Annotated in this window: 53 protein-coding genes (1 of these 53 only partly in view); 16 read left to right on the forward strand and 37 right to left on the reverse strand. The window is 60.9% G+C overall.

The window, feature by feature from the left end:
* Nucleotides 1–180 precede the first annotated feature (180 nt).
* Together ELQ88_RS15580 and ELQ88_RS15585 are read right to left on the reverse strand one after the other, a co-directional pair.
* On the reverse strand, nucleotides 181–666 hold the full coding sequence (locus ELQ88_RS15580; protein WP_128870390.1) for an adenosine-specific kinase: 486 nt from the start codon (nucleotides 664–666) through the stop codon (nucleotides 181–183).
* Nucleotides 667–681: 15 nt separating this feature from the next.
* On the reverse strand, nucleotides 682–4,149 hold the full coding sequence (locus ELQ88_RS15585; RefSeq protein ID WP_138966134.1) for a hypothetical protein: 3,468 nt from the start codon (nucleotides 4,147–4,149) through the stop codon (nucleotides 682–684).
* A gap of 119 nt (nucleotides 4,150–4,268) precedes the next feature.
* On the opposite strand from ELQ88_RS15585, the gene ELQ88_RS15590 reads away from it, so the two are divergent.
* On the forward strand, nucleotides 4,269–5,201 hold the full coding sequence (locus ELQ88_RS15590; protein WP_138966136.1) for a GlxA family transcriptional regulator: 933 nt from the start codon (nucleotides 4,269–4,271) through the stop codon (nucleotides 5,199–5,201).
* A gap of 219 nt (nucleotides 5,202–5,420) precedes the next feature.
* Nucleotides 5,421–6,389: a nitrilase-related carbon-nitrogen hydrolase gene (locus ELQ88_RS15595; RefSeq protein ID WP_138966137.1), complete on the forward strand. Its 969-nt coding sequence runs from the start codon at nucleotides 5,421–5,423 to the stop codon at nucleotides 6,387–6,389.
* 185 nt (nucleotides 6,390–6,574) lie between these two features.
* Here ELQ88_RS15595 and ELQ88_RS15600 read toward each other — a convergent pair whose 3' ends face one another.
* Both ELQ88_RS15600 and ELQ88_RS15605 read right to left on the reverse strand, forming a co-directional pair.
* Nucleotides 6,575–7,273, reverse strand: a complete 699-nt coding sequence (locus ELQ88_RS15600) for a dienelactone hydrolase family protein (protein ID WP_128869594.1) — start codon at nucleotides 7,271–7,273, stop codon at nucleotides 6,575–6,577.
* Between the two features lie 55 nt (nucleotides 7,274–7,328).
* Entirely contained in the window at nucleotides 7,329–7,844 is a 516-nt protein-coding gene (locus tag ELQ88_RS15605) for a DoxX family protein (RefSeq protein WP_128869595.1), read from the reverse strand.
* A 269-nt stretch (nucleotides 7,845–8,113) separates the two neighbouring features.
* Here ELQ88_RS15605 and ELQ88_RS15610 point away from each other — a divergent pair, with 269 nt between their 5' ends.
* Both ELQ88_RS15610 and ELQ88_RS15615 read left to right on the forward strand, forming a co-directional pair.
* Nucleotides 8,114–9,616: an aldehyde dehydrogenase family protein gene (locus tag ELQ88_RS15610; protein ID WP_138966139.1), complete on the forward strand. Its 1,503-nt coding sequence runs from the start codon at nucleotides 8,114–8,116 to the stop codon at nucleotides 9,614–9,616.
* A 59-nt stretch (nucleotides 9,617–9,675) separates the two neighbouring features.
* Nucleotides 9,676–10,026 (forward strand): BON domain-containing protein, encoded by a 351-nt coding sequence (locus ELQ88_RS15615; protein WP_138966141.1) that lies wholly within the window; start codon nucleotides 9,676–9,678, stop codon nucleotides 10,024–10,026.
* Between the two features lie 74 nt (nucleotides 10,027–10,100).
* Here ELQ88_RS15615 and ELQ88_RS15620 read toward each other — a convergent pair whose 3' ends face one another.
* Both ELQ88_RS15620 and cynS read right to left on the reverse strand, forming a co-directional pair.
* On the reverse strand, nucleotides 10,101–10,760 hold the full coding sequence (locus tag ELQ88_RS15620; protein ID WP_138966143.1) for a carbonic anhydrase: 660 nt from the start codon (nucleotides 10,758–10,760) through the stop codon (nucleotides 10,101–10,103).
* 60 nt (nucleotides 10,761–10,820) lie between these two features.
* Nucleotides 10,821–11,288 carry a cyanase gene (cynS, locus tag ELQ88_RS15625; RefSeq protein WP_138966145.1) on the reverse strand — a complete coding sequence of 156 codons (468 nt, stop codon included), beginning with the start codon at nucleotides 11,286–11,288 and terminating at the stop codon, nucleotides 10,821–10,823.
* 122 nt (nucleotides 11,289–11,410) lie between these two features.
* Here cynS and cynR point away from each other — a divergent pair, with 122 nt between their 5' ends.
* On the forward strand, nucleotides 11,411–12,316 hold the full coding sequence (gene cynR, locus ELQ88_RS15630) for a transcriptional regulator CynR (RefSeq protein ID WP_128869600.1): 906 nt from the start codon (nucleotides 11,411–11,413) through the stop codon (nucleotides 12,314–12,316).
* Here cynR and ELQ88_RS15635 read toward each other — a convergent pair.
* Entirely contained in the window at nucleotides 12,302–12,604 is a 303-nt protein-coding gene (locus ELQ88_RS15635; RefSeq protein ID WP_128869601.1) for a hypothetical protein, read from the reverse strand. The genes cynR and ELQ88_RS15635 overlap by 15 nt on opposite strands.
* Nucleotides 12,605–12,736: 132 nt before the next feature.
* Nucleotides 12,737–13,066 carry a hypothetical protein gene (locus ELQ88_RS15640; RefSeq protein ID WP_128869602.1) on the reverse strand — a complete coding sequence of 110 codons (330 nt, stop codon included), beginning with the start codon at nucleotides 13,064–13,066 and terminating at the stop codon, nucleotides 12,737–12,739.
* Between the two features lie 243 nt (nucleotides 13,067–13,309).
* On the opposite strand from ELQ88_RS15640, the gene ELQ88_RS15645 reads away from it, so the two are divergent.
* Complete coding sequence (locus tag ELQ88_RS15645) at nucleotides 13,310–13,690, forward strand: hypothetical protein (protein WP_138966147.1); 381 nt, start codon at nucleotides 13,310–13,312, stop codon at nucleotides 13,688–13,690.
* On the opposite strand, the gene ELQ88_RS15650 is transcribed toward ELQ88_RS15645, so the two are convergent.
* Nucleotides 13,639–14,160, reverse strand: coding sequence for a GNAT family N-acetyltransferase (locus ELQ88_RS15650; RefSeq protein ID WP_138966149.1), 522 nt, complete (start codon nucleotides 14,158–14,160; stop codon nucleotides 13,639–13,641). The two genes, ELQ88_RS15645 and ELQ88_RS15650, sit on opposite strands and share 52 nt — an antisense overlap.
* A gap of 121 nt (nucleotides 14,161–14,281) precedes the next feature.
* On the reverse strand, nucleotides 14,282–16,231 hold the full coding sequence (locus tag ELQ88_RS15655; protein WP_138966151.1) for a DNA topoisomerase III: 1,950 nt from the start codon (nucleotides 16,229–16,231) through the stop codon (nucleotides 14,282–14,284).
* A 325-nt stretch (nucleotides 16,232–16,556) separates the two neighbouring features.
* On the opposite strand from ELQ88_RS15655, the gene ELQ88_RS15660 reads away from it, so the two are divergent.
* Nucleotides 16,557–16,925, forward strand: a complete 369-nt coding sequence (locus tag ELQ88_RS15660; protein WP_128869605.1) for a DUF427 domain-containing protein — start codon at nucleotides 16,557–16,559, stop codon at nucleotides 16,923–16,925.
* Between the two features lie 150 nt (nucleotides 16,926–17,075).
* On the opposite strand, the gene lldD is transcribed toward ELQ88_RS15660, so the two are convergent.
* From lldD to ELQ88_RS15675, 3 genes are all read right to left on the reverse strand, one after another.
* Nucleotides 17,076–18,218 carry an FMN-dependent L-lactate dehydrogenase LldD gene (gene lldD, locus ELQ88_RS15665; RefSeq protein ID WP_128869606.1) on the reverse strand — a complete coding sequence of 381 codons (1,143 nt, stop codon included), beginning with the start codon at nucleotides 18,216–18,218 and terminating at the stop codon, nucleotides 17,076–17,078.
* A gap of 99 nt (nucleotides 18,219–18,317) precedes the next feature.
* Complete coding sequence (locus ELQ88_RS15670; RefSeq protein WP_138966152.1) at nucleotides 18,318–19,940, reverse strand: MFS transporter; 1,623 nt, start codon at nucleotides 19,938–19,940, stop codon at nucleotides 18,318–18,320.
* Between the two features lie 244 nt (nucleotides 19,941–20,184).
* The gene (locus tag ELQ88_RS15675; protein ID WP_138966154.1) at nucleotides 20,185–21,831 is read right to left on the reverse strand and encodes a GMC family oxidoreductase N-terminal domain-containing protein; all 1,647 of its coding nucleotides are present in this window, start codon (nucleotides 21,829–21,831) and stop codon (nucleotides 20,185–20,187) included.
* A gap of 133 nt (nucleotides 21,832–21,964) precedes the next feature.
* Here ELQ88_RS15675 and ELQ88_RS15680 point away from each other — a divergent pair, with 133 nt between their 5' ends.
* Nucleotides 21,965–22,861 carry a LysR family transcriptional regulator gene (locus tag ELQ88_RS15680; protein WP_128870282.1) on the forward strand — a complete coding sequence of 299 codons (897 nt, stop codon included), beginning with the start codon at nucleotides 21,965–21,967 and terminating at the stop codon, nucleotides 22,859–22,861.
* 107 nt (nucleotides 22,862–22,968) lie between these two features.
* Here the strand turns inward: ELQ88_RS15680 and ELQ88_RS15685 are convergent, their stop codons facing one another.
* Genes ELQ88_RS15685 through ELQ88_RS15715 form a run of 7 tightly spaced genes read right to left on the reverse strand, consistent with a single transcriptional unit; the run spans nucleotide 22,969 to nucleotide 29,263 of the window.
* On the reverse strand, nucleotides 22,969–24,336 hold the full coding sequence (locus ELQ88_RS15685) for an ATP-binding protein (RefSeq protein ID WP_138966156.1): 1,368 nt from the start codon (nucleotides 24,334–24,336) through the stop codon (nucleotides 22,969–22,971).
* Nucleotides 24,333–24,995, reverse strand: coding sequence for a response regulator (locus ELQ88_RS15690; RefSeq protein ID WP_064677521.1), 663 nt, complete (start codon nucleotides 24,993–24,995; stop codon nucleotides 24,333–24,335). The genes ELQ88_RS15685 and ELQ88_RS15690 overlap by 4 nt, the downstream gene beginning before the upstream one ends.
* Before the next feature lie 11 nt (nucleotides 24,996–25,006).
* Complete coding sequence (locus ELQ88_RS15695) at nucleotides 25,007–25,651, reverse strand: tetratricopeptide repeat protein (RefSeq protein ID WP_128870283.1); 645 nt, start codon at nucleotides 25,649–25,651, stop codon at nucleotides 25,007–25,009.
* Complete coding sequence (locus tag ELQ88_RS15700) at nucleotides 25,648–26,457, reverse strand: SDR family oxidoreductase (protein WP_138966158.1); 810 nt, start codon at nucleotides 26,455–26,457, stop codon at nucleotides 25,648–25,650. Before ELQ88_RS15700 ends, ELQ88_RS15695 begins: the two co-directional genes overlap by 4 nt.
* The gene (locus ELQ88_RS15705) at nucleotides 26,444–27,118 is read right to left on the reverse strand and encodes an iron-containing redox enzyme family protein (RefSeq protein ID WP_128870285.1); all 675 of its coding nucleotides are present in this window, start codon (nucleotides 27,116–27,118) and stop codon (nucleotides 26,444–26,446) included. The genes ELQ88_RS15700 and ELQ88_RS15705 overlap by 14 nt, the downstream gene beginning before the upstream one ends.
* Nucleotides 27,115–28,596, reverse strand: coding sequence for an AMP-binding protein (locus ELQ88_RS15710; RefSeq protein ID WP_138966160.1), 1,482 nt, complete (start codon nucleotides 28,594–28,596; stop codon nucleotides 27,115–27,117). The genes ELQ88_RS15705 and ELQ88_RS15710 overlap by 4 nt, the downstream gene beginning before the upstream one ends.
* Nucleotides 28,586–29,263 (reverse strand): thermostable hemolysin, encoded by a 678-nt coding sequence (locus tag ELQ88_RS15715; RefSeq protein WP_128870287.1) that lies wholly within the window; start codon nucleotides 29,261–29,263, stop codon nucleotides 28,586–28,588. Before ELQ88_RS15715 ends, ELQ88_RS15710 begins: the two co-directional genes overlap by 11 nt.
* Before the next feature lie 206 nt (nucleotides 29,264–29,469).
* Here ELQ88_RS15715 and ELQ88_RS15720 point away from each other — a divergent pair, with 206 nt between their 5' ends.
* Nucleotides 29,470–30,042 carry a cytochrome b gene (locus ELQ88_RS15720; RefSeq protein WP_138966162.1) on the forward strand — a complete coding sequence of 191 codons (573 nt, stop codon included), beginning with the start codon at nucleotides 29,470–29,472 and terminating at the stop codon, nucleotides 30,040–30,042.
* Here ELQ88_RS15720 and ELQ88_RS15725 read toward each other — a convergent pair.
* The 4 genes from ELQ88_RS15725 to ELQ88_RS15740 all read right to left on the reverse strand — a co-directional run bounded on the left by ELQ88_RS15725 (nucleotide 30,023) and on the right by ELQ88_RS15740 (nucleotide 34,727).
* Nucleotides 30,023–31,132 (reverse strand): DNA alkylation repair protein, encoded by a 1,110-nt coding sequence (locus ELQ88_RS15725; RefSeq protein ID WP_138966164.1) that lies wholly within the window; start codon nucleotides 31,130–31,132, stop codon nucleotides 30,023–30,025. The genes ELQ88_RS15720 and ELQ88_RS15725 overlap by 20 nt on opposite strands.
* A gap of 88 nt (nucleotides 31,133–31,220) precedes the next feature.
* Nucleotides 31,221–33,029 (reverse strand): monovalent cation:proton antiporter-2 (CPA2) family protein, encoded by a 1,809-nt coding sequence (locus ELQ88_RS15730; protein WP_138966166.1) that lies wholly within the window; start codon nucleotides 33,027–33,029, stop codon nucleotides 31,221–31,223.
* 316 nt (nucleotides 33,030–33,345) lie between these two features.
* A complete protein-coding gene (locus ELQ88_RS15735; protein WP_138966168.1) occupies nucleotides 33,346–33,666 on the reverse strand; it encodes a protealysin inhibitor emfourin in 321 nt (106 codons plus the stop codon).
* Entirely contained in the window at nucleotides 33,663–34,727 is a 1,065-nt protein-coding gene (locus tag ELQ88_RS15740; RefSeq protein WP_138966170.1) for a M4 family metallopeptidase, read from the reverse strand. Before ELQ88_RS15740 ends, ELQ88_RS15735 begins: the two co-directional genes overlap by 4 nt.
* A gap of 146 nt (nucleotides 34,728–34,873) precedes the next feature.
* Between ELQ88_RS15740 and ELQ88_RS15745 the strand changes: the two genes are divergently transcribed.
* Nucleotides 34,874–35,212, forward strand: coding sequence for an FKBP-type peptidyl-prolyl cis-trans isomerase (locus ELQ88_RS15745; protein ID WP_138966172.1), 339 nt, complete (start codon nucleotides 34,874–34,876; stop codon nucleotides 35,210–35,212).
* Between the two features lie 3 nt (nucleotides 35,213–35,215).
* Here the strand turns inward: ELQ88_RS15745 and ELQ88_RS15750 are convergent, their stop codons facing one another.
* Complete coding sequence (locus ELQ88_RS15750; RefSeq protein ID WP_138966174.1) at nucleotides 35,216–36,247, reverse strand: D-cysteine desulfhydrase family protein; 1,032 nt, start codon at nucleotides 36,245–36,247, stop codon at nucleotides 35,216–35,218.
* A 202-nt stretch (nucleotides 36,248–36,449) separates the two neighbouring features.
* Here ELQ88_RS15750 and ELQ88_RS15755 point away from each other — a divergent pair, with 202 nt between their 5' ends.
* Nucleotides 36,450–36,926 carry an MEKHLA domain-containing protein gene (locus ELQ88_RS15755; protein ID WP_138966175.1) on the forward strand — a complete coding sequence of 159 codons (477 nt, stop codon included), beginning with the start codon at nucleotides 36,450–36,452 and terminating at the stop codon, nucleotides 36,924–36,926.
* A gap of 51 nt (nucleotides 36,927–36,977) precedes the next feature.
* Here ELQ88_RS15755 and ELQ88_RS15760 read toward each other — a convergent pair whose 3' ends face one another.
* From ELQ88_RS15760 to ELQ88_RS15790, 7 genes are all read right to left on the reverse strand, one after another.
* Entirely contained in the window at nucleotides 36,978–37,745 is a 768-nt protein-coding gene (locus ELQ88_RS15760; protein ID WP_138966177.1) for a transcriptional regulator, read from the reverse strand.
* Nucleotides 37,742–38,239: an RNA polymerase sigma factor gene (locus ELQ88_RS15765; RefSeq protein WP_128870304.1), complete on the reverse strand. Its 498-nt coding sequence runs from the start codon at nucleotides 38,237–38,239 to the stop codon at nucleotides 37,742–37,744. Before ELQ88_RS15765 ends, ELQ88_RS15760 begins: the two co-directional genes overlap by 4 nt.
* Nucleotides 38,240–38,292: 53 nt before the next feature.
* On the reverse strand, nucleotides 38,293–38,826 hold the full coding sequence (locus tag ELQ88_RS15770) for a tetratricopeptide repeat protein (RefSeq protein ID WP_138966179.1): 534 nt from the start codon (nucleotides 38,824–38,826) through the stop codon (nucleotides 38,293–38,295).
* Between the two features lie 140 nt (nucleotides 38,827–38,966).
* Nucleotides 38,967–39,917 carry a D-2-hydroxyacid dehydrogenase family protein gene (locus ELQ88_RS15775; protein ID WP_138966181.1) on the reverse strand — a complete coding sequence of 317 codons (951 nt, stop codon included), beginning with the start codon at nucleotides 39,915–39,917 and terminating at the stop codon, nucleotides 38,967–38,969.
* A gap of 13 nt (nucleotides 39,918–39,930) precedes the next feature.
* Entirely contained in the window at nucleotides 39,931–40,956 is a 1,026-nt protein-coding gene (locus tag ELQ88_RS15780; protein WP_138966183.1) for an alpha/beta hydrolase, read from the reverse strand.
* A gap of 85 nt (nucleotides 40,957–41,041) precedes the next feature.
* A complete protein-coding gene (locus tag ELQ88_RS15785; protein ID WP_128870299.1) occupies nucleotides 41,042–41,476 on the reverse strand; it encodes a YqaA family protein in 435 nt (144 codons plus the stop codon).
* Nucleotides 41,476–41,922: a DUF411 domain-containing protein gene (locus tag ELQ88_RS15790; RefSeq protein WP_128870300.1), complete on the reverse strand. Its 447-nt coding sequence runs from the start codon at nucleotides 41,920–41,922 to the stop codon at nucleotides 41,476–41,478. Before ELQ88_RS15790 ends, ELQ88_RS15785 begins: the two co-directional genes overlap by 1 nt.
* Before the next feature lie 264 nt (nucleotides 41,923–42,186).
* On the opposite strand from ELQ88_RS15790, the gene ELQ88_RS15795 reads away from it, so the two are divergent.
* Entirely contained in the window at nucleotides 42,187–42,375 is a 189-nt protein-coding gene (locus ELQ88_RS15795) for a hypothetical protein (protein ID WP_064677543.1), read from the forward strand.
* Nucleotides 42,376–42,382: 7 nt separating this feature from the next.
* Here the strand turns inward: ELQ88_RS15795 and ELQ88_RS15800 are convergent, their stop codons facing one another.
* Nucleotides 42,383–42,766, reverse strand: a complete 384-nt coding sequence (locus tag ELQ88_RS15800) for a fe2+ zn2+ uptake regulation protein (protein ID WP_138966185.1) — start codon at nucleotides 42,764–42,766, stop codon at nucleotides 42,383–42,385.
* Nucleotides 42,767–43,018: 252 nt separating this feature from the next.
* Between ELQ88_RS15800 and ELQ88_RS15805 the strand changes: the two genes are divergently transcribed.
* On the forward strand, nucleotides 43,019–45,364 hold the full coding sequence (locus tag ELQ88_RS15805) for an acylase (protein WP_138966187.1): 2,346 nt from the start codon (nucleotides 43,019–43,021) through the stop codon (nucleotides 45,362–45,364).
* 56 nt (nucleotides 45,365–45,420) lie between these two features.
* Here the strand turns inward: ELQ88_RS15805 and ELQ88_RS15810 are convergent, their stop codons facing one another.
* Together ELQ88_RS15810 and ELQ88_RS15815 are read right to left on the reverse strand one after the other, a co-directional pair.
* The gene (locus ELQ88_RS15810) at nucleotides 45,421–46,422 is read right to left on the reverse strand and encodes a FecR family protein (RefSeq protein ID WP_138966188.1); all 1,002 of its coding nucleotides are present in this window, start codon (nucleotides 46,420–46,422) and stop codon (nucleotides 45,421–45,423) included.
* Nucleotides 46,423–46,591: 169 nt separating this feature from the next.
* Nucleotides 46,592–51,415: a DUF6543 domain-containing protein gene (locus ELQ88_RS15815; RefSeq protein WP_228761616.1), complete on the reverse strand. Its 4,824-nt coding sequence runs from the start codon at nucleotides 51,413–51,415 to the stop codon at nucleotides 46,592–46,594.
* A gap of 237 nt (nucleotides 51,416–51,652) precedes the next feature.
* Between ELQ88_RS15815 and ELQ88_RS15820 the strand changes: the two genes are divergently transcribed.
* Complete coding sequence (locus ELQ88_RS15820) at nucleotides 51,653–52,693, forward strand: Ldh family oxidoreductase (RefSeq protein WP_138966190.1); 1,041 nt, start codon at nucleotides 51,653–51,655, stop codon at nucleotides 52,691–52,693.
* A gap of 121 nt (nucleotides 52,694–52,814) precedes the next feature.
* On the opposite strand, the gene ELQ88_RS15830 is transcribed toward ELQ88_RS15820, so the two are convergent.
* Nucleotides 52,815–53,132, reverse strand: a complete 318-nt coding sequence (locus ELQ88_RS15830) for a DUF883 family protein (RefSeq protein ID WP_064677549.1) — start codon at nucleotides 53,130–53,132, stop codon at nucleotides 52,815–52,817.
* A gap of 165 nt (nucleotides 53,133–53,297) precedes the next feature.
* Between ELQ88_RS15830 and ELQ88_RS15835 the strand changes: the two genes are divergently transcribed.
* Complete coding sequence (locus tag ELQ88_RS15835) at nucleotides 53,298–53,549, forward strand: hypothetical protein (protein WP_128869801.1); 252 nt, start codon at nucleotides 53,298–53,300, stop codon at nucleotides 53,547–53,549.
* 52 nt (nucleotides 53,550–53,601) lie between these two features.
* On the opposite strand, the gene ELQ88_RS15840 is transcribed toward ELQ88_RS15835, so the two are convergent.
* Nucleotides 53,602–54,510 (reverse strand): LysR family transcriptional regulator, encoded by a 909-nt coding sequence (locus ELQ88_RS15840; protein WP_138966192.1) that lies wholly within the window; start codon nucleotides 54,508–54,510, stop codon nucleotides 53,602–53,604.
* Nucleotides 54,511–54,603: 93 nt separating this feature from the next.
* Here ELQ88_RS15840 and ELQ88_RS15845 point away from each other — a divergent pair, with 93 nt between their 5' ends.
* Nucleotides 54,604–55,358: the 5' portion of a carbon-nitrogen hydrolase family protein gene (locus tag ELQ88_RS15845; protein WP_138966194.1), read on the forward strand. It continues 169 nt past the right edge of the window; only the first 755 of its 924 coding nucleotides appear in the window; its start codon is at nucleotides 54,604–54,606; the stop codon falls past the right edge of the window.

Consider the following 55,358-nt stretch of genomic DNA (forward strand, 5'->3'; position numbering starts at 1 on the left):
GTGATTGCAAGCAGCGGGCCAGAACATGCAGGGCTCGTTTTTAGCGGCTTTGCAGGCAATAGAAGGTTAGAAGGCAGGGGCTATTTGCACTTTTATATAGCGACTTTCAGTCCATGTGCACCAGCACGAGGCGAGCGCCGCCAGACTGATGGATTCCGTGCGCGGCGCTGTTCCAGCCGGTCAAAGTTTGTAGCCGATCTGCCGCAACAGGTCCTTGCGCCACAGGATGTCTTCCTCGCCTTCAATGCCCTTGGCACAGAAGCCATCGACGACGCCCAGAATGGCTCGCCCCTGGTCCGTCTCCGCGAGCATCACTTCGGTCGGGTTGGCCGTTGCACAAAAAATCCGGCACACCTCTGGCACCATCTTGAGCGTGTTCAATACGTTCAGCGGATAGAAACCGTCACCGAGGAAAATGATGAAGCTGTGGCCGGCAGCGATGGCTTGCGCATTGCGTTGGGCCAGTTCGATCATGGCCGGATCGGTGCCGGACCAGCGCACCAGGCATTTGCCGGAGGCTTCGCAAAAGGCCACGCCAAACTGGATACCGGGCACGGCATTGACCAGCGCTTCGTGGATGTCTTCGACGGACTTGATGAAGTGCGTCTGCCCAAAGATGAAATTGATCGCTTCGGGTTTGTCGATTTTCACGGTGATGAGTTGCATATCAAGCATCTCCTGTCAGAACTTCGCGTAGTTCAACGCATCGACAATGGCCGAGCCACCGATCCCGGTCAGCGACAGCAGCAGCGCCCTGATCAGCGGGTCTTCGGCGTAGCGTGAGAACGAGCCGGTAGCGAGCGTCGCCACCCGCTCGCGGACCATCTTGAACTTGGCGTAATAAGGTGTCGTTTCGGGTGTTTCCAGCAGGTAGGTGTCGAGTCGTTGCAATGCCAGCGTCCGGGATTTTTCCGCCGCACGGCGCAGCGACAGCGCGGAGACCAGCAGGATCAGCGCCGTCAGCAGGTAGGAAATGATCAGGCTGGGCGGTGTCGGCCAGTTATCGAACAGGCTGCTGCGCGAGGCCAACAGGATCAGCATGACCACCGTCGGCGCGTAGATGAGGCGGCTGACGGCCGAGGTGCGCTTGGCGATCAGTTGCACATCCAGCCACTCGTCGATGCACGGATGCTTGAGCATGCCAAAGGTTTTCTTGTGCTGCATCTGCAAGGTGCCGGGCCAGATCGCATGATGTTCACTGAGATGGCGGATGAATCGCGTCAGCAGCAGATTGGCGTCCACCACCCAGAACACCAGGAACTGGAACACCAGGGTGGGGATCAGCCAGCTCATCATCCACCACATCGAGTCGCCCCGCACGGGCGTGCCCTGCATGGGCCAGACGACAAACAGCACGCTGGTGACCACGACATACACCCAGGTGGCGAGCATGGCCCGCAGCATCCGTGCGCCGAAAGAACCGCAGACGCAGTGCTCACCCCAGAACCGGGCGACGACGATCATCTTGCGCCCGTCGGTGCACGCGGCCTGTGCCGGCGCGCAGGACTTCGACCATTGCTCGCTGGGGCTCAGCAGGGGGAAGAAAATCAGCATCAGGCAATGGCCCAACTCGTTGTTCCAGCGCCGATACGTCCAGTCTTTGCCTTGGCGAATCAACTGTCGGACCTGGCCCCACAAGGTCATCTCGTATCGGCGCATGTGCAGGCGCAAATGGTACGCGGCTTCGATCTCGGCCCGGCTGATGCGCAGGTTGCGCCAGCCCCACGCCAGCGCCGAGAGGGAGATCAGCACCGCCAGCAGTCGCAGCGCCACGGTGGGCCAGGCGCTGATGCCTTCAAACAGGAACATCGGTTCACCGAACCCGTGGTCGGTCAAGGTGCTGCGCATCTGGTACGCCAGCATCAGCGCGAGGATAAACATCACCAGAGGGACCACGATGTACCAGGCTCGGGCGTTGTATAAACCCGTGCTCGAACTGGTGTCCTGGGCCAATGCCAGGTGCCTGGCCGAGCGCCGGGTCAGGTTTGACGAAACGATCCCCAACAGGATCAACACGAAGGTGAACCAGAGGAACTCCGCGTGCCAGAACCGCGTGGCGATAAAGGCGCAGATCGCCGCCACCATGAACAGCGTGATCGGCACGCCGCGGACCCAGGCCAGCCGTGCGTCGTGATGATTGTGCGGGCCCTCGATCCGCCACCAGACGATAAACCCGCCGAGTAACAGCAGGGTGAGCGTCAGCGGTCCGGCCCAGAAGAACGACTGGGTTTGCTTGAAGCGTTCACGGATGGATTCGCCGGGCTCGGGGTAGGGCGGTGGCGATCGGTCCTGCAGGCAACGCAGGGCCATCAGGTCATGGGGCCGGACCCCGCGATCGGACTGCGATTGGGCCGGTGCTTCACAGGTTGCCGGGCGCGATGCGGTGAGCCGGCTGGCCAGGGGAATGAAGCCGCTGATGCCCACTTCGTAGATGCCCGGCGACAGCAGCTCCGATTTCGAATAGTCGAACTTCGCGCGCTTGGCATCGAAGGATTGCGGCGCCAGCGCGGCCAGCACCGAGATGAACACCGCGCTTTGCAGGCTGTCGCGAAACGGCGGCACGTCCTGTTGCAAGGCGCGGGTCAGCGTCAGGCCATAAGGCGCGGCGAGTATCAGGTTGCGCGTGGTTTGCGCCTGACCCCGTTGCAGCATGCGGGCATCGAGGTCGGTGGAGAAGAACAGTTTGTACGGCATCCGGCTCTTGAGCGCCTGCAACACCAGCAGCTTGTCGTAGGCGTCGACGCCCAGCACACCGATCGCGCCGATGCCGCTTTCGCCGTTGCGTCGGTAGGCTTCGTCCTCCTGGGCAATGTGGTCGGCGAGGCGCCGCAGGTAATCGAGCTGAGAGTTGCCGTCGGATTTTTCCAACGGGCTGAAATCGATTTGCGTCAGCTCTTTATTTTTACCAGGATCAGCACCGGCGACTTTATCGTTGCTCGCGGACTCCTCCGGCAGGCGTCCGTCCAGGCCGCGCAAATAGCTGAAGCGCAAAATCCACTGATCGACCACGTCCCTGTGGTGGTTTTCGTCACTGCCCAGGTGCGCATCATCGGCGACCTGCGCCTTGAAGCTTTCGATCAGGGCGCGGCTGTAGAAACTGTCCCACTCGGCAATCAAGGCAATGCGATTGCCGCTGCGGCGAAAGTCGCGGGTACAGGGCGAGCCGATCTTGCTGCAACGCACGCCGCTGGCCGGATCGACTCGGCGCAACTTCAGTTCCTCGAGCATCAGTTGGGTCATGGTGCCGTCGTCGCTGACGGTGCGCAGCAACTTCATGGGGACCCGGTTTTCCAGGGGCGACGCCAGTTTCCGGTAACCGCGGTCCAGGGTTTCGTTATCGGCCGTGGCCAGCGGTGAGTAGATTTCCACGGTGGATGTGGCCTTGCCGATATCCTGGTCCTGGTACATGTCGCGCAGGACGGTCGAGGTGGACGGGCCGATGGCCTTCAGGACGGCATTGGCGGGTGGCTCGAAACATCGATCAGGCGTGCAGGCTGCACCGATTTTGCGGGTCAGGGTCTCGCGCAGTTTTTCCAGCTGTTGCAACGGCGTTGAACCGAGCGCGTCCTGTTTCAACCAGAACACGATCGTTCGATCAGGCGGCGGTGACTGGCCTTCGAGTGCCGTCGGCGGATCAAAGGGATTGGAGACGAATATTTCATAAGGCACGTCGACGAAACCGGAGGAGTGCGGGGCATCGGGCGACAGGTTGGCGGCGAGTCGCAAGCAATGGATGTACTGCTCCTGGTCCGGCACTCTATGGGAATTCTTGAACCCCGCCAGCAGGGCGTAACGCATGCGCCGCCGGCGTTCGATTTCGTCGGCGTATGGGCCGCCTTCGACCAGCGCGACCATGATATCGGGGGCCGGTTTTGCGCCGGACAGCGGCGAGATGTCGGGGCTGCAGACCTTCTCGGCATCCGGGTTCTTGCTGTCCGTGAGCTTTTTGCGATAACGCTCGACCGCGTCGAACGGGTCTTGCCATAGCCGCGCTTCGATCGGCAATTGAGCCTGGAACTGCGCACCGACGGGCCGCGGTTCGAGGAAGGGTTCGCGGTTGAGGGCGAACATCGACACCACCAGACTGAGGATGACCGCACTGCCTGGCAGCCAGAAGGCCAGATTGATGCCGGAACCCTTGTTGTCCATGGCCTGTGCCTCTCGGCCAACTGATTACAGTTATGTATAGACCCGATTAGAGCGTACTGTGAGAAGGGGTGGCCGGAAACATGGTCGCTCCACCTTTAAGGTCAAGGGGGATCACTGCCATGCTCCACATCGGACTCATCGTCTACCCCGGATTTCAGGTGCTCGGTCTGGCCATGTGCGCCACCTTCGAGTTGGCCAACACCGCCGCCGACGAGCCGGTCTACCGCATGTCCTTGCTGTCCGAGCACGGCGGCACGGTGCAGACCTCCGCCGGGTTTGGCGTGGAGACCACGGCGTTCGACCAGCGCTCGTTCGATACGCTGCTGGTGATGGGCGATAACCTGATCCGTCCGGTGGCTCCCGGCATGGTGGCATTCTTGCGCGGTGCCAGCCGGACCACCCGGCGCCTGGGGTCGATCTGCACCGGTGCGATCGCGCTGGCCGAGGCAGGTTTGCTTGATGGCCGGCGCGCGACCACGCACTGGTGTCACGCTCCGGCGCTGCAGAAGGCGTATCCCAAGGTGAAGGTCGAGGATGACCGGATCTTTATCAACGACGGCAATGTCTGGACTGCCGCAGGGATGAGCGCCTGTGTCGATCTGGCGCTGGCCTTGGTGGAAAAGGACCTGGGCGCGGAAATTGCCCGGCGGGTGGCGCGACAATTGGTGGTGTACCACCGACGGGCAGGCGGGCAGTCGCAGTTTTCGGTGATGCTGGAACTGGAGCCCAAGACCGATCGCATCCAGGCTGCGTTGACCTACGCCAAGCAGAACCTGAAGTCTGCGTTATCGGTCGAGGCACTGGCCGGCGCGGCCAATCTCAGCCCTCGGCAGTTCAGTCGCGTATTCCATGCCGAAACCGGGCAGTCGCCGGCCAAGGCCATCGAAAACCTGCGGGTGGAAGCGGCGCGCCTGATGATGGAAACCGGTCGCCACCCCATCGACGTGGTGGCGACCGATACCGGGTTTGGTGATCGTGAGCGGATGCGGCGGGCGTTTATCCGGGCTTTCGGGCAGCCACCGCAGGTGATTCAACGGGCCAATCGCGGATGATCTCCGTCAGTACAGCGTGATTCCCCTGTAGGAGCTGGCTTGCCAGCGAAGACGGTGGGTCAGTCAACATTAATGTCACCTGATACGCCGCCTTCGCTGGCAAGCCAGCTCCTACAGGGTAGTGGTGTCCTGAAAGGTGGTGTATTTGACATTTCAGCCGTAATATTATTAGCGTAATTTTAATCTCGTTGGAGTCCACTGTCTAATGAGATCACCGCCATGACCCTCGTAAAAGCCGCCGCCGTACAAATCAGTCCCGTTCTTTACAGCCGTGAAGGCACTGTCGACAAAGTGGTGCAGAAGATTCTCGAACTCGGTGACCAGGGCGTACAGTTCGCCGTGTTCCCGGAAACCATCGTGCCTTATTACCCGTACTTCTCGTTCGTGCAGTCACCGTTCCAGATGGGCGCCGAGCACCTCAAACTGTTGGATCAGGCCGTCACAGTCCCTTCGGCCGCCACCGAAGCCATCAGTGCCGCCGCCAGACAGGCCGGCGTGGTGGTCTCCATCGGGGTCAACGAACGAGATGGCGGCACCCTGTACAACGCGCAGTTGCTGTTCAATGCCGACGGCACGCTGATCCAGCATCGGCGCAAGATTTCTCCGACTTATCACGAACGCATGATCTGGGGCATGGGCGACGGCTCGGGCTTGCACGCCACCGACAGCGCGGTGGGCCGCATCGGCCAACTGGCGTGCTGGGAACATTACAATCCGCTGGCCCGTTATGCCTTGATGGCCGATGGCGAACAGATCCATGCGGCGATGTATCCGGGGTCGTTTGCAGGGGAGCTGTTCACTTCGCAAATGGAAGTCAGCATTCGTCAGCATGCGCTGGAATCGGCCTGTTTCGTGGTCAATTCCACGGCCTGGCTGAACCCTGAGCAACAGGCGCAGATCATGGCCGACACGGGTTGCCCCATCGGTCCGATTTCCGGTGGTTGCTTCAGCGCCATCATCAGCCCGGATGGGGTGGTGTTGGGGGCGCTGACCGAAGGTGAGGGCGAGGTGATTGTCGATCTCGATATGGGGCTGATCGATAAGCGCAAACGGATGATGGATTCGCGTGGGCATTATAGCCGGCCGGAACTGTTGAGCCTGCTGATCGACCGCACGCCGACGGCGCATGTGCATGAACGCAGTGCACATCCGAAACTGGCCGCAGTGCACCAACCGGAAGAGGTGTAATCAGCGCTGCCAGTTGAAGGCGGCCTGATTCCGCGGATGTACCCGGCCCCCTGTAGGAGCTGGCTTGCCAGCGAAGAGGCCGTGTCAGTCGACATAAATGCCGTCTGTCACGCCGCCATCGCGAGCAAGCTCGCTCCCACAGGAATCGCGGTGTACACGAATATCGCAAGCAAGCCCGACCGGACTTACAATTCCTGACCCAAAAAGATCAACGTATTGCCATGGGCCTCAGCCGCCGCGCGCTGGTTGTAGCTGTCACGATGCGAGCAGTTGAAGCCATGTTCGGCCTCCGGGTACACGACGATTTCCACGTTGTCGTTGTTCTCGAAACGCTCGGCGATTTTCTCCACGGCGTCCAGCGGAATGTGGCTGTCCTCTTCACCGAAATGCATCAGCAGCGGCACGTCGATCTCATCGGCGCGTTCCAGTTGGTTCTGGATCCCGCCGCCATAATAGGCAACGGCCACGTCCACCAGCCCATTCGCGGCGGTGTGATAGGACAGCAGGCCGCCAAAGCAATAGCCGATAGAGGCGATCCCGCCGTCCAGGCCCGGCTGGGCTTTCAATGCGTCAATGGCCAGTTCGATGTCTTTCTGGGCCTTGCCGACGTCGGTGGCGTTCATCAACTCGACGGCACGTTTCCAGCCGGCTTCGTCGTAGCTCAGTTCGATGCGCTGGCCGCTGCGCCAGAACAGGTCCGGTGCAATGACCAGGTAGCCGTCGGCAGCGTATTGCTCGGCGACCGAGCGAATGTGCTCATTCACGCCGAAGATCTCCTGGATCAGCACGATCCCCGGACCCTTGCCGGTATGCGGGATGGCCAGGTAAGCGCCGAATTTACCCTCGGCGCTGTCGATCTCGATCCATTGGGTGGTCACGCTCATGATGGCTCCTGTCTACACAAGTGAAGTGGGAAGTGAAGCTTGCCACGGTAACATTTCAACGAGAGTTGTGACGCCAGAAGAATCTCGCCAGCAGCGCATCGACGCTGAGCTTGCCGGCGCCAGAGAGTAACAGCGGCATAAAGGCCGCCAGGTAGATCAGCGGCAGCTTGAAGTTGCCGTGCCCCTTGTCGCTGATGGCGTAACCCTGGGCAAGCTCACTGAATGTAGACCAATCGGCCGGCCAGTGAACGGCGGCGGTCGCGACGAGGGTGACCACGATCAGAATGAAGGCGGAAACCCGCGTCCCCAGGCCGATCAACAGGGCGAGTGCGCAAATCAGTTCGGCCCACATCGACAGTTCCCAGTTCAACGTGGCCGACACGTGGTTGAACGGAAATGGAAAACGATCCTGGATATCGGCGAACCAGTTCTGGCCATTGAATTTTTCCAGGCCGGATTCGAAGAACTCCCAGGCGAGGAACACCCGCAGGGTCAGGGGCGCGATCCAGCTACCGGTACGGTCGAGGTTCAGGTGCAGGCCTTTGACGGCCGTAGAGAGTGAGGTGCTCATGGACGAGATCTCCGTTCAGTCAGGAATATGGGCAACGGCCGGCTTAGCCGATCGAGAGGCACATTTCATCAAGCCGGTGTATCTGCGATGTGTCTTTGCTGGCGGGTAATAGCGGCGGGGTGTGTCGGGAGGGGGGCTGTACACACTGTGATACTTGGCGGATTGACGACCCCGGTCGGCTACACAGGGCGCTCAGGGGTGGCGCTGATGACGCTTCACTGATTTTGCTATACATTTTGCAACCGCCCATTACATGGTGTAACCGATTCATGTCTCTTGCGCTCGAACGTCTGGTTGCTGGCACCCCGATCCCTTTCGCCGGTAACCGTGTCACGGTGGTCAGCCCCGAACTGGCAGCGCGCTTCCAGCCCGGTGACCACTTGCTGGTGGAGCAGCTCAGCGGTGAATTGTTGCTGATTCCCGTGGCGGACCAGCAAGCGGCGACTGTCGCGATCGAACGGGCGCAAGCGGCATTCAAGGCGATGTCCGCGGTATCGGATCAGGCGATCGACGCGTTCTTCGATCTGTTCGCCCAACGCCTGGAAACCCCGGATTGCTGGGCCTTGATCGAAGCCGCGAACCTGGCGGACATCGAACGGGCCAAGGCGCGCGGACGTTCCACCACGCGCCTGCTGGCCGATGAGCGCATGCGCCGCGACATGATCGCCGGGCTCAGGGCCTGGCGCGATGCGCCGGCCACCCGGGGCAAGGTGATCAGTTGCACCGAGCATGACGGCTGGAAAGTCGAGCAAGTGGTGTCGCCCCTGGGCATCGTCGCCTTTGTCTTCGAGGGCCGTCCGAACGTGTTCGCCGACGCGGCGGGCGTGCTGCGCACGGGCAACACCGCGGTACTGCGCATTGGTAGCGATGCGTTGGGCACCGCGCAAGCGATCGTCGCCCACGCGCTTAATCCGGCACTGGCCGACGCCGGGTTGCCGACTGGCGCCGTGTCGCTGGTGGAAAGCGTCAATCACGCCGCCGGTTGGGCGATGTTCGCCGATCGACGCCTGTCGCTCGCCGTGGCCCGTGGTTCGGGCCGGGCTGTCAGCCAGTTGGGCAGCATTGCGCAACAGGCCGGCACCGCCGTCAGCCTGCATGGCACCGGCGGCGCCTGGCTGATCGCGAACCAGGACGCCAATGCTGAACGCTTCGCCGCCGTGGTGCGCAATTCCCTGGACCGCAAAGTCTGCAACACCTTGAATGTGTGCCTGATCCACCGCGACCGCGCCGTTGAGCTGGTGCCGCTGTTTCTCGAGGCGCTGCGACAGGCCGGCGTTGCGCGGGGCCAGGGCTGCAAGCTGCACATAGTCGAAGGTAGCGAGGCGTACTTGCCGAGCGAGTGGCTGACCGCGAGTGTCGAGGTGTATCGCGCCGAAGGTTATCAATCCGAACCTTTGGCCGAACCGCTGCCCGAAGATCAGTTGGGCCGCGAGTGGGAATGGGAAGAAACCCCGGAAGTCAGCCTGAAGATCGTCGAGGACCTGGACCAGTCCATCGCCTTGTTCAATCGCTACAGCCCGCAGTTCACCGTGTCGTTGATCAGTGACGATGCCCAGGCTCAGGAGCGCTTCTACAACGCGGTCAACGCGCCTTTTGTCGGCAACGGCATTACCCGCTGGGTCGACGGGCAATACGCGCTGAACAAGCCGGAACTGGGCCTTTCGAACTGGGAGAGCGGTCGTCTGTTCGCGCGTAGCGCCATTCTTTCCGGTGATGGGGTATTCACCATTCGCAGCCGCATGACGCAGACCGATCTGTCGGTCAAACGCTGAATCGGCAACGGCGGGCCGCACTATAATGAAGGTATGTTCGTGTGGCGGAGGGTTGCACCATGAAACGTCATTCCTTTGAGCATTACTCTCATAACCTGGAAATGGTCGCGCATGACGCGTGGATTACCACCCGGGTGAAATCGGCGCTGGCAATGGCCAAACCGGGCCTGGGCCTGCATATCCATGTCAAGACCCTGGCGGGCAGGGTGCTGTTGAGCGGACTCGTCGACACCCATAGAGAGTGTGAGCAGGCTGTTGCGCTGGCCCGCTCGGTCAATGGTGTCGTCGACATCGATGCCAGTGGCTTGCAGACTCATGTGTTCCGGCCGGGAAGTGTTCCAGGTGCGCCCGACGCCGAAGAGGGCACCGAGTATCGGCCACCCTCATCACGGAAGATGGACGACAAATGATCTGCGCGATGGCCTGAGTGCAGCGCTCCCCTGAGCCGGGGCGCTGCAGTGTTCGTTGCGCGGACCGCACGGGTTCAAGCCACTTCGGTCGCTTTGCCATAAACCGCACAGAGGGTCGGGTGCTCGGCCAGCGGCACGAACGTGCGGCGGCCGCCATCCAGGGCATCGATCGAACCGGTTTCGATGTCGTAGACCCAACCGTGCAAATTCAGCAGGCCTTTTTCCTGGGCCAGCCGTACGCTGGGATGCGTCTGGATATTGGCCAGTTGGGCAATCACATTTTCCCGCACCATTGAACTTACTTTCGCCGCGCCACTGGCGTGAGAGCGGGATTCATTGATGACTTTTGCCGACTCGGCGTGTTGCAACCAACCGCTGACGGCCGGCAGGTGATCCATGCAGGTGCACTGGGCTACGGCGGTCATGGCACCGCAATCGGAGTGACCGCAGATCACAATGTCAGTCACACCGAGCACCGCGACCGCATATTCGACCGTGGCCGATACTCCGCCTGGGTGCGGGCTGTACGAGGGCACGATGTTGCCGGCGTTGCGGATAACGAACAGTTCACCGGGCTCTTGTTGGGTCAGTAATTCCGGCACGACCCGGCTGTCGGAACAGGTGATGAACAAGGTGCCGGGATGCTGGGTGGTCGCCAGGTGTTTGAACAGGTCGGTCCGTTGCGGAAAGACCTCGTTCTGGAACTTTAAAAAACCTTCGATGAGCGCTTTCATACTGATGTTCTCCTGTGGGGCTCGGGGTCGGCCCGCACATCGGTGCGGGCCGGTATCCACTTAGAAAGGACGCAGCGGCAGGAACTTGCCGTCGAGGGTAATCACCGCGCGGGAGCCGCCTTCCGGATCCTCGACCTTCTTCATGTCGAGCTTGAAGTTGATCGCACTGATGATGCCGTCGCCGAATTGCTCGTGCACCAGGGCTTTCAAGGTGGTGCCGTAGATCTGGATCATTTCGTGGAAGCGGTAGATGGTCGGATCGGTCGGGATGCCCGAGAGGCTGCCACGCAGGGGAATGATCTGCAGGCGGGCCACGGCGTCGGCGTCCAGGTCGAGTTTGTCGCCGATCACGTTGGCGGCGCTTGCCGGCAGCGGGTGCTGGCCGAGCAGGGCGGCGGTGACGTAGGCCAGGCCGAGGCCGGTACCCTCTGCCAGGTCCTGCCACGACAGGTTTTTACGCGCCTTGGCATCCAGGATCGAGGTAGTCAGGGCCAGACTCGGGTCGTTGTAAGCGTGGGACTGTTGCATGGGGATTCTCCTGTCAGCGTTGCGTTGCTTGGGTGTGGAGCAATATTCGGCTGATTGATCCATAGCGTCCAAGACCGATATACAATGCAATCCATAAGTACTGCCTATAGATAGGAATGCCCATGCTGCTGCGACATCTGCGCTATTTGCTGGCGGTCGCCGACCACGGCGGCTTCACCCGCGCCGCCGAGGCGCTGCACGTCTCCCAACCGACCCTGTCGCAACAGATCCGGCAACTGGAAGAAACCCTGGGCGTGAGCCTGTTCGACCGGACCTCGCGCACAATCAAGCCGACCGATGCGGGCCAGGCCTACATCGAGTGCGCACGTCGGGTATTGGTGGAGCTGGAGGCGGGCAAACGGGCGCTGCACGACGTCAGGGATTTGTCCCGTGGCACCTTGCGACTGGCGATGACGCCGACCTTCATGGCGTACCTGGTGGGGCCGTTGGTGCGCGATTACGTGGCGCGCTATCCGAACATCCATCTGCAGATTTTCGAGTTGTCGATGGACGATATCGAGGCCGGACTGGTGGATGACTCACTGGATATCGCCATCGCGTTTAACCAGGTCAGGCATGCCGACATCGAGGCGATCCCGGCGTTTACCGAGACCCTGGGGGTGATGGTGGGACGCGATCATCCCCTGTACGAAAGCCAGGCGGCGTTGTCTGCCGGGGAGTTGGCGCGATTGGAGTTTGCATTGCTGACCACGGATTTCGTCACCCGCAATCGCATCGATGAGTACTTCGCCCTGGAGCAGATCACACCGAAGGTGGTGATCGAGGTCAACTCGGTGAGCACCTTGCTCGAAGTGATCCGGCACACGGCCATTGCTACCATCCTGCCGGAACCCATTGCCAGCCAGGACCGGGCGTTGCGCAAAATCCCGTTGCTGGGGGAAGCGCCCAGGCGAGGTGCTGCGCTGCTTCGGCGCAAAAACAATTATCACAGTGCGGCGTCGGTGGCCTTTATGGAGCGGGTGTTGGCTGCGGTTGCGGATGAGTCGGCGAGGTCAATCATCCACTGACTGGCACACGCCGTTGGGTGCCTTGCCGGTCGAGGACACGGTCACGGAGTCGTCATCGGCGAGGACGATATAAATCGTGACGCCCGAACCCTTGGCTTCGAAGCGACGATCGTCGATGGCTTTGGTGGTGGCTTCCTTCTCGTTGATCAATACGGGGCCGTCCTGATCGGCGTGGACGACAATTGTCCCGGGGCAGTCCACATCGAATGAGGGAATGCCAGGGATGCTGTTGGCTTGGGCAGCATTGGTCATGACCAGCAACACCAGGAATGTCAGGGTACTTTTCATCGCAAGTCTCCAGGGACCAACAGCGCATAGGGTTAACGATAGCTTTGTTTTGCTGCGCACGAGACAAACAAAAAGGCCCCGCTCGATTTGACGAGCGGGGCCTTCTTCATTGATGGGGTGTCCCCCAGGGAATCAGTAGAACCGGTCAATCACCCGAACTTCGTTGTGGTTCTGCATCGAGGCCCACGCCTGTTTCAGCGTTTGCAGGACATTACCGATGAAGTCCTTGTCGGCCGCGGCTTTCTTGCCGACATAACCCTGGCCACGACGGTACATCTTCAGTCGGGCGAGCAGGTTCTGGTTGTTGCGGTCGAACTCGGCTTCATGGGCATGCGGCGACAGGCAGTCGATATGCACTTGGCCCGACTTGCTGATCCACAGGATATGGCTGTCATGGCTGTCTTTTTGCGCCGCGAACATACGAGCCAGTTCATCGATAGTGGGTTGATTGTTCAGATTCATAATTAAGCCCCTTGACCATTTGGTGATCTTTCAAAGTTGATTCGCTAATACAGGTAGCCCATCGGTTAGTTGATCCCTGGCACCGAAACCAGGACGTCAGCGGTCGACCGACAAAAATGACGGGGTCCGCGTCTGTTGCATGTAGTCGTGTTGAATAACTGCTACGCAATTGCGTCACAACGAAGAGAAGCAGCGAGAACCTTCAGGCCACTGCCGACGTTTTCAGGGTCGGCCACAAGCTTCATGAGGATTGATCGCCAGCGCTTCTCGCCCTTGTACTGGACGTTCAGGCCAGGTCAGCTTCTTCAATCTGCCTTGTGGGCAGCGTGTATCCGGGAAAAACAGCTCGGCGGTCAGACGAGCTTGCTCAAACGTGTTGCCTGTACTCCCGATCGGGGAGACATCTGCATCATGCAAGGGCAAATCGGAGGCGTCAACGGTTTTGTAGTGAATATTTTTGCTCACTACATATTGTCGGACAAAGTGGTTTTGGAATTAGAAAAATCAGTGTGGCGGGCGTTTGGAGGAGGGGGCGTCGCTGGAATCGCCGGGATCGCAGCCTTCGGCAGCGCCTACGAGACCGGTGCAGGCGTTGCCGAAGGTTGCGATTTTTCAAAGCGGTAAAAGGTACAAGGGTAACCACCCACCGGCCGCTGATGCACCGTGAACTCACCGCCCGCGAGATCGGGCATCACCTTGGCCCAGAACTGCCGTGCCGGCTGGTTTGCGTCGATGTGGAAAATCTGCCATTGACCGGGGAATTGGTGCAAGAGGGTGGAAACGACAAATTTCGCGACGCCTTGGCCACGAAAACGTCGGCTGACAAAAAGGTAGCCGATGTTGCAGTGGGCGCCGGGTAGATGGACGACATCATCCACGGTCACGAAACCGGCCAACTCGTCGTCAACCTTGATCAGGAATGGCCGGGTCGCGGGATTGCGCCAGTAATCCAGTAGGGGCTGGATGTCGAAGAAGCCGTGCCCGCCGAGCTTCAGCGGCAGCCACTCGCTGAAATCATGCAGGTAGAACTGCATCAGGTTTTCAATCGTTTCCAGTTCGTCGCGTCGGGCGGCGTGCAGTTCTATTGAAAACATGGGACGTGGCTCCTGATCCGCTGATGCAAGCCTGATACTGGGCAAGCATAGATCGAGCTTTTGGGACGGCTTCGCCGTCCAGCGGGAGCAAGCTCCCTCGCCACAGGACTGTGCGTGGCCCTCAAGCCTTGCTCGCCGGTTTCGCCGTGCGTCTGGTGCCTGTCGACGGCTTGCGCTTGGCGGGTTTGCGTTGGTTTTTCCACGGCGTGGCGCCACGTCCGGCCGGGCTTGCCGGCCCGCTGATGGTCAGGTTCAGGCCGGCGCAGCGGGCGACTTGCTTGCTCATCCAGGCGGCCTGTTTGGTGACGAATTCTTCCAGGCTCATTTCACCGCTCTGCACCATGTCCAGCGCCTGTTCCCAGATCGCCGTGGTCCCGGGATCGGCGATGGCGCGCGGCACGGCATCGATCAGGCTGAACGCGGCCGGGGTCGCGGCGAGGGCCTTGCCGTGCTTGATCAGGTAACCGCGGTCGAGCAAACCCTGGATGATCGAGGCCCGGGTCGCTTCGGTACCGATGCCGGTAGTGTCCTTGAGCTTTTGCTTGAGCTGCGGATCTTCCACCAGTTTGGCGACGTTCTTCATCGCCTTGATCAGGTCGCCTTCGGTAAACGGCTTGGGCGGTTGCGTCCAGAGGTCCTTGAGCTTCACCTCGGCCACGGCGCAATCGCGCCCTTCGGCCAAGGCCGGCAGGGTTTGCGGCACCGGCGCTTCGCGGCCCTTGGCCGGGGCAAGGGCCTCGGGCAGGGCGCGTTTCCAACCGGGCTCGACAATCTGCTTGCCCACGGCACGCAGGGCCTCGCCGGCACAGTCGAAGTCGGCCTGGGTGCGGTCGTATTCGTGGTTGGGCAGAAACTGCGCCAGATAACGCGCGCGAATCAGCGTGTAGACCGCCCGCTGCTTGCCCACCAGTCGCTCGAGGTTCTTTGCCGCGGCGGTGGGAATGATGCCGTGGTGAGCGCTGACCTTGGCATCGTTCCAGGCCCGTGAGCGCCGCTGAGGCTGCAGGTGATCGTTCAAGGCGTTCAGCGCCGGGTCGGCCTGCCTCAGCGCTGCCAGGATGCCTGGCGCTTCGCTGTGCTGGCTCAGTGGCAGGTAGCCGCAGTCGCTGCGCGGGTAGGTGATGACCTTGTGGGTTTCGTAGAGCGCCTGGGCGATATCGAGGGTTTCCTGGGCGCCCAGGCCCAGCTTCTTCGAGCAGACCTCCTGCAAGGTACCCAGGTCGAACGGCAGGGGCGCCACTTCGCGCATCCGCTCGGTACGCAGCTTGATCACCCGCGCGCTCGCCGCGCTGCTCATCGCCGCCGCCGCTTGCTGTGCCAGCGCCTGGTTCAGGCAGCGGTCCTGATCGTCGCACGCGTCGGAGGCCGCCCGCCATTGCGCGGTAAACGCGGTGCCGTCGTGCAGCAGCTGCACGTCGATGGCCCAATAAGCGACCGGGACGAAGTCGGCAATGCTGCGGTCACGATCCACCACCAGGCGCAGGGTCGGCGTCTGCACCCGGCCGACCGGCAAGACCCCCTGATAACCGGATTGACGCCCCAACAGTGTGAACAGTCGACTCATGTTCATCCCGATCAACCAGTCGGCCCGTGAGCGACCCAGTGCCGAATGATAAAGACTGAAGGTCTCGGCCCCGGGCTTGAGCGCCGCCAGCGCCTTGCGGATCGACGCATCGTCCAGCGCCGACAGCCAAAGCCGCCGGATCGGCCCGCGATAACGACAATGCTCCACCAGTTCCCGGGCGATCATCTCGCCCTCACGGTCGGCGTCGGTGGCAATCACCAGTTCGGTGGCCTCGCCAAGCAAGCGTTTGACGGCCTTGTACTGACTGGCGGTACGGGGCTTGACGGTCATCTTCCACTTCTCTGGAATGATCGGCAGGTCCGCCAGTACCCAGCGTTTGTAACGGGCGTCGTAGGCGTCCGGCGGCGCGGTTTCCAGCAGATGGCCGATGCACCAGGTCACCGTGACGTTCGTTCCCAGCCAACAGCCGTCGCCGCGACGCCTGGCGCCGAGCACGGCCGCGATGTCTTTGGCCTGGGAAGGTTTTTCACAGAGATACAGCTGCATGGCCACCGTCGTCGATCAGTGTTCGAGAGGTGCACAGAATGGCGGGTGACGAGCGCCAGGGCAATCATTATCTGTATGGATGTACAGCAAAAGGTTGCTCGCGGCGCATGAAACAGATCGCGGCCTGCGGTAACTCCGGTAGGCGCTGCCGCAGGCTGCGATCTTTTGATCGTGTGGCCAAGGTGCTTGCCCCGTTCGGCTGTGAATCAGCCGCCATGGCGCAACATGAGGTATACCTGTTACATCACGGTGGCAGGCCTTGAGGTGGCGTTCCCACAAGCCCCCTCGCCACAGCAATGCAGCTTCCCATGATCAGGAGAGAGTGATGAAAAGCGCCGGTCCCAGTCCTGTCATCACCATTGCAGAACAGCCAGGCTGCCTCCTGGTGAAGTTTCACGGTATTCAAGTGGCCGCGTCCGCACGAGCGCTGGTGCTGCTGGAGGCCAATTATCCTCCGGTGTACTACGTCCCCCGGGAGGACATCGACGAAAAATATTTCGCCCGCACCGACCACACCAGCTATTGCCCCTACAAGGGCGACGCCAACTATTTCAGTCTGCAGATCCCTGGGCATGAAGGCGCCAATGCGGTGTGGAGCTATGAAAACCCCAAAGTGTCGGTCGAGCAGATTCGCGACTACGTGGCCTTTTATCCCGATCAAGTGACGTTCGAGATTCTGAAAGACGTCGAGTGATGGCCGCGTCCAGGACATGAACGCCCCGTATAGGCGTAATGCCGTTCATTGCAGGAGCGAGCTTGCTCGCGATGGTCGTTAACGATTACGCGTGTTGACTGGTTAAACGCGGTGCTCTTGAGTCCATCGCGAGCAAGCTTGCTCCTACACTCATCGAACAGCATCCACCAGCGTGGACTCATCAATCTGACCAATTGACGTCACCCCGGTCAGGGTCATCGCCACGCGCATCTCCTTGGCAAAGATAGCCAGCATATTCTCCACCCCGCGTTGACCGTCGACAGCCAGCGCATAGGCCATCGAGCGCCCCAGCATGACGCCTTTGGCTCCCAGCGCCAGCATCCGGACGACATCCAGGCCCGAGCGGATCCCGGAGTCGACCAGCACCGTCAGGTCATTGCCGATGGCCTGCATGATCGGCGGCAAGGCCCGGGTCGTGGAAAGCACGCCGTCCAGCTGTCGCCCACCGTGGTTCGACACGACGATGCCATCGGCGCCAAAGCTGACCGCGTCCCTGGCATCCTGGGGGTCGAGAATGCCTTTGATGATCATCGGGCCTTTCCAGAATTCACGAATCCATTCCAGGTCGCTCCAGCTGATCGAAGGGTCGAAGTTGTTGGCCAGCCAACCCATGTAGTCTTCGAGCGTGACCGCCTTGCCCAGGTACTTCGACACATTCCCCAGGTCGTGGGGACGGCCCATGACGCCGACATCGAAGGCCCAGGCGGGGCGGGTCATGGCCTGGAAAATTCGCCGCGAGGCGGCAAAAGGCCCGGACATGCCCGAGTGTGCGTCCCGGTAGCGGGCACCGGGCGTGGGCATATCCACGGTAAACACCAGGTTCTGCACCCCGGCGGCCCTGGCACGCTCCAACGCGTTTCTCATGAAGCCCCGGTCTTTCAATACATACAGCTGAAACCAGAGGGGTTGTTGGCTTTGACTCGAGACTTCCTCGATCGAACACACCGATACCGTCGACAGGCACAGCGGGATGCCTTTGTTTTGCGCGGCTTTTGCGGCCTGCACTTCACCCCGACGGGCGAACATGCCCGTCAGGCCGACCGGCGCCAGAATGATCGGCATTGCCAGCGGTTGGTCGAAGAGGGTGGTTTCAAGGCTCAGGGTTTCGACGTTTTTCAGAATGCGCTGACGCAGGCTGATGTCGGCCAGGTCGGCGCTGTTGGCCCGCAGCGTATGCTCCGCATAAGCGCCGCCATCGATGTAGTCGAATAAAAAACGCGGGAGTTTGCGGCGGGCTGCCTCACGATAGTCGGATGCGGATGAAATGATCATGGTGCCTCGGTCTGGAGAGTGGCGGGGCGATGGATGCGTCGAGCGATCAGATTAACGAAAACGCCCCGGGTTGCGGGGCGTTTTTTTTTGCACTGGCTGTCAGTTGGTGTCCAGATCCACGTTCTTGGTCTCGCGCAGGCAGATCAGCCCCACCACCAGGCTCACCCCGGTAATTACCACCGGGTACCACAGCCCGTAAAAGATGTCCCCGGTGTACACCACCAGGGCAAACGACACGGTCGGCAGGAAACCGCCGAACCAGCCGTTGCCGATGTGGTAGGGCAGGGACATCGAGGTGTAGCGGATGCGGGTCGGGAACAGTTCGACCATCAGCGCCGCCAGCGGGCCATAGCACATGGCGGAAATGATGATCAGCACCACCATCAGCGCCACGATCATGGACTTGTTGACCTGTTGCGTATCGGCTTGTGACGGATACCCCGCCAATGTCACCGCGCCACGCAGGGCCGCTTCATCGTAACCGTCGATTTTCACATCACCGACGCTGACCTGCACGCCGCTGCCGGCCGGGGCCGCTGCGCTGGAGTAGGGCAGGCCCTGTTTGACCAGGAACGTCTTGACCTTGTCGCACGGGCTGTCGAATTTCGCCTTGCCCACCGGGTCGAACTGGAAGGTGCAGGTGGCCGGGTCGGCCAGCACGGTGATCGGTGCCTGGCGGCTGGCCTGGTCGATGGCCGGGTTGGCGTAGTGGGCGATGGACTTGAAGATCGGGAAGTACAGCGCGGTGGCCAGCAGCAGGCCGATCATCAGTACCGGTTTGCGTCCGACCTTGTCCGACAGCCAGCCGAAAAAGATGAAGAACGGCGCGCCGATGATCACGCTGACGATCAGCAGGCTATTGGCCAGGGCCGGGTCCATTTTCAGGAACTGTGTGAGGAAGAACAGCACGTAGAACTGCGCCGCGTAGAAGGTCACCGCTTGCCCGGCGTTGATGCTGAACAGGGCGATCAGGACGACTTTGAGGTTTTCCCATTTGCCGAAGGAGTCGCGCAGCGGCGACTTGCAGAGTTTGCCTTCCTCTTTCATTTTCACGAAGGCCGGCGACTCGTGCAGGCTCATGCGAATCCAGGTCGAGATGCCCAGCAGGATGATCGAAAACAGAAACGGAATGCGCCAGCCCCAGACTTCGAACTGATCCCCGGTGAAGTAGCGGCAGGCCAGGACCACCAGCAGTGACAGCAGCAAGCCGAGGGTTGCAGTGGACTGAATCCAGCTGGTGTGGAACCCGCGTTTGCCCATCGGCGCGTGTTCCGCGACGTAAGTGGCGGCGCCGCCGTATTCACCGCCCAGGGCCAGGCCCTGAAGCATGCGCAGCACCACCAGAATGATCGGCGCCGCGATGCCGATGCTGGCGTAGGTCGGCAGCAGCCCGACGCAGAAGGTCGCCACGCCCATGAGAATGATGGTGGCGAGGAAGGTGTATTTACGCCCGATCATATCCCCAAGCCGGCCGAACACCAGTGCACCGAAGGGCCGCACGATGAAGCCGGCGGCGAACGCCATGAGCGCAAAGATGAAGGCGGTGGTGTCGTTGACCCCGGCGAAAAACTGTTTGCTGATGACCGCCGCGAGGGCGCCGTAGAGGAAAAAGTCGTACCACTCGAACACCGTCCCGAGCGATGAAGCGAAGATGACTTTCTGGGTCTCGCGGCTGGTCCCCGCACTGCGTACGGCTTCCAGTGGCTGAACATGTTCTGACATTTCGTATCCCTCACAGTGATTGTTTTTGTTGTTCCACTGTCGGCACCGGCCTTGTGGGCCTGGTGCCGCTACTGTCGATGTATCGGATGTAATCGTCCTGCAGGTGTTCAGGTTGTTTGTGCCCTCCACACAACCCCTGTAGGAGCTGGCTTGCCAGCGAAGGCGGTGTGTCAGCCGATATATGTATCGGCCGATAGACCGCTTTCGCTGGCAAGCCAGCTCCTACATTGATCGCGTACGTGGTTCAGGCATTCGTGACCCGTTCCATGGGTGAGGTCAGGCTCCTTGTCGAGGGGTTGAGGATGAGCTGGGCGGCTTTTTCGCCAATCATCAGCGTCGGCGAGCAGGTGTTGCCCGAGGTGATGCGCGGCATGATCGAGGCATCCGCGATGCGCAGGCCGCGGATGCCATGAACCCGCAGCTCGGCGTCGACCACAGCGTCCGCGTCATTGCCCATGCGGCAGGTGCCGACCGGATGGAAAATCGTGGTGCCGATTCGCGCGGCGGCTTCGTGCAACTCTGCTTCGCTTTGCAAGCTGTCGCCGGGCAGGTATTCGACCGGTTTGAACGCTTGCAGGGCCGGAGCCGAGACGATGCGCCGGGTCAGGCGAATGGCGTCGGCCGCGACCCGCAAATCTTCTGGGTGGCTTAGATAATTGGGCTGAATCAGCGGTGCTTGCTGCGGGTCGGCAGAGCGAATCTCTATGCGCCCCCGGCTTTGCGGGCGCAGATCGCAGACCGATGCGGTGAACGCGGGGAACGCGTGCAACGGTTCGCCGAAGCGTTCCAGGGACAGCGGCTGCACATGGTATTCAAGATTGGCCGAGGTCTGCTCCGGCCCCGACCGGGCAAACGCGCCGAGTTGGCTGGGCGCCATGGACAGCGGGCCGCTGCGGTCATACAGGTAACGCAGGCCCATGCCCATCTTGCCCCACAGGCTGCCGGCAATCTGGTTCAGGGTGCGGGCGTTCTGCAGTTTGTAGATCATCCGCAGTTGCAGGTGATCCTGCAGGTTGCCGCCGACCCCGGGCAGCTCACGGGCGACGCCGATGCCCAGACGTTGCAGCAGCGGGCGCGGGCCGATCCCGGAGCGCTGGAGGATGCTCGGTGAACCGACGGAACCGGCGCACAGCACGATCTCCTGGCGCGCCTTGAAGGTTCTCGCCTGGCCTTGCCAGCGCGTACTGATTGCAGAGGCGCGGCCATTCTCCAGCAGCACACGGTCGACTTCGACACCGGTCAACAGGGTGAAATTGGGACGGTTGCGAATCGGTTTGAGAAAGGCTTTGGCCGCATTCCAGCGGACCCCGGCCTTCTGATTGACCTGGAAGTAGCCACAGCCTTCGTTGTCGCCCTGGTTGAAGTCTTCGATGCTGGCGATGCCGCTTTGCCCGGCTGCCTGTTGGAAGGCATCCAGAATCGGCCACGACAGCCGTTGACGCTCGATCCGCCATTCGCCGCAGGCGCCGTGAAACTGCGAGTCGCCGGCAAAGTGGTTTTCGCTTTTCTTGAACAGCGGCAACACTTCGTTCCAGCTCCAGCCGGGATTGCCGTCGGCGGCCCAGCCATCGTAGTCGCCGGCCTGGCCGCGCATGTAGATCATGCCGTTGATCGAGGAGCAGCCACCGAGCACCTTGCCCCGCGGGTAGCTCAGGGTGCGACCTTGCAGTCCGGGCTGCGCTTCGGTCTTGAAGCACCAGTCGGTACGCGGGTTGCCGATGCAGAACAGGTAACCCACGGGGATGTGAATCCACGCATAGTTGTCGCGACCGCCGGCTTCGAGCAGCAGCACTCGGTGTTGCGGGTTGGCCGACAGCCGATTCGCCAGCAAACAGCCGGCCGGCCCGGCACCGACCACGATGTAGTCGAATTCATCAAGGGAAGTCTGCATCCCTGACCTCTTAGTATTGTTCTTGTCGTCAGTCATCCTAGTTGTTAGCTTTCGTCAAAAGAATGTTAGTTTTTGCGCAGCCGCTGTGCGTTTTTAGACAGGGCCTGTCATAGCAAAGTCTCAAGGATGATTAATGTTCGACTGGAATGACCTGCGGTTTTTTCTCGAATTGCAGCGCAGCGGGCGTTTGCTCACCGCAGCGCGGCGTTTGAACACCACCCACGCCACCGTGGCCCGGCACATCGAGGCCATTGAAAAGAGCCTGGGCACCGCGCTGTTTGTCCAGCACGCCCAGGGCTATGAGTTGACCCCGGCCGGCGAAGCGCTGCTCAAGCACGCCGAAGCCATGGAAAACGTCGCCTTGCTGGCCCAGGAAGAAATCACCCAATCCACGGCGCCCCTGGGCAAGATTCGCGTAGGGGTCACGGAAGGCCTGGGCATCATGTTCCTCGCCAGTCGCATGAACGGCCTGTTCGAGCGGTATCCGGGGCTGGAAGTGGAGCTGGTGGCAGTGCCGCGCTTCGTCAGCATCCTCAACCGCGAAGCCGAGATCAGCATCCACCTGGAACGCCCGGCCGCCGACATGCTGGTCACCCGCAAACTCACCGACTATCGCCTGGCGCTCTATGCCAGCCAGGACTATCTGGACCGCTCGCCGGCGCTGCTCAGCCGCGAAGATCTGGGGCGCCATGCCTGGATCGGCTACGTCGACGACTTGCTGTTCAGCCAGGAATTGATGTTTCTCAACAGCTTTTGCCGCAATCCGCGGGTGGTCTTCCACAGCACCAGCGTCATCGCCCAGCAACAGGCCGCGCGCTCGGGGTTGGGGATCGCCGTGTTGCCGTGCTACATGGCCAGCGCCGATCCCGGTCTGGTGCCGTTGTTGCCGGAAGAAAGCATCCTGCGCAGCTACTGGATCAGCACGCGGCGCGAGTTGCACAAGTCGGTGCGGCTGCGGGTGTTGTGGGATTACGTGGTGCAGCTGTGCGAGAGCGAACAGGCTCTATTGCTGGGCCCCGATCCCCTGTAGGAGCTGGCTTGCCAGCGAAGACGTCATATCGGCCAATACCTATGTCGACTGACACGCCGCCTTCGCTGGCAAGCCAGCTCCTACAGGGGGGCGGTGTGTCAGCGGATTTATTTGTCGGGTATCGACAGGGTCGCCCGCAAGCCGCCTTCAGGCCGGTTGATCAGGGTGATCCGTCCCCCCAGTCGAGTGGCGATGGTGTTGACGATCGTCAGCCCCAGTCCGGCCCCTTGCGCGTTCCCGCGACTGTAGAAGCGTTCGAACAGGCGCCCACGATCCGCTTCGTCGATGCCCGGTCCCTGATCCTCGACGCTCAAGTTATAAAACCCGTCGGCCTGGCTCAATTGCACCCTGATCACGCCATGTTCGGGTGAAAAGCTCGCGGCATTGCTGATCAGGTTGTTCAGGGCAATGTCGATGGCGGCGGCGTCGCTGACCACTTTAATCGGACGCTCGTTGACGTCGAAGGCCAATTCCAGATGTTTACTCAGCAGCCAGGGGGTGAGCTGAACCAGACTGTCGCGTACGGTTTCGGTCAGATCGATGGCGTGCAATGCCCGGGTCACGGTGTTCGGTTCCAGGCGGGCCATGGTCAGCAACTGGTTGACCAGGCGGCTGGTCCGGTCGACACCCGCGATCAGGAATTCCAGGGATTCGCGGCGCTCCTGTTCGGTGCCGGCCTCCAGCAGGTTTTGCGCATGCACCCGCAGGACTGCCAGGGGCGTGCGCATTTCATGGGCGGCGTCGGCGATGAAGCGCCGCTCGCGGCCGAGCACTTCCTGGATCTGTGCGAGCATGCGATTGAGCGCCGCCTGCATCGGTTCCAGTTCGCTGGGCAGCGGGGTCAGTTGCAACGGTTCCAGCGACCCGCTGTGCCGCGCCCGCAATGTCGCCGCCATATTCGCCAGGGGCTGGAGGCCCCAGCCAATCGCCAGCCAGACCATGGCCGCGAGAATGAGGCTGCCCAGCACATTGGGCCACAGTGTATGACGTACGATCCGCTCCACCAGGTCCGAACGCACGTCGTCACGCTCGCCGACCCAGATCCGCAAATCATTGTGTTTGTCCTCGAGCATGAACGCGCGCCAATGGCGATCATGCAGATCCACCACGTCGCTGAAGCCGGGTTTCGTCGGGGGCGCGGAGAAGGAGGGCGCGCTGGCCGTATGCACCAGCACTTCGCCCTTGGGATTCCACACCTGAAAGGCAAGCTTGCTCTCATAGGGATGGCCATCGACCCCGGGAACCGCTTCGCTCAAGGCCTTGTTGAACGCCTGATACAACTCGGCGTGTTCCTTGCTCGCCATGGGCATGCGCATCACACCCTGCAGCAACCGGGCATTCTGGGCCAATTGGGCATCGTAGATTTCGGCGATTTCGTGGTTGCTGTCATGCAGATTGAGCACGCTGATCACCCCCAGGCCGGCGAGCATCAGGCCGATGATCAGGGTCAGGGTGCGACGCCGGATCGAGGTCATCGACGCTCCTCGACCAGGTAACCGACACCCCGGACGGTACGGATCAGGTCGCTGGAAAATTTCTTGCGCAGATGGTGGATGTGCACCTCCAGGGTGTTGCTTTCCGCTTCCTCGTTCCAGCCGTACAGCAATTGCATCAGGTGGTCGCGGGTCATGACCCGGCCCGGAGGCGAGAGCAGTTCATGCAATAACTGATATTCCTTGGGGGTCAGGGCCACGGGCTCACCCTGATAGCTGACCTGCTGGGTCCCGGGGTTCAGGCTGATGCCGGCGTGTTCGATCAGCGCGTGGGCGCGGCCGGCGCTGCGCCGTAACAAGGCCCGCAGACGAGCCTTGAGTTCCGCCAGGTCGAAAGGTTTGATCAGGTAATCGTCAGCCCCGGCATCCAGTCCGGCGATGCGGTCTTCGGTGGCATCCCGGGCGGTGAGGATCAGTACCGGCAGGTTGGAACCACTGTCGCGCAAGCGCCGCAGCACTTCGAGCCCGTCCATGCGCGGCAGGCCAAGGTCAAGCACCGCCAGGTCAAAGGTTTCACTGAGCAGTGAATGCAAGGCGCTGCTGCCGTCCTGCAACCAGTCGACCGTGTAGCCTTCGCGGCCCAGGGCTTGATGGATGCCTTCGCCCAGGGCTATATCGTCCTCGATCAGTAGTAAGCGCACACGGACTCCTGTCAGTTGAGTTTCTTGTTCACATCCACCAGCAAGGCCTGGATCTCTTTACGGCGCCCGGCGTCGGCGGTTTCGCGGCCTGGCCGTGGATCTGCCTGCAGGGCTTTTTGCAGGGCGCCCCTGGCTTCGCTGTAGCGTTTCTGACGGTAGAGGTGATCACCCCAGAAGTACAGACTATCGATGCCGTTCGGGTTGAGTTGCAAGGCTTGTTTGAGCAATTGCTCGGCCTTGTCGGCGTCGCCGAAACCGATGGGCCAGCCCGGTACGCGGTCGTACAGTGCGCCGAGGCTGGTGTAGGCCGAACCTTGCAGGGCTTTGGGGTCCAGGTTCAGGGCAGTTTCCAGATCGACCTTGGCGTCCTTGACCTTGCTCAGCGCCCCGAGCCCGCCCTGGGCTCCGGCCCAACTGCTGGTGACGATGCCGGACCAGATCCACGCCTCGGCCACCGACTGGCGCTCCCGGGTAAAGGCCGACGCCTGGGTGGCGAGTTTTTCGAAGGCGGCGGTGCGTTGCTCGGCGGGCAGTTCGTATTGGATATGCGCCCAGCTTTGCTGGATGCCGGCGAGACGTTGCTGGTCGGCAGTGTCCAGGGCCCAGACGCTCTGGCTCAGGGTCCCCAGCAGCAGGCAAAAGGTCAGTTTTTTCATGGTTTCATATGCTCGTTTTCAGGTTTTTGACTGTGGCGCCGGATCAGTGGCAATTGCTTGCGCAAGCCCCGGTCGACCAGGTACGGCAATAAGCTGTTGAGGCGCACGAAGAAGCGTTCCGGCCAGCCAAGGTACAAGTCGCGGCGATCACCGGCGATGGCGTGCATCACCGCCGAGGCGACGTGTTGCGGATCATCGACGTTGGATTTGAGTGCGTCATTCAAGGCCTGCGCCGCCGGGCTGTTCATGCTCGTGCGAGTCGCACGGGGCGCGACATAGAGAACACCGACCCGGGTGTCCGCCAGTTCCCGGCGCAAGGCTTCGGAAAAGCCGCGCAATGCGAATTTGCTGGCGCAGTAGCTGGCATAACCGGGGTAGCCGATCGAGCCGTAGGTCGAGCCGACGTTCACCACCATCGCGCTCTCGGCTTGCTTGAGCAGGGGCAGCAAGGTTTTGGTCAGGCAAATCGGCGCGCTGATGTTCACCGCCAGCATGGCGTCAACGTCAGTGTCTGCCAGTTGTTCGAGCATGGCGAAGTGATTGACTCCGGCGGCATTGATCAGCAGGTTGATGCCGCCAATGATTTCGGCCGCCGCCAGCACTTTGTGCCGGTCCGCAACCAGGGTCAGGTCGGCGCCAAGCCAGCACAAGTGTTGCGGATAGCGCTCGAGCAACGGCTCCAGCGGTTCCCGATGCCGGGCTACCGCCAGCACCCGGGCGCCACTGGCACACAGCGCGGTGGCGATGGCCAGGCCGATGCCGCCGCTGGCACCGGTCAGTACCACCCGCGCTTCAGACAGGCGCATGCAGGTATTCCTCATCACGTGGCAAGCCCCGGAACATATCGGCGTAGAGCCGGTATACCACCCTGGACGCATGGATAACGGCCGCCTGGTCGGCCGGATCCTCCAGTTTGTTCATCAGCTGGCGATAGGTCTGCATATGCTCGATATCCAGCGAACCGTGGGAGCTGAGGTAACTGAAGGCGCTTTCCGGCAGATCCAGACGTTCGCGAATGCTGCCGGCGGCATGGGTGGCCAGGGCGATGCTGGTGCCCTCCAATACATTGACCATGCCGAACAGGCCGACCGGGTTGTCCCGGGCGATCAAGTCGTAGAGGAAGCTGACCATCAGTTCGATGGGCAAGGACGGCCGGCCATCGCGCACCGCGTCCTTGTCGCCGCCGCACGCCTCGATGTCATTGAGCACCCATTGTTCGTGGCCGTATTCTTCCTCGATGTACTCGCACACGGCTTCACGCAGCCATTCAAGACGCGATGGCAGGCGCGCCCCGCACGCCATCATCAATGGCACGGTGTGGCGCACGTGATAGTAGGCTTGCGCCAGGAAGGCCCGGTAACTTTCCAGGCTGACTTTGCCTTCGAGGGCGTCACGGATGATGGGCAGATTGAACAGCTCATGGCGTTCGTGCCGGGTCGCTTCTTGTAGCCTGTCAAAAAAACTCATGATGCGGATTCCTCGCAAAGGGCGGGTTCGGTCAGCTGCGCCCGGTAATGCTTGACGATGGCATCCCGTCGCGGTCGGCCGTTGGCGGTCAGCAGGCCATTGGCGGCTGTGAAGGGTTGATCCAGGCGGCTCCAGTGATGGACCCGTGCGTAATCGGGCAAGGCCTCGTTGGCCTCGGCCACGGCGGCTGCCAGTTGTTCGTCGGTGCAATCCGGGCGATGGGGCCAGAGCAGCGCATGGTTGCGGGGCAAGGCTTCGCCATGGACGAAGGCCTGGGCGATATGACGGCGCTGGGTCAACTCGGCCTCGACCCACTCCGGGTTCACGTTGCGCCCGAAACTGGTGACGAATTGATGCTTCTTGCGTCCCTTGAGGTAGAGGAAACCCTCGGCATCGAACTCGCCCAGATCGCCGCTGGGCCACCATTCACCGGTGTGCGGCGCTTCTCCCAGATAACCGAGCAGGGTCGAACCCTTGATCAGCACTTCGCCGTCGTCGGCGAGGCGAATCTGCACCGTCGGCAGGGGTCGGCCGACACTTCCAGGGCGTCGCGCTTCAGGTCGATTGAGGCACACCACCGATGAGCACTCAGACAAGCCGTAACCCTCATAGACCGGCAGGCCGACACGTTGCGCGCGATGCAACAATTGCTCGGCGACCCGTGCGCCCCCCACCGCGACAAAACGCAACGAGTAGGGGAAGAAGGCTTTTTGCTCGGCGGCGCTGACCAGCAACAGGAGCAATTGCGGCACCAGGATCAGGCTCTCGGGGGCGCGGGTGGCCAGGCAGCCGAGCAATCGCGGCACGTCAACGCCACTGGCACCCTCGATGCCCAGGGTTTTCTGACTCGGCACGCTCAGTGTGGCCCCTGCGTATAACGCGGCATAACAGCCGATATTTTCCAGCAGGATCGCCAGGGGCAGCAGGGCCAGATGATGCTGCGCCTGAGTAGGTTTACTGGCCTGATCCAGTTCGCGGGCGACTTGCAGAATGCTCTCGGCACTCAGGCACACGCCTTTCGGAGTGCCCGTGGTACCGGAAGTGAAGGTCAGTTTGGCGGTGCCTTCGGGCATCCGGTTCGGGCCGCTGAAGCTGCGACGCCAGAATTCACCGCCTTTCTCATACCCGGCGCTTTGCAGTTCGGTGTCCAGCTCCGGTTCGGCAATCACCAGCTCGGCGTGGCTCTGCGCCAGGCAATGGCTGCGTTGAGCCGCGCTGAAAAAGGCCGGCAACGCCAGGCAGGTCAGGCCTTCGAACAGCGTGGCCAGGTCCCAGAGCATGGCTTCGGTGCCATTATCCAGTGCCAGTGCAACCACCTTGACGTTTTCATCGCGCAGCCGCTGCTGGCGATACACCACTTCGGCGTATAGCGTGGCGTAGTCCACTTTCAGTTGATCGTCCCACAGGGCGATGGCACTGGTCTTGCGTTCGGCATGGCTGCGCAGGGTCTGTTTGAAACGCTCCACTTCAGGCGACATGGCTGGATTCCTCGATGGACGATGGCAACCCCAGGCGATTGAACATCCCGCTGTCGCGCAAATGGATGAAGCCGGCGCGGATGTTGCCGACATGTACCCAGGGCTTGCTCTCGTAATAACTGCCCCAGCTGTGGCGATCGTCGCCCAGCCGGGCAGGGTCGGCAGCGCAGAGGGTCACGGGTTTCAAGCCCAGGCGATGAAAGCTGTTTACCAAGCCGAGGTTGCCGGTGAACGCCACCCAATCCAGGCCGCCCATGGCCAGCAGGTAGGTGATGGCGATGATGCTCATGCGCGCACTGCCGGTGTCGCTGGCAGCCAGGTTGCCCACCTCGACGATATCGGCCCGGTCCACGGGGCGGTTGGCCGCGGCACTGATCAGCGGCTCGATCGGTTCATCCAGGTAACACTCCAGAAACAGTTGTCCGCTGTTGGCCAGACGGACGCCGGCCACCGCACACAGTGCGCCTGAGGCGGCGTGCATACCGAACAGTTCCGGCATGAAATGACGAATGTCGGCCCCGTGAGCCTTGCGAAAACGTTGCTGGATAAAGGCTTCGAAGAAGGGACGTTGGGGGTCGCCCGGCAGGGCTCTGGCCAGACTGGTTTGCGGGGTTTCGGCTTGGCCGAACCGCAGCGGCAGAGGGATGTTCCAGTTAAAATCGGGCATTGGAAGACGCCTCCCGGGGTCAGTGTGGGAGGAGTATCGGGGGCAATTCTTAACGAAGTCTGAAGGTGGCGAAAGAGTGGTCGAGGCTTTCTTCAGATTGTCTTAAGACTGGCCGGGCAATGTGTCGTCAGTAAATTTCGGTGCTAAACCGGATCCGGATTGCGCGAATCAATCGGCAGTCGGTCATGACGTTAACGAGGCTCACGATGACCCGCAACTCAACGACTCAGCGGTATGGAACACTGTCGATCACCTTGCACTGGCTGATGCTGGCGCTGTTTGTTGGCGTTTATGCCTGCATCGAAATCAAGGGCCTGCTGCCCAAGGGGCACGCGTTGAGAGGACTGTTTCTCGGGTTGCATGGCTTGTTCGGGCTGAGCATTTTCGGATTGGTCTGGGTGCGATTGCTCGGGCGTCTGACGCCTCGGCCGCCGATCGCTCCGGCCTTGCCCGGCTGGCAGAGCGGCATTATGCACATGATGCATCTGGCGCTGTATGGGCTGATGATCGCCACCCCCCTGTTGGCTTGGCTGATGCTGTCGGCGGCGGGCAAGCCTGTGCCTTATTTCGGCTTCTTCCTGCCGTCGCCGCTTGCCGTCGATCCGGCCCTGGCCAAGCAGTTCAAGTACTGGCATGAACTGCTCGGCAGTACCGGTTACTGGTTGATCGGCGCACATGCGGCGGCGGGATTGTTCCATCACTACTGGGTTCGCGATAACACGCTGACTCGCATGTTGCCCGGTCGATCCGGCGGTGCGGTCAATCCGCGTCAGCGATAATCTCGAACGCTGTGCTGGCCAGGCGCTCGCCGTTCACCAGAATATGCACGGCGTGCCTGCCGGCGTAATGCCGGCGGGTGGTCAGTTCCTTGATGTGCTGGCCGCGGGCAATGGTCTCGGTGGCGTTGCCGGGCAGCGTCAAGGCCTTGAGCTTGAATACCTTCGCCGAGCTGCTGCCGTTGGCTTTGACGTAATCGATGGCATAGTCGATCACCAGCCGCTGGCTGTCCGGCACGTCGGATTTCACGGTAAAGGACAGGCTGATTTTTTCGCCCAGGCGAATCACCGGCGGTTCCACCTTCACCCCGATGATCTCGACCTCAGGCTTGCCGCCCGCACCAATGATTGCCAGCGCCCGCTGGTTGCCTTGCTTGATCAGGCTGCGCAGGGCATGCCTGGCGATCCAGGCGGTGTGTTTGTTTTCCAGTGACCAGCGCTCGAGCAGGTCGAGCACCCAGTCGGGATGGTCCTTGGTGATGTCGTTGAGGTGGTTGGCCACCGACTTGCGCACATACAGGCTGGCATCGGCCTTGAGATTGTCGAGAATGGCGGCGGCGAGTGTCGGGGCGGCCTGGATTCGCTCCAGGCGAAACGACCATGGCAGACGCGGTCGGCTGCCTTCGCTGGCCAGGCGCCGGACATGTTCGTTGGCATCCAGCGACCAGCGATGCATCTGCGCCAGCGTGGGTTTCAGATCCCTGCGCAGGAAGTGCCGGATCGCGAACTCCGATGAACCGAATGCGGTGAAGTATTTGAGTGCGTCCATGGACAGCTCGAACCGGTCAGCGCCGTAGGTCGCGACGTAGTGCGGCAACGAGATGCTGACGAAGCCGCTGTTCAGCCGCGGGGCGAGGGCGTAAAGCACTTCGAGCGTCTCTTCATAACTCAATGGCAGCACCGCGTGCAGGCACTCGCTGACCCTGGCCATGCGTTGCATGATCGACAAGTGCTCAAGGCCTTCGTTGGCCAATTTCAGGAAGGCCTTGGCGTTGAACGCGGGGTAGACGGCGGTCATTTCGGTGGCGATGTGCTGCAGACGTTCGGCGTTGAAGATTTCTTTCAGGGCGGGAGAGGGTTGATCAGCAGCCATTGTGGGTTCCTTGACAGTCGTTGTTTGTCCGATGCACCGCGTTATCGTTCATCGCGGGCTTGCCCGCGATGAGGCCCGCACATTCACCTCAATTTTTAGCCGATTGTTCTTCCAGCTGATCCGACTCAAACAACCGGGCCAATTCCGCCCGCGCTTCCTGCGCCGTCTGCAGCACCTTTGCCGCATCGTCATACACCGCATGCTGGGCTTCCAGCACCTGTTCATCGTGATGCTTGAAGCGCTTGATCCGCGCATCCGCCTGGGCCTGGCTCAGTCCCAGCCCGACCAGCGTTCGCCGGCTCATTTCCAGGCTCGAATAATAGGTTTCGCGAATAGCCTCGGCGCCGATGTCCATCAAACGGTGCACATGCTGACGGTTGCGGGCCCGGGCGATGATTTTCATGTGCGGATAGAGCCTGTGCACCAGCTCGGCGGTTTTGATGTTGGTGTCCGGATCATCGGTGGCGATGACGAAATACTCCGCCTGCCCGACCTTGGCCGCGCTGAGGATTTCCGGGCGCATCGGGTCACCGTAGAACACCGGCACGCCGCCGAAGCTGCGCGACAGCTCGATGGTTTCCACCGAAGTGTCCAGGGCCACGAACTTGATGTTCTGCGCCCGCAGGATCCGCGCCACGATCTGCCCCATGCGACCCATGCCGGCGATCACCACGCGCGGCGCGTCGGTATCGATCTCGCGGAATTTCTCCGGCACCACCACCGGTTGCACCCTGGGGCTGACCAGCCGCGCGCACACCAGCAGCAGCAACGGCGTCACGGCCATGGACAAGGTGATCGTCAGCACCAGCAAGTCATACAGGCGTGGCTCGAACAAGCCCTGATCGCGGCCGATCTTGAACACCACGAAGGCAAATTCACCGCCCGCCGCCAGCACGATGCCCAGGCGAATCGCACTGACCTTGCCCAGGCCGCCGGCCAACCGGCCAACGACAAACAGCAGCGGCAGTTTGATGGCGATCAGCAGCAGGGTCAGGCCCAGCACCACGATCGGCGCGCTGAGCAGCAGGCTCAGGTTGGCCCCCATGCCGACGCTGATGAAAAACAGCCCCAGCAACAAGCCCTTGAACGGCTCGATCTGCGCTTCCAGTTCGTGGCGGTATTCGGAGTCCGCCAGCAGCAAGCCAGCGAGGAAAGCGCCAAGGGCCATCGAGACGCCGACCAGATCCATCAGCCACGCCGTACCGATGACCACCAGCAACGCGGTGGCGGTGGAGACCTCCGGTAAACCGGTCTTGGCCACCACCCGGAACACCGGGCGCAGCAGATAGCGTCCGCCGATCACCACCACCGCGATGCTGCCCAGCACCCGCAAGCCATGGTTCAAATCTTCGGCAGCGGTGGTGGTGTGATCACCGCCCGCCAGCAGCGGCACCATGGCGATCAGCGGGATCGCGGCAATGTCCTGGAACAGCAGGATGGCGAACGCCAGCCGCCCGTGGGGACTGGTCAGCTCCTTGCGTTCAGCCAGGCTCTGCAGCCCGAACGCGGTGGAAGACAAGGCCAGGCCAAGCCCGAGTACGATGGCGCTGTTCAACGACTGGCCGAAAACGAACAGCGCACACACGCCAATCACCGTCCCCGTCAGCACCACTTGCGCCAGGCCGACGCCGAACACCGCTTTGCGCATCACCCACAAACGTCGCGGCGACAGTTCCAGGCCGATGATGAACAGCAGCAACACCACGCCGAGTTCGGAAATGTGGCTGACGCTTTGCGGATTGTCGATCAACCCCAGTACCGACGGCCCGATGATGACGCCGGCAAACAGATACCCCAGCACCGCCCCCAGTTGCAGGCGCTTGGCCAGTGGCACGGTGAGCACCGCCGCGAACAGAAACACGACAGCGGCTTGCAACAGGTTGCCTTCATGGGGCATGGCGAACTCCAACGGATGCGGTACGGCGGGGGCGACAAGGATAAAGGCAGGACTTGCCGCAGATCCAGTGCGGGAACGGTTAGATCACCGATGTCGCGAGCACAGCAAATACCTGTGGGAGCGGGCTTGCCCGCGAAGGCGGCGTCACATTCAACACATTCGTCGGCTGGCAGAATGCTTTCGCGAGCAAGCCCGCTCCCACCAGAGATCTGCGTTGATCTGAAAACCTCAGGTCTACAGCGATTACCTGTGGGAGCGAGACCGGCTTGCCGACGAAGGCTATCTCAGGTTCACTTCGCCCGAAGCAGCCAATTCATTACACCTCGCCTTTATCCCACAGATGCACCAATTCCCCCGGCGCCCGATCTTCAGGCACTTTCATCACCATCCGGTCATCCTGCTCACCAATGCGATAGCACACTTCAATCTCATAAAAACGCTGGTCACCTCGCCCCGAGGCCGGGTCTTCGATTGCCAGGCAACCTTCCAGCACCGAGCAAATCCGTGTGCGTTGATCGATGTTGCATTGCGCAAATTCGATGCTACGCGGACGAGTCAAGGCATGGATCGCCGCCACGCCGCCCTGGCGGGACAGACGTACCACGGTATCATCGCCCAGTGCAGGCAGGCTTTTCATGATTGCTCCTGAGTCGGGATCACACCTGTTTCAGACCAGGCGTGCTGCACCACTTCAGCGCCATCGGCGCCATAACGCTGGCGGGCATGCTCGATGGTCAGCGCCGCGAAGTCACTGAAGGACGCCTCTTTGTTCAAGCCTTGGTCGCACAGGGTGTCGTACCAGATACGACCGGTTTTCTCCCAGGCAAAGCGGCCAAATGCCTTGGCCGCTAGATAAAACGCCCGGTTGGGGATGCCGGAGTTGATATGCACGCCACCGTTGTCCTCCTGGGTGATCACGAACTTGCGCATGTGATCCGGTTGCGGGTCCTTGCCGAGCAGCGGGTCGTCATAGGCCGTGCCGGGATGGGCCATCGAGCGCAAGCCGATGCCTTTTATCCGCGGTGTCAGCAAGTCGGCGCCGATCAGCCAGTCCGCCTCGTCGGCGGTCTGGCCCAGCACATGTTGCTTGATCAGCACCCCGAACACGTCCGATATCGATTCATTCAAGGCGCCGGACTGATTGGCGTAAACCAGGCCGGCTTCGCTTTCGATCACGCCATGGGTCAACTCGTGCCCGATCACATCCAGCGAGCGGGTGAAACGCTCGAAAATTTCGCCGTCACCGTCACCGAAGACCATCTGCGCCCCGTTCCAGAAGGCATTCTCATAATCCTGGCCGTAATGCACGCTGCCGATCAGCGCAAAACCCTGGTTATCGATGGAGTCGCGGCCGAGCACCTTCCAGAAGAAATCATGGCTGGCGCCCAAGGCATCGTAGGCCTCATCGACCGCCGGATCGCCCGTCGCCGGCTGCCCTTCAAGCCGGGCAGGCATCCCCGGCAGGAGCATTTTCCCCTGAGCGTCATGAATGCTGCGCAGGACCTGACCGGGTTGCGCGGAAGGCGGCAGGAGGGTCGCCGCCGCAGACCGCACCGGTGGCAGCGGCGTATGCCGAAGGGTGCGCACATGGCTCAGGGTACTCAGGGCACTGGAGCGCTGCCGCTCGGAGCCATGGGCAATAATGCGGTTGAGGATGTATGGCGGAATGAAACTGCACAACGATCGTGAGTCGGTCATCAGAGCATCCTTTCCTGAGTACGAAGTCGATACACATCTGAGCGGCAGGCGGCGATTCGGTTCCATGGATTGCCAACAGCGGCGGATTCTGCGAAAACCTCCGTCCGCGCCCCCATGACCCGGGCGACAACGAACGAGTATCCAGTATGAATGAAGAATTACAAATCATCGATCTGCAGCCGGGCGACGGCAAAGCCGCCGTCAAGGGCGCGCTGATCACCACGCAGTACCGCGGCTGGCTGGAAGACGGCACTGAATTCGATTCTTCCTACAGCCGGGGCAAGCCGTTCCAGTGCGTGATCGGCACCGGACGGGTGATCAAGGGTTGGGATCAGGGCATCATCGGCATGCAGGTGGGCGGCAAGCGCAAGTTGCTGGTGCCGGCGCATCTAGCCTATGGCGAGCGGACCATGGGCAAGATCACGCCGAATTCGAATCTGATCTTCGAGATCGAATTGCTGGAAGTACTGACCCGGGATGATTGATTGTCAGGGCTGAAAGGTTTCCCGGTAGGCATAGAGGCCCGGGGTGCCGCCGGTCATCACGAACAGCACATCGTCCCCGGAACGGAAGCGTCCTTGCCCGAGATCGGCCAGCAGCCCGGCGAAGGCTTTGCCCGAATACACCGGGTCGATCAATACGCCTTCGGCCTGGGCCATCAGGCGTACTGCGTCTTGCATGGCCTGCGTCGGCAGGCCATAACCGTCACCCAGTTGACTACCGTCGATGACAATCTCTTCAGGCTGCACGATGGCGCTGCTGCCCAACAGCGTGAGTGCGTCCTGGGTCAATTGCAGGGTCCTGGCCGCGGACGTGTCTCGATCGGATAAAACCGAATACGACTTGACGAGCGATGTGCCGCGACCCAGCAACCGGAAGCCGGCCGCGAGCCCGGCATGGGTGCCGGCGCTGCCGTTGGGCACCACCACCTGATTGAAGCTAAGATCCAGTTCGGTCTCCTGCTGCGCGATCTCCGCCGCGCAACGCGCATAACCGAGACTGCCCAGGGGCGTTGAACCACCCGTAGGAATCACCAGCACTTTGCGCCCGCAATCGCGCAGTTGCGCGGCCCGTATCTCGGCCTTGGCGACCGAATCGCTGCCGCCGGGCAGCACCTGCAGGTGTGCGCCGAACAACTGATCGAGCAGGACGTTGCCGTTGAGTTCGTAATCCACATCAGCTTTGGGGACCGACCGGGTCAGGATCAATTCGCAGGTAATGCCCAGGCGAGCACACACGGCGGCGGTCAGGCGTGCATGGTTGGACTGGAGACCGCCCACGGTAATGACCGTGTCGACCCCGGCCTCCAGCGCAGCTCCGAGATGGAACTCGAGCTTGCGCAGCTTGTTGCCACCCCCACCCATCAACATGTGATCGTCGCGCTTGAGAAACAGGCCGATGCCCTGCGACTTCAGCCCCAACAGATGTTCCAGGCGCTCGGCCCGCTGAATCGGGGTGGGCCCTTGCAGCAAATTTGCTCGCGCAAAAGAACTCAGTGACTTGTCCAGTAGGGTTTGCATCAATAGGGCCTCGTTGGTCGCATGTTATTCCGGTGACTGTATGAACAAGGGCTCCCCGTGATAACCCGTTTGGCAGTTATTTCTCTTATTACATGATGTATTTAATGGCGCATGGCTTGACCGCTAGGGAGGCGGATTTTTTCGGCCGGTTTCGATAGGCTGCATTGTTTCGGATAGTCAATGCCGTTGCAGGGGAGGCTGTGTGTCGTCAATCAGTGAATACGCCGCTTATATCCAACTAGTGGACGACGCTTATCGGCACTGGACCGGAGAAAGCCTGCCGGCTCCCCGGTCGCTGACAGGACCCGAGCGCTTGCATTGGTTGCACGCGCATGCGCCTTACAGCCTGCTGGCCCATGGCACGGAGGACGACCCTTGTTTCTTCTACGCCAATGAACAGGCGCTGGCCTGCTTCGGATACCCGCGTTCAGTATTCCTGGGCATGCCATCACGGTTCAGCGCTTCGCCGCTGGACCGCGCCATGCGCCAGTCGCTGCTGGAGCAGGTCACGGCCAACGGCATTGCCCATGGCTACAGTGGCTATCGAGTGGACAGGGAGGGTCATGCGTTCATGATTCACGAAGGCAAGGTCTGGACGCTGATCGATCAACGCGGAGAAAACCGGGGCCAGGCGGCGTTGTTCTGGCCGGATGAACGGAGTATTGGCCGGGTCGATTGAGGAGGCGGAATCTGTAGGAGCATCACCTTCATCGCTTAACCGCCATTGCACTCAAGCACTGAGTCGGCTGCGCAACAACCTGGCCATGTCCTCCAGCTCCGCCGCCGGGTTATGCCCGAGCAGCATCCACGCGTGTTCCATATCAGCCCAATACACCACATTGAGCCCACGTCGACGTTCGTGTGCAAAGGGTCGACTGCCGCTGTTGGCACGGGTGACGCACAGCGCCAGGGGGCCGTGCGCCGGGTCGAGCCAGGTCATCTGGGCGATGGGCACACCGTCGTATTCGAGGATTTGCGCGCGCTTGAATTGTGCGCGCGGCAAGGCCAGTCTGGCCGGCGCCAGATTGAGCCCAAGACGCGCGTCGATGGTGCGCAATTGCGCGCGCTGGGCGGCTTCGTCGCTGGGCAGATGGTCCAGGGTTTGCGGCACGTAGAGCGCCATGGAGTCCGCAACCAGTGCTCGCCAGCTATTTTTCTGCGAGCTCGATTGCCAACTGAGGAATAGCCGGTCCGCCACCACGCCACAGACCACCAGCCCGGCCGCCGCCGCCAGGAACCAGCGCCGGTTCATGGCCGGACGCGCGGGGCTGGGCAACGTGTCGAGCATGGACTGCAGGCGTTCGGTAGGCGCTTGCCGAGCCAATTCGTCGTAGGCGTTTTTGAACGGCAGGCTGCTGCGGGCCAGCCACTGCAGGCGCAGGTTGAGCAGCGAGTCTTCGGCGATGGCGGCGTCGATGCGGCGGCGCTGTTCGCTGTCGAGCTGGTCGTCGAGGTAGGCCACCAGTTGCTCATCCGAAGGGATCGCGTGATCACTCATCGAGGTTCTCCAGTGGCAGGTGTCGGCACGGCTTGCAACGGCGGGTACTCGGCGAGCTTCAACCGTGCGGCGGCCAGGCGACTCATGACGGTGCCGATGGGCACTTGCAGCACCTCGGCGACCTCGCGGTAGGACAAGCCCTCGACATAGGCCAGAAATACCGTTTCACGCTGGGCTTCGGGCAGCGCATCGACACGGCGGATCACCTGAACGGCGAGGACAGGGGGCTGGGCCGCGTGTTCACCGTCGAACGACAACGCGTGGTCGGCATCCACCAGGCCCTGGCCTTGACGCACCCGGCGCGAGCGGACTTCGTTGAGCCAGATCGAATGCAGGATGCTCAGCAGCCATCGGTCCATGCGAGTGCCCGGGACAAACTGCCCGGCACGTTCGAGCGCCCGTACGCAGGTAGCCTGGACCAGATCTTCGGCGACGTGCCGTTGCCGGGACAGCAGCAGGCCGTAGCGCCATAGACGCGCCAGATGCTGGCCCAATTCGGCCCGTATTGCCTGATCGCTGGCGATGGCGACCTCCGTCCGCTCGGGTGTCAGGTTTTCGACGAATCGTTGATGGCTTCAGCCAGGTCCTGGTATTCCTCACAGGTACTGCCACAGATCGATTTGATCTGCTGCAATTGTTCCTGCGCCAGGTCCAGCCGACCCTTGATCACATAGGCTTCGCCCAGGTACTCACGCACTTGCGCGTACTGCGGGTCGAGTTTGACCGCTTGCAGGTAGTACCCGATGCCTTCGTCGGTGCGCCCCAGTTTACGCGTGGCGTAGCCGCGATAGTTCAAAGCCTTGGCAGTGTTCGGCTGTTGCAGCGTGTCGAGCAACGCGAGGGCTTCTGCGTAGCGACCGTCCTTGGCCAGGCGATAGGCGTAATCGGTACGGTCGGCGTCCGGGACCAGGCTGCTGTTCTGCATCAGGCATTTCTGCTGCTTGCTGTCCCAGACCTGGCCTTTGGGGCAGTTGGGTTTTTTGACAGGTTCCTCTTCATCGCCGTTGGCGAATGCAAGCGAACCGGACAGGGCGAAGACCAGCAGCAGCGGGGTAGTGAAAGCAGCAAGACGGATGTTCATTGACGATGCTCCAAGGTGGATGCGTTTCAGTTCGAACCAGTCGAGGTTGAGACATCGAGCAGGCCAACATAGTTGACTGGTTCTGCTCGCGTCCGTCGATTCGGGGCGATGGCGGGTGAACTGTAGGAGCGTGCTTGCTCCTACAGCAGGCGAATCGGCGCGCCGGCCGACCAGGCCTGGATGTCCTCGATCATCTGCGAAAAAAACTGTTGATAGTTCTGCCGACTGACGTACCCGACGTGGGGCGTGGCCAGCACATTCTCCAGGGTCCGGAACGGATGATGCGCGGGCAAAGGCTCTTGCTCGAACACGTCCAGCGCCGCGCCGGCCAGGCGTTGTTTCTGCAGGGCCTTGATCAATGCCGACTCATCGACGATGGGGCCGCGGGCAGTGTTGACCAGCAGCGCCGTGGGTTTCATCCAGTCCAATGCCTGGGCGTCGACCATGCCCCGGCTGCGCTCGCTGAGCACCAGATGCACCGACAGCACATCGGCCTGTTCGAACAGTTCCTGCTTGCTGACATAGGTCACGTCGACTTCCGCCGCGCGCTCGGCGGTCAGGTTTTCGCTCCAGGCGATCACCCGCATGCCGAACACCTGGCCGAACCGGGCAACACGCTGGCCAATGCTGCCCAAGCCAAGGATTCCCAGGGTTTTGCCGTGCAAATCGCCGCCTAGCCCTTGCTGCCATTTGCCAGCGCGCAGGGCATTGGCTTCAACCACCAGGTTACGGGTTGCGGCCATGATCAGTGCCCAGGTCAATTCCGGCGCGGCGTGTTTGTAGCTGTCGGTGCCGCAAACCCGAATGCCCAGCGCGGCAGCGGCTTTCAGGTCCAGGGCGGCGTTGCGCATGCCGCCGGTGACCAGCAGTTTGAGTGTCGGCAATTGCCGCAACAGGTCCTCGTCGAACCGGGTGCGCTCGCGCATCACACAGATCACTTCAAATTCACCCAGTCGCTCTGCCAGGGTTGCGTTGTCGGCGGGGTAGTCATGGATAAAACTCACCTGGCCGATGGCGTCCAGCGCCGACCAGTCCACCACGTCCCGGGCCACATCCTGCCAGTCGTCGATAACCGCAATCTGCACCGCCATCAGCCTTACCTCATCAACGAACGGGATTGGTCTTGTTCAGCCAGGCCAGCAACGCCTGGTGGAATTTCGCCGGCTCTTCCATTTGCGGCGCGTGGCCCATCCCGGGGAATTCGACCAGCGTCGACTGGGGAATCAGTTTCGCCACTTGCTTGCCGAGTACCTGGTAGTGCCCGATTTTCGCCTTGACCTCGGGCGGCGCAAGGTCCTTGCCGATGGCCGTGGTGTCGGAAGTACCGATCAGCAGCAGCGTCGGCATCTTCAAGTCCTTGAACTCGTAGTACACCGGTTGGGTGAAGATCATGTCGTAGATCAACGCCGAATTCCACGCCACCTGAGTCTTGCCCGGCCCTTTGCTCAGGCCCGCGAGCATGTCCACCCAGCGATCATACTCGGGCTTCCAGCGGCCGTCGTAATACGTGCTGCGCTCGTAGTCGCGGATGCCTTGGGCGGTGACCTTCAATTCACGCTCATACCATCGATCCACCGTGCGATAGGGCACGCCGAGGGCTTTCCAGTCTTCCAGGCCGATGGGGTTGACCAGTGCCAGCTGTTCGACCTGATCGGGATACAGGAGTGCATAGCGGGTGGCGAGCATGCCGCCGGTGGAATGCCCGAGCAACGTGGCCTTCTGGATACCGAGGGCCTTGAGCAGTTGCTGGGTGTTGGTGGCCAGTTGCTGGAAGCTGTATTGGTAGTTGTCCGGCTTGCTGGACGTACAGAAACCGATCTGGTCCGGGGCGATGACCCGGTAGCCGGCGTCGCTCAGGGCCTTGATCGAGGTGTCCCAGGTCGCGCCGCAGAAATTCTTGCCATGCAGCAACACGACGCTGCGCCCGTTGGCCTTGCCGTTGGCAGCGACGTCCATGTATCCCATCTGCAGGGTCTTGCCTTGGGACTGGAAGTCGAAGTGCTTGACGGTGTAGGGGTATTCGAAACCTTGCAACTGTGGACCGTATTCCGGGCCTTCGGCATAAGCGATGACCGGCAGTGCGGCGGTCAGCAGCAGGCTGGGCAGCCAGCGCGAGCGTCTCTGGGGCATGGGTAAACTCCATTGGAAATCCGCCGATGCTGGATCGGCATGATTAGGGCGACATTAAACACAGGCAATCACGGCGCCAGATCGTTCAACCCATCCAGCCCAATGTGGCCAGGGCCAGTACGCCATAGCGGGCGCCTTTGGCGAGGGTCACGATCAGCAGGAATCGCCCCAGCGGCTCGCGCATCACCCCGGCCACCAGGGTCAGCGGATCACCGATGACGGGCACCCAACTTAGCAGCAAGGACCAGTGACCGTAGCGCTGATAATGGATTCGGGCTTTTTCCAGATGGCGAGGACTGACCGGAAACCAGCGCCGGTCGCGGAAGCGCTCGATGCCACGGCCCAGCCACCAGTTGACCAACGACCCCAGGACATTGCCCAGCGTGGCCACGGCCAGCAACAGCCAGAGCCAATACCGGTCGCTGAGCAGCAACCCCACCAGCAGCGCTTCGGACTGCAGGGGCAGCAGGGTCGCGGCGCCGAACGCGGCGAAAAACAGCCCGATGTACGCACCGGACATCAATGGGCAGGGTAGTCCGCCACCACCACGTCAGTGCCGTCCTTTTTCAGGCCGATCACCTGATAGGCATCACTCATGCCGTCCATTTCCATGCCAGGCGAACCCATGGGCATGCCGGGGGCGGCGACACCCAGCAGATCGTCGCGCTTGCTCAAGGCCAACACCTGATCGGCGGGCACATGGCCTTCAACGAATTTGCCATTGATCAGGCCGGTATGGCACGACGACAGACGCGGCGGCACGCCGTGCTGTTGCTTGAATTCGCTCATGTTGGTTTCGACGCGATCGTCGACCTTGAAACCGTTGGCCTCCAGATGGCTGATCCATTTTTTGCAGCAGCCGCAGTTGGCGTCGCGGTGGACCTCGATCGGGATCAGGTCGGCGGCCTGGGCCAGGGAGGAGATGAACAGGGCGCTCAGGGCGGCCAGACGCAGATGGGTTCGCATGGGTAATCTCGTTTCAGGTAGCGGCCAGAAAAATGCATTCTGACCATTCTAGACAACTACGAGGCGCGAGACTGTTTCGAAGTAATACTGGATTCGACGCAACGTTGGAAAAACCTCATGGTGATCGCCGCAAGAAGCCAAAACGCTCCATCGGTTGTAACATGAGACCCCGTTTGCAGCCCCCATCCCCGAAAAACACCAAGGGACTGGCCTGCCTGCGGATACAACATTTTTCAGCTTCAGGCTCACATTCAGGAAATGGCAATGACTCAGTCGCAACGTTTGAAATACTCGATTCTGATCTCCCTGGTCGTGCTGGGCATCATGTTTGGCCTGTCTTATCTGCAGAACACCGGCGTCATCGACGAAAAGCTGTTCCAGTACATTGCGATTGGCGTAGCGGTGCTGGTGGTGGTGATCAATGGCGTGATGCGCCGCAAGGTCAAGCCCTGAGCGACGCTCATCGGCCGGGTCGCTCGGGATGAAGAACGGCGGCGGCCTGTGGATGCAGGCTGTAGCTTTTGTCCGGATTCAGGGTGATCACGCCTTCGCCGCACAGGCGCTTCAACACTTCCCGCACACTGAGAAACGACAACGGGATGTCCAGGTCCAGCAAGTGACTGTGCACGCCCCGCACCCCCAGGCTGCGGTCGCTTTCGGCGGCAGTCAGCAAGGCGTCGATGACCTTCAGACGAATCAGACTGGTGCGCAGGCCGAAGCTCTTGAGCAGGAATCTGATCCGCTCGTTGCCGTGGCGCTCGGTACGTTGATCGAAAACGCCGGAGCCCATGGCGGTGCTCTTTGGCGCAGTGCTACCGTCCGTTGGCAGTTGCGAGTTGTACATGCAAAAACTCCTTTTTTAGAGCCTGAACCGGAAAATGTGATGAGCGCTCTCATTCAATAAGACGCATGAGCCGGGCAAATCATGAAGGCTCAGATGTAGAAATTTTGTCGCCATCGCGTCAGCGCCACGTCAGACGCCGTAATGGCGGGGGCCAGCGCCCTAAATTTTTTTCCTTCGCTTCGTCCTTAGGGGGAGGCACATTGCGGGCAGCGACGCCGGGTGTGTCCTTCGTTTATACGATCAGGAGCGAGCGTGATTATTTCCAGGCAGTTAACCCGGTTGAGCCTTGCCGGGATGTTGGTGGGCTTGAGCCTTGCGGCAAACGCGCGCAGCCAGCCGGAGCAGGCGACTGCCGATATCCGTCGCACCAGTTTCGGCGTGCCGCATATTCGCGCCGAGAATGAGCGCGGCCTCGGCTATGGCATTGGTTATGCCTACGCCCAGGACAACCTGTGCCTGCTGGCCAATGAGATCATCACGGTGAACGGCGAACGCTCACGCTATTTCGGCCCGGACCAATTGACGGTCGAAGAGCGGGAAAACCGGGTCAGTGATGTATTTTTCTCCTGGTTGAACACCCCCCAGGCCGTCGACGCATTCTGGCAGGCGCAAACGCCGCAAATCCGCCAGCTCATGGACGGTTATGTGGCCGGCTACAACCGTGCCCTGGGAGAGCGTCGGGTCCAGGGGTTGCCACAGCAATGCCGGGGTGACTGGGTGCGAGAAGTGACGGCGCAGGACCTGGTCAAGTTGATCCGTCGTCTGCTGGTCGAAGGCGGCGTAGGGCAATTTGCCGAAGCCTTGGCCGGTGCCACCCCACCCAAAGCCGTCGCTCGAACGACAGCCGCCCCGACCTCATTCCAGCTTGCCGATTCGCGCATGCAGCGCTTTGCCCTGGATCGTGGCAGCAATGCGGTGGCGGTCGGCAGCGAGCGTTCTTTCAATGGCCGCGGCATGTTGCTGGCCAATCCGCATTTCCCCTGGGTCGGCGGGATGCGCTTCTACCAGATGCACCTGACCATTCCCGGCAAGCTGGACGTCATGGGCGCCGCGTTGCCCGGGTTGCCGATGATCAACATCGGTTTCAGCCAGCACCTGGCCTGGACCCACACCGTGGACTCGTCGAAGCATTTCACCTTGTACCGCCTGCAACTCGACCCCAAGGATCCCACCCGCTATCTGCTCGACGGCAAGTCGTTACCGATGAAGCAACAGACGGTGACCGTGGACGTGAAGCAGCCGGATGGCCAGACCCGCGCGGTGTCCCATGTGGTCTTCAGTTCACAATTCGGCCCGATCGTGCAGTGGCCGGGGAGGCTCGACTGGGACCATCAGGTCGCCTATAGCTTGCGCGATGCCAACCTGGATAACGATCGGGTGCTGCAGCAGTGGTACGCGATGAACCGTGCAACCAGCCTCAAGGCGTTGCAGGCGTCGGTGCATGAAATCCAGGGGATTCCCTGGGTCAACACCCTGGCGGCGGACGATCAGGGGCAGACGCTGTACATGAACCTGTCAGTGGTGCCGAACGTCAATGCCGACAAACTGGCCAAGTGCAGCGATCCTCGGGCCGGGTTGCAGATGATCGTGCTCGACGGTTCCAACAGCGCCTGCGCCTGGGACATCGATCCGCACGCTGCGCAACAAGGCATCTATGCGGCAGAGCGGTTGCCGCAATTGTTGCGCAAGGACTTTGTACAACACTCCAATGATTCGGCCTGGATGGCCAACCCGGCCCAGCCGCTCACCGGCTTCTCGCCGCTGATCAGCCAGGACAACCAGCCTTTGGGGCTGCGTTCACGCTTTGCCCTGGATCGCCTGGGTGCCTTGAGCAAGGCCGGCCCGATTGCGGCGGCGGACCTGCAACGGATGGTCATGGACGACCAGGTGTATCAGGCCACCCAGGTGATGCCGGACCTGCTGCAATTCTGCGCGGCGGACCTGGGGGGCGATGCGCCGACGCTGACGCCGTTGTGCGCCAGCCTCAAGGCCTGGGACCGCAGTGCGAATCTCGACAGTGGCCTGGGGTGGGTGCATTTCCAGAACGTCATGGAGGCGCTGCAGGACGCACCTGATGTCTGGCGTGTCGGGTTCGATCCGAAAGATCCGCAGCATACGCCGCGTGGCCTGGCCGTGGATCGTCCGCCCGTGGCGAAGGCCGTCCGCGAGGCCATGCTGGCATCGGTGGAGCACGTCAATCAATCGGGCCTGAAGTCTGACAGCCGTTGGGGTGATATCCAGGTGGTCAGCAGTGGTGGCCAGCAGACGCCGATTCACGGCGGGCCCGGTACCCTGGGGGTGTATAACGCCATCCAGAGCGTGCCGAGAACCGACGGCAAGCGCGAAGTGGTCAGTGGCACCAGCTATTTGCAAGTGGTGACCTTCGATGACCAGGGGCCGCAGGCCCAGGGGTTGCTGGCATTCTCGCTGTCCAGTGACCCGGCGTCGAAGTATTCCCGGGACCAGACCCTGGCCTTTTCGCAAAAACAGTTGAGTGTGCTGCCGTTCACCGAGCAGCAGATCACGGCCGATCCGCAGTATCAGACCCTGACGATCCGCGAGCAGGATGAAAAAGCCGGGAAGGTGGCCAGACAGTAAAGCGATTGGTGCTGTAGCGAAGAATGAAGGCCGCACCCTCACAAGGGCTGCGGCCTTCAGCTTTTCGGGGCTTGTTGCGGAATGGCGTTGAGGACCGGGTTGCCGTCCTTGTTGCGGGTCAGGTAGACCGGGAGCACCTTGGGCAGGGATGCCGCCAGGCTGTTGAGCTCCTTGATGTTGTAGATGCCGCCGAGGCGGATCGAGCCGGTACTGTGGTCGGCCAGCATCAGCGGCTTGCCCAGGTATCGATTGATCAAGGGCAGGGCATCGGACAACGCCAGGTCATCGAGCACCAGTTTGCCGCTGCGCCAGGCCAATGAATTATCGTTGGCGTAGGTCTGGCTGATCTGCGGTGTGTAGTCGCCGTGTTTATAACGGGCCTGCATCGACGGCCCGAGACGCAAGCCATCGCCCGGAAGATCATCGTTGCTGCTCACCAGTACCGAACCTTCAATCAGGTTGACGCGCACCTGATCCTCATACATCCAGACGTTGAATTTGGTTCCGGTGACCCGAATCCTGCCGTCCGCCGCCCTGACGATAAAGGGGTGAGCGGTGTCGTGGCTGACGCTGAAAAAAGCTTCGCCCCTCTCCAGCGTGACCTGGCGATGATCCTTGTAGTTGCTGAACGTCAGCTCGCTGCCCAGGTTCAGTTCCACCTGGCTGCCATCGCTCAGGGTCACCTGACGCACCGTATCGCCGGCCTCGAAGTGCTGGTAGGCATCGGGCAGCCAGCCGAGGTTCCAGCCGCTGAAGGCGGCCAGTGGCAACGCCAGGGCACACACGGCGGCCGCGATGCCGACCGTGCGCCAGGGCGTGGCAGGTTTGATCCGGGCAGCTGGCACCACGGCGTCGGGACGAGGCAAATCCCCTGCGACTTCCCAGATGTCCAGCATGGCCTCGTACTCGAACGCATGAAGCGGATGCGCATCACGCCACTGTTCGAAAGCCAGGCGCTCGTGCGCGGTGCAGTCGCTGGCGTGCAGACGCATGCACCAGTGCGCAGCGGCATCGGTGATGGCGTCATATTGGGCTTGCGAGAGAGGGCTGTCGGTCATTGACTCATCCTGATTTCCTGCATTCTAACCTTGAGCGAAGTCGGCGAGAACAACCGTCATGGCAATTACCCATCAATCAGCACTGTTTTTTACTTAAACACCCGAAAAACCGGCAGTTGCCATGCAGTATCCATAAACAACGTGAAAAAATGATCAAGGCAACGGCGACTCAAGGCGACGTTGTCGGTGTAACAAGCACGGGGTCGAGCTGTCGACCCATTTCGCAGATGAGCCTGGCGATTGAATCCGCATTACGCAAAATCGTGTCGATCCGCAGATCCGGTTTCACCCGGTCCAGGAAAGCGCTTCGGGCGTCGCTCATCGATTGGGTGCCGGTGATTTTTTTGATTTCCTTGCCGATATGAGCGGTAGCGGGAATGGAATCCAGGCTTTCCCATGACGACATCACGTCGTTCCATAGGGCAAACAACTCTTCGCGGGGCGTTGCCATCGACAAGGCTTCACGCTGGAGTTGTTCATGCTCTTTTTTCAAAGTCACAGCGAATGGCGTGATAGTTGCGATGAGGTCGGAGAATGGACGTCTTGACTCCAGATAGGCGATGTCGATCGTTTTGGCGAAGTGGTGTGAAAACTCATGGATCAACGTGGCTGCCCGGGCATGGCCATCGACATCGAACGGCTCGGTCAGATTGAACTTGTACGAATCAAGTTGCTGATCGAAAAAGGATTCTGTGAAGTACACTTTTTTTTGCATGTCGGATTCAATGACAAATGCGACCACAGGGACGGTCGATGACGTGTTGGCCCCTACAACGAACCTGTTGGTATCGAGTTCGTCCAGCGCCGGATCCACCAGCGCATTGCAGATTGGCACGATAACGGCTTTGATTTTGTCCAGAATTGCGCCGTCGATTACGCTCACGTCAAAAAAAGCTTTCAGGAAGGTGTCAAGCCGAGTGCCTGGGCCAGTGGTCCGCAACTGTGACAAATTGTGCAGGCTATTAAAGGCGTAGCACCTGGCCAAATCGACTGCTTCCACGATTGCTCGCGCCCTGTCGGGGTATTTACGGCGTATTTGGTCCATCCCTTGTGCTTCGATGTTGAGCGTTGCCGAAGCGTCGAAACGGGTTGTGATTCTGTTCGCGAAACGGGAGATCGCCTTGCCATAGTGTATGGCGTGCGGGTCGGCAGCCAATACCAGCTGGGGGCCTGGGGCCTTTGCCAAGAGGGGGCCGGCTTGCTTTTCGTTGGTCATGCGCCATGCTTTGGCGTGTTTTGCGACGCGATAGACTTTGCCCATGACAGGGGCGTAATGACGGGTTGTCGTAGGGTCGCGATAAGTGCCCTCCGTTGAATCTGTTTGAAACTTTTCCAGCTCGACAGTCGGTGCTTCGTACGCTTGCGCTGTTGTCCGGCTTGCGGAGGTGGTGTTGATGGCTGACCACTGAGGCGCAACGGCAGGCTGTTCTGCGGGGAGTTCTGTGGAGGCGAGTGGCGCGGGCGTAGAGGCTGGATTTCCCTGCATCATCCGGCCCATGGTGATCATCTGCGCCGCACCAGAGACGAAGGATTTGAATGCGCTTTTCCAGTGGTGGCCTTGCAGCGCCTCTGCAGAGTCCTTGAAATCCTTGTAGGCCCGCCAAAGAAACAGACCACAGGACAATTTGCCTGGCAGGAATCCAGACACCAACTTGATCCCGGAACTGAACAGTTCCTTGGCTTTTTCCCAATCGGTTCGCGCAGTAACCGTGGATTGACTGCCCAGCATCTGTTTGAGCAGCAGGATGTTATCCTGGAATAGACGTTCCAGCACGTTGCCGGTAACGGGGTTTGAAGCGAGAGTGATTTCCGTAGTTTCTCCCGCGGTGGAGTTGAGCAGGTTTTGAAAGGTCGCCCGAGACGATTCGGGGAGGCGCCGGAGCAACAGGTCGTGCAAAGGCCCTGGGGTATTGAGTGCGGCCAGCAGGTCGGTCTCGGTCTCGAACTCGGTGAAGGGTAGCCCGACAAAATAGGGCGCGTAGAGCACCTGCGGACCGGTCACGCTTTTGCCCGGGCTCACCAGATACATCCCCAGCGCCTTGACGGCTGTAGCGCGGGCTGTGGACATCAACTCCAGCGGACGGATGATAGCGTCTGCACCCGTCACCGCCGCCCGGGCCGTGGCATTGGGCATGTCCAGCAGCTGCTCGATGGCGTCGAACGCCTTCTGTGACAGTTGCTCTTGCAATTTAAGCGCGTGGGCCTCTTGCAACAGGTGCCAGGGCAACTGCCGGAAATAGCGCAGTTTTCGTGCTTTGGCATTGTCGCTATCGCCGGACAATTGCTCCGAAAGCAACTGCTCGTACACAGACTTGATGTTCAGCTGCAAGAGCAGTTGCCGCACAGCGTGGGTGTCCATGCCCGAGGGCAATGCCTTGGAGGTAGTCGATGCTATGGAGAAACCAGTTCCCTGGAGCACATTGACGTGATTCAGCGCAAATTCGGTCAGTGATTGTGCGGGTCCGGCGATGGCTAACGCAGGTGTGACCTTGACGTGGTCAGGGTCAATGAATGAGCCCTGGAAACGGGTTTTTTGCAGGGAGACCAACTGCTCGTGCACATAGACCGCCAGGGTTTTTATGCCATGTAGATAGTCTTTACCCTCCGACAGGCTATGGCGGTGTTGCTCCATTATTTCGACGTGTTTTTGCTGCTCCTCGAGTGATGCCATCCCAAGCCAGGCCGGCAAAGTCTGTTGGGTGGCGATGGCCTCGCCGATATGTTTGGCCCGTTGCAGATTGGTGAAGGTGGGTTGGCGCTTGAGTGCGTCCAAGGCTTTTGCCTGTTGCGTTCCTGTCAGTTTTAGCGTGCGAACGTGGTCGCAAACCGCCAGGAAGTGCTCGATGGACGACTGCTGACGATGGAGCAGCAGATTGTTCTCGATTGGCCGAAAGTTACCCAGTTCGTACGTTTTATGAAACTCACGCTCAGCCGGCAGGAGGTTTTCAAGCAGCGTCAGACGCTTGAGCGGGTCAAGCAGGCGCCGTTGCAGCTCGGTCCTGGCCGTGGCGACCGACTCGAAGGCCTCCAGCCCCATGGCCGGGGTCCAGAGAATCGCCCGGCCTGAATGCTGCGTATCCAGGCCGCCCCGTTCGGTGAGCATGAAACAATGGGCCACGGCCAGCGATGAAGTATGGCCCGCAGATTCAAGGCTGAACCAGTAGGCATCCGGGCGAAATCCATTCAGCGCTTTACGCTGGCGGCGTGTGGGGCGATCGGGGTCGAGTACCGTATCGACGATAGCGCTATCGACTCCGGACAATGTGCGGTTGAGCCGACGAAGATTGGCCTCGCCGCGAATACCCAGCGACATGGCATGGGCCAGTGCGGGTTTCATGGCTTCCAGATAGGTTCGCTGCAGCGCACTGGTCTCGACAGGTTGCGCCTGCCACTGTGCATCGAGAGCCGATCTCACGCTATCGAAGGTTTTAGACAGCGTTGTCGCCTTGTCGGCCAGAACAATTGACGGACGCGATTGTCCCGTAATGACCTGGTGGGTGCTCCACCGACCCTGCGTCGACAACGCCAACAACTGATCGTCGATCATGCTGCGCACGTCCAGTGCCTTGTCGAACAGCGCCTGAATACTCACGTCACCGTCGCTGTGACGGAACACACCCAGCGCGTATTCTACGTTTTGCAACTGTTTGTCGATGATTGCGTCGAACAGCGATTCGAATACTGAACCTGTAATCGCTTCGCCGGAAACGCGAGGTTCATCGAAGCCGAGGAAGCGATGACGCTCCTCTTGCGTCATCAATTCGTACAGTTCATCGTCATGCCCTTTCGCAATGGCCTTGGCGCGCACGGTTTGCTGCAAATCGTCATGGCCATCAAGCACCTGCAAACCACTGGCTGGGGTAAAGAGATAGGCGTCCGGATAAGCAATCATGAATGAACCCGCGAGCTCAACGAAATTCGCTGTGTATTCCCACAGGCGCACTGTTTCGGGAGCCAGCGGCGTTTGCGCGGTTCCAGTGGTACTGCGGTCGAATAAAACCTCCAGTGCCCGACTTTGTTCAGGATTGATGATCTTCTCCTGTCGCTTGAACAGGATGTCCGCCCGAGCCTTGTCGCTGATGGCCTGAATAAACAGCTTGCGCCGGGACTGCCCGTTGGGCAGCACATGATTCCAATACGCCCGGAGTTTTTCGCCGAGCGACCGGGTCAGCCCGGCGGAGGCGGTCTTGACTGCCTTTTGCCATAGCTCACTGTCGCGCTCGGCCTGGTCCGGATCGTAGGGGGCCAACTTACGGTCCGGGTGGCTGAACGCTATGGTCTGGTCTGATGGCCAGCCTTGGTGGCGATAGAAAAGCAGGAGGGCGTCACTGAGCGGCATCGACGTTTCCAATGCGGGGTTCACACGTGAATCAATACCGAAGTTGACCCGGGTGTCGCGTTGCTTCAGTCCTGTAAACGAATGGCCCAACAAATCGTCAAGAATCTCATTCAGCAAGTCTGTCAACGCCGGCAGTTGTATTAACTCCTCCAGCAACCGCTGTGCGTTCTGTTGCAGATTGTTCTGGATGACAGTTTTCTGGTCCTCGAACACTTCGCCCTTGATGATTTCGTGAGCGATCTCGGTGATTGTTTCGCCTTCCAGCTCGATGCGTTGAGCTATCGAGACAAAACGCAACAGTTCGTCGCGCTCGGACGCTCTGGTCAGCCTCAGAATCAGCTCTGCGGCGAGTGAATCGACGTCGTCGAACTTCTCGATCCCGCCGTAAGGTGTATACAGAATCGCACCCGCGTCGTCGGGCGTGGACGACAGCATGAAACATCCAGCCAAGGGCACCGCCACCTTGTCCTTAACCTTCGCCAGCAGTTTTTCGGCAGACATGGGGGGTGTTTGCGCTTGTCGCCGTTCATCGCTCGCCAGCTCGATATGGTTGAGCCAGGTAAAGTCCTTGTCTGACAAGGAGTGGGTTTTTCCCAGTTCCTGGTGTAAACCCGGCTCATTGAGCACTTGCGGAAAAAACAATGGTGAAGTCATGGAGGTCTCGATCGATCGCCACATCGGCGAGTAATGATTGAACCTCCAAGCTAGGTGATACCCGCGCGGGCAAGGTGGTAAATAGTTATCGCGCCGTTTGGTGCCGGGTCAGTTACATTGAGCCGATTGAGCGGCATTCAATCGAAAGATTGACAGCCGGCTCGGGTCGCGTTGTTAATCGGTTTGCATAACCCTCGTACGCTGTTGCCCCCTCCAATAATTAGTCTGGAGCTTCAGATGTCTGCGCCACACGATCAAGTGTCTACTGCTGTCTCGCAAAACCTGTCCTTCGATGCGCTGACGGGCTTGCTTGAGAAGATCTTCCTGCGTCACGGTACGTCGGCCGACGTCGCTCGGGTACTGGCGCAAAACTGCGCCGGCGCCGAACGCGATGGCGCCCACAGCCATGGCGTGTTCCGCATTCCCGGTTACGTGTCGACGCTGCAGAGCGGTTGGGTCAATGGCCAGGCCGTGCCGGTGGTCGAGGATGTGGCCTCGGGTTTCGTGCGGGTCGACGCCGGCAACGGTTTCGCCCAACCGGCGCTGGCGGCGGCCCGTGCATTGCTGGTGGAAAAGGCCCGCAGTGCCGGCATTGCGGTGCTGGCGATTCGTAACTCCCACCATTTCGCTGCCTTGTGGCCGGATGTCGAGCCCTTCGCCTATGAAGGGCTGGTGGCGCTGAGTGTGGTCAACAGCATGACTTGCGTGGTGCCTCACGGTGCCGACCGTCCGCTGTTCGGCACCAACCCGATTGCCTTCGCCGCGCCGCAGGCCGGTGGCGCGCCGATTGTCTTTGACCTGGCCACCAGCGCCATTGCCCATGGCGACGTGCAGATTGCCGCCCGCAAGGGCGAACGGTTGCCCGTGGGCATGGGTGTGGACAGCCTCGGCCAGCCGACCCAGGACCCCAAAGCGATTCTGGAAGGGGGCGCGCTGCTGCCGTTCGGCGGCCACAAGGGTTCGGCGCTATCGATGATGGTGGAGCTGTTGGCGGCGGCGTTGACCGGGGGTAATTTTTCCTTCGAGTTCGATTGGTCGAACCATCCGGGTGCCAGGACGCCCTGGACCGGCCAGTTGCTGATCGTCATCGATCCGAGCAAGGCCGCCGGACAGAGCTTTGCCGAGCGCAGCCAGGAACTCGTGCGGCAAATGCACGGAGTGGGGCTCAAGCGTTTGCCGGGGGACCGGCGCCACCAGCAGCGGGCCAAGGCCGCTACCGATGGCATCCAGCTCGATGCTCAGACGCTGGCGAATCTGCGGGAATTGGCGGGGCTCTGAAGTCTACGCGCCTGCCTGTAGGAGCAAGCTTGCTCGCGATGGTTTCAAGGACGCCGCGTTTATTCAGAAAAATCGCGTTATCGTTTACGTCCATCGCGAGCAAGCTTGCTCCTACAGCAGCTTACCGCCGACCCAGCAACAACCCGACCACCAGGCCGAAACCGGCGGAGATGGCCACGGTTTGCCACGGATGACCGCCAATGTAGGTCTCGGTGGCTTCGACCGCCGGCAGGGTCCGGTCGCGAACGCTGGTCACCGAGTCCCTGGCCTGCTGGAGTTTCTGGGCGATCTGCCCACGAAGGGTATCCGCTTCCTCACCGACCAGTGAGGCACTGCTCTTGAGCAGCTTTTCCGACTCTTCGATCAGAGCCTGCAGTTCGCTGAAGGCCTGATCCTTGATTTGGTCTTCGGCGACTTGTGCGGCAGTTTTGCGGGCCATTGAGGTACTCCTTGCAGGTGAATGGACAGTGAACAATGGAGTCTGCGACCGTGGAAAAAGTTGCAGCGAATTTGCGTTTCGACGTCGTCCCGATGAGAAATCCGGCGCAGGAAATTTCCTTCAACAGTGTAAGATGTCGCCTATTTTACGCAGCAGGTATTTCCCATGAGCTTCAATCTGGCCGACAGACCCCTTCCAGAGCGCGCCGCGCTTGAAGATGAGAAATCCCGTCTGTTCGAACTCTGGCAAAACAACCTGGGTAAAGCCAAAGGCGAGGCGGCGCGGTTGTTTGGCGAACGGGCCAAGCGCAAAGGCAAATGGGCCGAGTGGGTGCGTGCCGAACTCGACGGCATGTCGCCACCGGAATTCGCGAACATGGTGCGCAGTGAAGTCAATCGGCTGATGGCTGCCAAGTAGCCCGAGTCCGCTACACACCCCCTGTACGGGGTTTTTTGCAATCGCAGGATTGTTATTGTGCGCGCGCAAAGGTCGTGACGATAGCGTCTCGCACTTTCAATACCACGGGGTCGAGCCGCACGCTGGTGCGCCAGCCCAGTTCGATCGGGTAACGCGGCAGGTCCAGCGGGCAGGGCAGCAGCGCCAGGCCGCTGAGCGCCGCGATGCTTTGGGCGGCGTGGGCCGGAATCGTCGCCACCGCCTGACTGCCCTTGAGCAAGTGCGGTAACGCCGCAAAGTGCGTGGTCGAGGCGCTCACCCGTCGACTCAAGCCCAGCGCCGCCAACCCTTCATCGGTGATCCCGATAAAACCGCCGGATGACACCAGAATGTGCTCGCGGGCGACGAACTCTTCCAGGCTGATGCTGTGTTGTCCCTCGGCCAGGCTCATCGGATCGACCAGACAGTGATAACTGCCCTCGCCGAGCACCTGACGGCTGAGCAATCGTTCGGCGAAACCGCCAGCGGTGATCGCCAGATCGATGCTGCGTTCCATCAGCGCCTGGGCCACGATCTGGCTGTGGGTCTGGCGAAAAATCAATCGTAGCTTCGGCGCGCAGCAGGCAATCTCTGCGATCAAGCGTCGCCCATAAGCGATCTCGAAATCATCCGACATGCCAATGGTGACCGAGCGTCCGTCGTAATGATTGGCGCTCGGGTCCACCATCGCCAGGCTCTGCCGACATTTGTCCAGCGCATCGCTGACCACTGGTTTCAATTGGTTGGCCTTGAGTGTCGGCGCCAGGCCTCGACCTGTGCGCACGAACAATTGATCGCCATACAGCTCGCGCAAGCGGCGCAATGCGGCACTGATCGCTGATTGCGTGACGCCCAGGCGCAACGCGGCACGGCTGGCGCTGGACTCCTCATGCAAGGCTTCGAAGACTTTAAGCAAGTTGAGGTCGACGGTTGCGATATTCATCTAGCTCATATCATTTAGCAGTGAGTTGGTCTTTATTCATGATCCATTGACGGCTGAGAATGAGCAACACCTCATCGCCTTTCGGAGATCGCCATGTCCAAGTCAATTGTTGCAGCGCTTCAAGTCGGCGCCTTGCCCGGCGGCAAGGCCGAGACCCTGGAACAGGTCCTGTCGTACGAACAGGCCATTGTCGAATCCGGCGCCGCGCTGGTGGTGATGCCCGAAGCGCTGCTCGGCGGTTACCCCAAGGGCGAGGGCTTTGGCACGCAACTGGGCTATCGTCTGCCGGAAGGTCGTGAAGCCTTTGCCCGCTATTTCGCCAACGCCATCGACGTGCCCGGTGCGGAAACCGAGGTATTGGCCGGCTTGTCGGCACGCACCGGGGCCAATCTGGTGATCGGTGTCATCGAACGCGCCGGCAGCACTTTGTACTGCTCCGCGTTGTACTTTGACCCACAAGCCGGGTTAGTGGCGAAACACCGCAAACTGATGCCGACCGGTACCGAACGACTGATCTGGGGCAAGGGCGATGGTTCGACCTTGCCTGTGATTGACAGTCGGGTCGGACGGATCGGTGCGCTGGTGTGCTGGGAAAACATGATGCCGCTGCTGCGCACCGCCATGTACGCCAAGGGCGTCGAGGTCTGGTGCGCGCCAACGGTGGATGAGCGGGAGATGTGGCAAGTGAGCATGCGCCACATCGCCCATGAAGGACGTTGTTTCGTGGTCAGCGCCTGCCAGGTTCAGGACTCACCGCAGGCCCTGGGCGTGGAAATCGCCAACTGGCCGGCGGACCGGCCGTTGATCGCCGGCGGCAGTGTAATCGTTGGGCCGATGGGCGATATCCT

The organism is Pseudomonas sp. MPC6 (assembly GCF_006094435.1).
Classification (GTDB): domain Bacteria; phylum Pseudomonadota; class Gammaproteobacteria; order Pseudomonadales; family Pseudomonadaceae; genus Aquipseudomonas.

Excerpts from the sequence above, each read along its gene's own strand:
- ELQ88_RS15580 (WP_128870390.1), bottom strand. The coding sequence starts at position 666 with ATGCAACTCATCACCGTGAAAATCGACAAACCCGAAGCGATCAATTTC.
- ELQ88_RS15585 (WP_138966134.1), bottom strand. The coding sequence starts at position 4,149 with ATGGACAACAAGGGTTCCGGCATCAATCTGGCCTTCTGGCTGCCAGGC.
- ELQ88_RS15590 (WP_138966136.1), top strand. The coding sequence starts at position 4,269 with ATGCTCCACATCGGACTCATCGTCTACCCCGGATTTCAGGTGCTCGGT.
- ELQ88_RS15595 (WP_138966137.1), top strand. The coding sequence starts at position 5,421 with ATGACCCTCGTAAAAGCCGCCGCCGTACAAATCAGTCCCGTTCTTTAC.
- ELQ88_RS15600 (WP_128869594.1), bottom strand. The coding sequence starts at position 7,273 with ATGAGCGTGACCACCCAATGGATCGAGATCGACAGCGCCGAGGGTAAA.
- ELQ88_RS15605 (WP_128869595.1), bottom strand. The coding sequence starts at position 7,844 with ATGAGCACCTCACTCTCTACGGCCGTCAAAGGCCTGCACCTGAACCTC.
- ELQ88_RS15610 (WP_138966139.1), top strand. The coding sequence starts at position 8,114 with ATGTCTCTTGCGCTCGAACGTCTGGTTGCTGGCACCCCGATCCCTTTC.
- ELQ88_RS15615 (WP_138966141.1), top strand. The coding sequence starts at position 9,676 with ATGAAACGTCATTCCTTTGAGCATTACTCTCATAACCTGGAAATGGTC.
- ELQ88_RS15620 (WP_138966143.1), bottom strand. The coding sequence starts at position 10,760 with ATGAAAGCGCTCATCGAAGGTTTTTTAAAGTTCCAGAACGAGGTCTTT.
- cynS (WP_138966145.1), bottom strand. The coding sequence starts at position 11,288 with ATGCAACAGTCCCACGCTTACAACGACCCGAGTCTGGCCCTGACTACC.
- cynR (WP_128869600.1), top strand. The coding sequence starts at position 11,411 with ATGCTGCTGCGACATCTGCGCTATTTGCTGGCGGTCGCCGACCACGGC.
- ELQ88_RS15635 (WP_128869601.1), bottom strand. The coding sequence starts at position 12,604 with ATGAAAAGTACCCTGACATTCCTGGTGTTGCTGGTCATGACCAATGCT.
- ELQ88_RS15640 (WP_128869602.1), bottom strand. The coding sequence starts at position 13,066 with ATGAATCTGAACAATCAACCCACTATCGATGAACTGGCTCGTATGTTC.
- ELQ88_RS15645 (WP_138966147.1), top strand. The coding sequence starts at position 13,310 with ATGAGGATTGATCGCCAGCGCTTCTCGCCCTTGTACTGGACGTTCAGG.
- ELQ88_RS15650 (WP_138966149.1), bottom strand. The coding sequence starts at position 14,160 with ATGTTTTCAATAGAACTGCACGCCGCCCGACGCGACGAACTGGAAACG.
- ELQ88_RS15655 (WP_138966151.1), bottom strand. The coding sequence starts at position 16,231 with ATGCAGCTGTATCTCTGTGAAAAACCTTCCCAGGCCAAAGACATCGCG.
- ELQ88_RS15660 (WP_128869605.1), top strand. The coding sequence starts at position 16,557 with ATGAAAAGCGCCGGTCCCAGTCCTGTCATCACCATTGCAGAACAGCCA.
- lldD (WP_128869606.1), bottom strand. The coding sequence starts at position 18,218 with ATGATCATTTCATCCGCATCCGACTATCGTGAGGCAGCCCGCCGCAAA.
- ELQ88_RS15670 (WP_138966152.1), bottom strand. The coding sequence starts at position 19,940 with ATGTCAGAACATGTTCAGCCACTGGAAGCCGTACGCAGTGCGGGGACC.
- ELQ88_RS15675 (WP_138966154.1), bottom strand. The coding sequence starts at position 21,831 with ATGCAGACTTCCCTTGATGAATTCGACTACATCGTGGTCGGTGCCGGG.
- ELQ88_RS15680 (WP_128870282.1), top strand. The coding sequence starts at position 21,965 with ATGTTCGACTGGAATGACCTGCGGTTTTTTCTCGAATTGCAGCGCAGC.
- ELQ88_RS15685 (WP_138966156.1), bottom strand. The coding sequence starts at position 24,336 with ATGACCTCGATCCGGCGTCGCACCCTGACCCTGATCATCGGCCTGATG.
- ELQ88_RS15695 (WP_128870283.1), bottom strand. The coding sequence starts at position 25,651 with ATGAAAAAACTGACCTTTTGCCTGCTGCTGGGGACCCTGAGCCAGAGC.
- ELQ88_RS15700 (WP_138966158.1), bottom strand. The coding sequence starts at position 26,457 with ATGCGCCTGTCTGAAGCGCGGGTGGTACTGACCGGTGCCAGCGGCGGC.
- ELQ88_RS15705 (WP_128870285.1), bottom strand. The coding sequence starts at position 27,118 with ATGAGTTTTTTTGACAGGCTACAAGAAGCGACCCGGCACGAACGCCAT.
- ELQ88_RS15710 (WP_138966160.1), bottom strand. The coding sequence starts at position 28,596 with ATGTCGCCTGAAGTGGAGCGTTTCAAACAGACCCTGCGCAGCCATGCC.
- ELQ88_RS15715 (WP_128870287.1), bottom strand. The coding sequence starts at position 29,263 with ATGCCCGATTTTAACTGGAACATCCCTCTGCCGCTGCGGTTCGGCCAA.
- ELQ88_RS15720 (WP_138966162.1), top strand. The coding sequence starts at position 29,470 with ATGACCCGCAACTCAACGACTCAGCGGTATGGAACACTGTCGATCACC.
- ELQ88_RS15725 (WP_138966164.1), bottom strand. The coding sequence starts at position 31,132 with ATGGCTGCTGATCAACCCTCTCCCGCCCTGAAAGAAATCTTCAACGCC.
- ELQ88_RS15730 (WP_138966166.1), bottom strand. The coding sequence starts at position 33,029 with ATGCCCCATGAAGGCAACCTGTTGCAAGCCGCTGTCGTGTTTCTGTTC.
- ELQ88_RS15735 (WP_138966168.1), bottom strand. The coding sequence starts at position 33,666 with ATGAAAAGCCTGCCTGCACTGGGCGATGATACCGTGGTACGTCTGTCC.
- ELQ88_RS15740 (WP_138966170.1), bottom strand. The coding sequence starts at position 34,727 with ATGACCGACTCACGATCGTTGTGCAGTTTCATTCCGCCATACATCCTC.
- ELQ88_RS15745 (WP_138966172.1), top strand. The coding sequence starts at position 34,874 with ATGAATGAAGAATTACAAATCATCGATCTGCAGCCGGGCGACGGCAAA.
- ELQ88_RS15750 (WP_138966174.1), bottom strand. The coding sequence starts at position 36,247 with ATGCAAACCCTACTGGACAAGTCACTGAGTTCTTTTGCGCGAGCAAAT.
- ELQ88_RS15760 (WP_138966177.1), bottom strand. The coding sequence starts at position 37,745 with ATGAGTGATCACGCGATCCCTTCGGATGAGCAACTGGTGGCCTACCTC.
- ELQ88_RS15770 (WP_138966179.1), bottom strand. The coding sequence starts at position 38,826 with ATGAACATCCGTCTTGCTGCTTTCACTACCCCGCTGCTGCTGGTCTTC.
- ELQ88_RS15775 (WP_138966181.1), bottom strand. The coding sequence starts at position 39,917 with ATGGCGGTGCAGATTGCGGTTATCGACGACTGGCAGGATGTGGCCCGG.
- ELQ88_RS15780 (WP_138966183.1), bottom strand. The coding sequence starts at position 40,956 with ATGCCCCAGAGACGCTCGCGCTGGCTGCCCAGCCTGCTGCTGACCGCC.
- ELQ88_RS15785 (WP_128870299.1), bottom strand. The coding sequence starts at position 41,476 with ATGTCCGGTGCGTACATCGGGCTGTTTTTCGCCGCGTTCGGCGCCGCG.
- ELQ88_RS15790 (WP_128870300.1), bottom strand. The coding sequence starts at position 41,922 with ATGCGAACCCATCTGCGTCTGGCCGCCCTGAGCGCCCTGTTCATCTCC.
- ELQ88_RS15795 (WP_064677543.1), top strand. The coding sequence starts at position 42,187 with ATGACTCAGTCGCAACGTTTGAAATACTCGATTCTGATCTCCCTGGTC.
- ELQ88_RS15800 (WP_138966185.1), bottom strand. The coding sequence starts at position 42,766 with ATGTACAACTCGCAACTGCCAACGGACGGTAGCACTGCGCCAAAGAGC.
- ELQ88_RS15810 (WP_138966188.1), bottom strand. The coding sequence starts at position 46,422 with ATGACCGACAGCCCTCTCTCGCAAGCCCAATATGACGCCATCACCGAT.
- ELQ88_RS15815 (WP_228761616.1), bottom strand. The coding sequence starts at position 51,415 with ATGACTTCACCATTGTTTTTTCCGCAAGTGCTCAATGAGCCGGGTTTA.
- ELQ88_RS15820 (WP_138966190.1), top strand. The coding sequence starts at position 51,653 with ATGTCTGCGCCACACGATCAAGTGTCTACTGCTGTCTCGCAAAACCTG.
- ELQ88_RS15830 (WP_064677549.1), bottom strand. The coding sequence starts at position 53,132 with ATGGCCCGCAAAACTGCCGCACAAGTCGCCGAAGACCAAATCAAGGAT.
- ELQ88_RS15835 (WP_128869801.1), top strand. The coding sequence starts at position 53,298 with ATGAGCTTCAATCTGGCCGACAGACCCCTTCCAGAGCGCGCCGCGCTT.
- ELQ88_RS15840 (WP_138966192.1), bottom strand. The coding sequence starts at position 54,510 with ATGAATATCGCAACCGTCGACCTCAACTTGCTTAAAGTCTTCGAAGCC.